The following is a 55,472-nucleotide window of genomic DNA, read 5'->3' on the forward strand; positions in this document are numbered from 1 at the left end:
GTGTCATGACCTCTCCCCGCATCGCCGTCGTCGGCGCCGGCATCGGCGGCCTCACCTGCGCCCGGACCCTCCAGCGGCACGGCCACCAGGTCACCGTGTTCGAACGCGAGACCTCAGCCGACGCCCGCCGGCAGGGCGGCATGCTGGACCTGCACGTCGACACCGGACAGGCCGCGCTGCGCGCCGCGGACCTGTTCGAGGAGTTCGCCGCCCTGGCCCGTCCCGAAGGGCAGGAGCTGCGCGGCCTGGACCCCGTCACGGGCGAGCTGACGCACCACGAACACCCCGTCGACGGGCCGGGCAACGCGCCCGAGATCGACCGCGGCCAGTTGCGCGGCCTGTTGCTCCGGTCCCTCGCCCCCGGCACGGTCCAGTGGGGACGCCCGGCCGCCGGGGTCACCCCGACCGGCGACGGGACCGCCCGCCTGCGCTTCGACGACGGCTCGACCGAGGAGTTCGACCTGGTCGTCGGCGCCGACGGCGCGTGGTCGCGGATCCGGCCCGCGCTGTCGGACGCGCGCCCCGCCTACACGGGCGACACCATCGTCGAGACCTTCCTCGACGACGAGACACCCGCCATCCCGCGCTGGCGCGCCTGGTCGGCAACGGCACCCTGGCGGCGAAGTCCGGCCGCACCATGCTGTCGGCCCAGCGCAACAGCGGCGGTCACATCCGCGTCTACGCCGGGCTCGTGGCCCCCTACGACTGGCACGTCACCGCCGGGGTGGACCTCGACGACGCCGCCGCCGTGCGCGACCACCTCCTCACGGTGTTCGACGGCTGGCACGACAGCCTGCTCGACCTCATCCGCGAGTCCGACGGCGGCTTCGTCAACCGGCCCCTGCACGTCCTGCCCGCCGGGCACACCTGGGACCACGTCCCGGGCGTCACCCTGCTCGGCGACGCCGCCCACCTCATGCCCCCGGCCGGCATCGGCGCCAACCTCGCCATGCTCGACGGCGCCGATCTGGCCGAGGCCGTCGTCGTCCACGGGGGCATCGACGAGGCCGTGCGCGCCTACGAGAACCGGATGCTGCCCCGGGCCGCGGCGGGCGCCCAGGCGTGCGCCGACCTGATCGCCGGCATGAGCGGCGACATGGTCGTCGGCGCGAACTCGGCCCGCCGGCACCTCAACGAGCGCATCAGGAGCGCCCAGCCCACCGGCTGAGCGCCCCTCACCCGCTCTCTTCCGGCCGCTACCTGTCGTCGCGCGGCGGCTCGTCCCGATCGAGAGGCCCCCGCGCGGTGTCGTGCGGCGGCTCCTCGACCGGGAAGAAGATCGCGCTGGCCAGGTGCGGGCTGCGGCCCGGGGCGGGCTCGTTGCGCCACCTGGCCGCCATGACCTCGCGCAGCTCGCCGATCATCTCGGCCAGCTCGTCGCGGCTCAGCCAGAGGACGCTCTGCCGGTAGCCCACCAGGTCGGCGAACGGATCGGCGCCCGGCCGGTCGAGGTAGGCGTTGAATGCGGCCATCAGGGCGGCCATCGCCGCGGCGAACCCGTGGCGGTGGTCGTCCAGGGACATCGACCGGGCCGCGTCCTCGTCGACGACCGTGCGCTCGCGCCGCAGCCGGTAGTGGCGTTCGACGACGCCGCGCACCCGCTGCTCCTCGGCGACCTCCAGCATCCCCGCCTCGGCCAGCAGGCCGACGTGGCGGTAGACGGTGGTCTTGGGGACGTCGGGCAGGCGCTCGCACAGCTCGGTCGTGGTGCGGGTCACGCCGCCGGACATGGCCCAGACGATGCGCAGCCGGATCGGGTGCAGGAGCAGGTCAAGCGTATCCACGTCCCAATATTTCCACATCTGGTACTGTTCCCAAAGTTGGGAACATAGGAGAGGGGCACGGAGTGACGATGAACACGTCGGCGGCGGCCGGGCTCAGCCCGGAGGCGGTGATCCCGCTGGACGCCCTCGATCCGGACGCGCCGCCGGACGACCTGGCCTGGCTCGACGAGGCGGTCGGCGACGCCCGGGTGGTGGCGATCGGCGAGAGCGCCCACTACAACCGCGAGTCCTACGAGCTGCGCCACCGCCTCCTGCGCCACCTGGCCGAGCGCCACGGCTTCGGCGCGTACGCGATGGAGAGCGGGTTCACCGAGGGGTGGCGGGCCGACGCCTGGGTCCGGGGAGCCGACGAGCCCCTCGGCGCGGTGATGGCCGGCGGCCTGACCTCCCTCATGGGGCTGTGGACCCCGATGCGCGCCCATCTGGAGTGGATGCGGCGGCACAACGCCACGGCCGCCCGCCCGCTCGCCTTCTACGGCATCGACCTGCCGGGGTCGGTGGCGTCCCCGCTGCCCGGGCTGGACGCCGTGCTCGCCTACCTGGCGGCCGCCGACCCGGACTTCCGTCCCGACCCGGGCCTCCGGGAGGGCGTCGCGGCCTTCGCCGCGCCGTCCCCGTTCTCCGCGCCCGCGGCCCTGGCCGCCTACACCGGCCTCGCCCAGGGGGCACGCGACGCGGTCACGGCCGCTCTCGCCGACCTGACCGCGCGCCTGACGAGCCGCCGTCTGGCCTGCGTCGCGAGGACCGGCGCCGCCGCGTACGAGCGCGCCCTGCACACACTGCGCCTCACGGTCACCCTCGACGCCGTCGTACGGGCGCTGGCGCGCGGCGACCACCAGGGCGCGATGAACGCGCGCGACGCCGCGATGGCCGACACGGTCGACTGGATCCTGGCCCGCGAGGAGCGGATCGTCCTGGCCGCCCACAACGGCCACCTCCAGCGCGGGCCCGGCGTCCTTCCCGGCATGCCGCCCATGATGCCGCTCGGCCTGCACCTGGCCGACCGGCTGGGCGACGGCTACCTCGTCATCGGCGCCACCTCGGGCACCGGCCAGATCCTCAACACCGGGCCCGACTTCTACACCGGCACGCTGTTCACGCCGATGGAGGCGCCCGAGCCCGGCAGCCTCGACGCGCTCATGCACGCCGCCGGCCACGACGGGCCGTTCGCCGTCGACCTGCGGCGCCTGTCGCCGGCCGACGCCGAGGCCGTCCGGGGCGCCGCGCGCCGGCGCGCCGGGGTCGGCTCCTTCTACGCCGAGCAGAACGCGCTGGAGTCGTTCGACCTCGTCGTCCATCTCTCCCGCGTCACGGCCGCCGAGCCGGACCAGGACGCGATCGCCCACGCCTCCGACGACGTGCGGCGGGCGTTCGCCGCCTGGACGGGCGGCGAGGGCTGAGCCGCCGGTCGGACAACTCTTAGGACGTGGGGTTCCGGGTGAGCAGGTGCGCCTTGAACCCCGCGCCGTACGTGCTGGTGGGGGTGCCGGCGTAGTCCTCGATGAGGACGTTGCCCTGGCTGCAGCCCCACGGGTTCCAGGTCCAGGCGGTGTAGCCGACGCCGTGCGCGTCGGCCCAGGCCATGACCTGGTCGATGTAGTCGTGGGCGCAGGAGTTCTGGCCGATCTCGCCGGCGTGCACGGGCACCTGCGCGGCCACGGCCCCGACCTGGCTGTCCCAGCAGGAGACGCTGGAGCAGGAGTTGAAGTTGTAGGTGTGCCAGGCGGCCATGAGGTTGCCGGTCGGGTCGGTGGGCTTGTAGGTCAGCCACTGGCTCAGGTCGTTGGACCAGGCCAGCCCGCCGAGCATGATCACGTTGGTGGCGCCGGTGGCGCGCACCGCGTTGACCAGGGACTGCATGCCGGCCACCTGGTAGCCGATGCCGGTGCAGGTGCCGCCGTCGCGCCAGCAGGTCCAGCCCGCGGTGGCGTTCCAGTTGGCGGCGGCGTCCGGGTACGGCTCGTTGAACAGGTCGAGGACGACCGCGTCGTCGCCCTTGAAGGCGTTGGCCACGCCGGTCCAGAAGGCGGGCGCGTACTGGGCGTCGGGCATGGGCTTCTGGCAGGTCGCGGCGGTGTCGGAGCAGCCGGCGCCCTGGCCGGTGTACTGACCGTGGCTCCAGTGCATCTCGACGATCGGGGTGATGCCGTTGGCGACGAGCAGGGCGACGTAGTCCTTGACGTTCTGCTGGTAGGCGGCGCCGCTGGGCGTGCCGGTGGTGCCGTTCCAGCATTCCTCGTTGAGCGGGATGCGTACGGCGTGGATGTTCCACGCCTTCATCGCCTCCACGGACGCCTGGTCGACGGGGCCGCTGTCCCACATGCCCTTGCCCTGCACGCAGGCGAACTCGCCACTGGCCCGGTTGACGCCGAGCAGGCGGTACGTGGAGCCCGTCGAGGTGACCAGCCGGTTGCCGGACACGCGCAGGGCGGGGGCCGCGCCGCCGGTGGGCGGGCCGTCGTTGTCGGCCTCGGTGGCGGTGACCGTGACGGAGGGCAGGCCGGAGGAGGCGACGACGATCGGCCTGCTGCCGTTGGTCCTGTCGCTGTCCTCGGCGGCGCCGAGCGTCACGCTCTGGGGGGTGTTCCAGGTGGCGGTGGTGAAGGTCAGGGAGGCGCCGCCGGTGACGGTGATGTCGCCGTCGCCGGCGCCCGCGGTGCTGGTGACGGTCACGTTGCCGGACGGCTGCGCCTGCAGGCGGACGGTGAAGGCGCCGGTGCTGCCCTCGGGCACGCTGACGCCGGTGGCGGAGACGACCAGGGCCTGCTGCGTGCCGCCGCCGTTGCCGGCACAGGAGACGGCGGGAGCGGTGTTGGCGCCGCCGGTGTAGGTGCCGTTGAAGCCGACGGTCCAGGTGGCGCCGGCGCCCTGGCGGGCGTTGTAGGACTCCGGTCCGACGGTGACGGCCGCGCCCGCAGGGGTGGGCGCGGCGGGGGCCGGCACGCCGCCCCACATCTGGGTGATCACCTGGTTGTCCGGGAAGTCGAAGCCGAGGGTCCAGGTCGTCAGCGGGTCACCGGTGTTGGTGACCGTGATGGTGGCGCCGAACGCGCTGCCGTTGTCCCAGCTCTTGGCGTACGAGGCCGAGCAGGAGACGGCGGCGCCGGCGGCGGTCGGGACGGCGGCGAGCCCGGATCCGGCGAGCAGGGCGGCGGCCGTCGCCGTCAGGGCCCGGTGCCAGGCGGTGCGAAGGATGGACATGGGGGTTCTCCGTGAGAATCGGCCCCTCCGAGATATGGGAGCGCTCCCAGACGATCTGCCGGTCGGGGTCGCCGCGCAAGGCGCACCCATGTCCCCCGTCGGGGGCACCGGCGCGGACCTCGGACGGGGTCCCGGCCGCGGGTGAAAGTTTCATCCGGCGGGCCCGCCGGCGCGACGGTCAGCTCGCGGAGTCGAGCAGGACCCTTCGCAGCAGGTCCCGCAGCACCAGGCGGTCGCCACCGAGGGGCGCGAAGAGGGAGGCCGCCTGCGTGTGGGTGCGCGAGCACAGCGCCTCCCTCCTGCGCACGCCCTCCTCCGTGAGCACCAGGCGTTTGACCCGGCGGTCCGCGGGGTCGGGTTGCCGGGTGACCAGGCCGCGCCGTTCCAGCGCGTCGATGATGCCGGTCACGTTCGAGGGCTCACAGGACAGCCCGGCGGCCAGGTCGCGCATGGTGACGGGCGCCTCCAGGCCGACCATGGCGAGGGCCTGGGCGGGAGTGAGCCCCAGCTCGGCCGCGGTCGCGTTGAACTGCGCGCCCTGCCTCCCGGCGACCTGGGAGAGCAGGTGGGCCAGTTCGGCCACGAGCGGATCGGTTTCAGGGCTCACCCCTGGATCATACCGAGTCTCTTCACTACCTTAATGGTTGACATGCTTAAGTTTCCGCTCCTAAGCTCGACCGAAAAGTTCAGTACCTTAACCATGTAGTACATGAAGGGAATGAGCCGGACATGAGCACGTACGACGGTCAAGAGGTCATCGACAGCCCGACGGGGTGGGTGGCCGACCACATCCGCACCTACGTCGAGTCCGGCGGCGAGCAGGGCCACCTGTTCCAGGGCCTGCCGACACTGCTGCTCACCACCCGCGGCCGCAAGTCCGGCGCGCTCCGCCGTACCGCCCTGATCTACGGGCAGGACGGCGACCGCCACCTGCTCGTGGCGTCGAACGGCGGCGATGCCCGGCACCCGGCGTGGTACCTCAACCTGATCGCCCACCCCGAGGTCGGGCTGCAGGTCGGCGCGGAGAAGTTCGACGCGCGGGCCCGCGTCGCGACCGCCGAGGAGAAGGCGCCCCTGTGGCGGCTGATGGCGTCGATCTTTCCCACGTACGACGACTACCAGGCCAAGGCCGATCGGGAGATTCCCCTCGTGATCCTGGAACGCCTTCCCACCCGGCTTTCCTGAGACCGGCCGGATCGCGCCGCGGCGCCGACCGTCGCGCCTGCCTCTAGGGTGGGTGCTCGTGACGACTGAGCGATGGGCGCTGGGCGGCGATCTGGGCGTCGCCAGGATCGGCTACGGCGCGATGAAGCTGACCGGCTGGCCGAAGGGCGAGCGGCCCGGGCGGGAGACGGCCCTGGCCGTCCTGCGCCGGGCCGTGGAGCTCGGGGTGAACCACATCGACACCTCGCACTACTACTCCCGTGACGGGGTGGCGGCCAACGAGCTGATCCGCGAGGCCCTGTCCCCGTACCCGGACGACCTGGTGATCGTGACCAAGGTGGGGGCGCTGGTCGAGGGCTCCGACCTGGCGCGGCCCGCGGCGGAGAAGACCGGCCTCACCCCCGACGGCCTGCGCCGCGGCGTCGAGGCGAACCTGCGCTCGCTCGGCGTGGACCGCCTCGACGTGGTCAACCTGCGGATGGGCGACCTCGACCGGAGCCAGACCCCGCTGGCCGGCCCCCTGGAGGCGCTGCTCGCGCTGCGCGAGGAGGGCCTGATCCGCCACCTCGGCGTCTCCAACGTCACCGCCGCCGAGTTCGAGCAGGCGCGGGCGATCGCGCCGATCGCCTGCGTCCAGAACCTCTACAACCTGGCGCGGCGCGACGACGACCCGCTGGTCGACGCCTGCGCGCAAGCCGGGATCGCCTACGTCCCCTTCTTCCCGGTCGGCGGGTTCCAGCCGCTCACGGCCGCGCGGCTGGACGCCGTCGCCGCCCGCCACGCCGCCACCGTGCCGCAGGTGGCACTGGCGTGGCTGCTGGCCCGCTCGCCGAACATCCTGCTCATCCCCGGCACCGGCTCCCTGGCGCACCTGGAGGAGAACGTCGCCGCAGGATCGCTGAAGCTGACGGCTGAGGACCTCGCCGACCTGGACTGAGGGAAGCAGCCGCGGAGCGCGCGGGGCAGCCCGGAGTCAGACCACCTCGAACGTGCTCATCATGGCCATGTCCTCGTGCTCCAGGTTGTGGCAGTGCATCACGTAACGGCCCCGGTAGCCGGTGAACCTGGTGACGATCTCCACGGTCTGCGCCTCCCGCAGCTCGACGGTGTCCTTCCACTCCGGTGGGCCCGCCGTCCGCTCGCCTCCCACGGAGAGCACCTGGAACGGCGACAGGTGCAGGTGGACGGGGTGCGCCACGTCGCTGGTCAGCCGCCAGATCTCCACCTGGCCGAGCTTGGGCCGGGCGTCGACGCGGCGGGCGTCGAACGGCTTGCCGTTGATCAGCCACCCGTTGTGGCCGTTCATGCTGCCGCTGCTGAACTCGAAGTCGCGGGTCACCGCCGCCCGCGCCGGGTCGAGGGCCTCCACGCGTGACAGCGCGGCGGGGATCGCCGAGTCGTCGCGGGCGTCGCGCTCGACGGTGAAGCGCATCACCCGCGCCTGCGGCCCCTCCCCGAGGAGGTTGCGCAGCTCGACGTGCTCGCCCACGCGGTGGGCGGCGAAGTCGACGATCACGTCCGCCCGCTCGCCCGGCGCGAGCCGCACCCGGTCCGCCGATCGCGGCGCCGCCAGCAGGCCCCCGTCGCCGCCGACGCGCACCAGCCGCCCGGCGGGCGCCAGGGCGAGCTCGTAGACCCGGGCGTTGGAGGCGTTGAGCAGGCGGAACCGGTACCGGGCCCGGTCGACGCCGAGCGACGGCCACGGCGCGCCGTTGACGAGGATGACGTCGCCCAGCACGCCGCCCATGAACGCCTCCCGCGCGCCGGGCCCCTCGGGGCTCGCCGGGTAGGGCATGCTCCCGTCGGCGGCGAAGGACCGGTCGCAGATCATCAGCGGCACGTCACGCTCGCCGGACGGCAGCGGAAGCGCCGCCTCCTCCTCGTCCCCCACCAGGAAGAACCCGGCCAGCCCCCGCCACACCTGCTGGCCGGTGTAGTCCATGCGGTGGTCGTGGTACCACAGCGTGGACGCGCGCTGGTCGAGCGGGAAGGCGTAGTCGCGGTGGGTGCCCGGCCCCACCAGGTCGGTGGGGTAGCCGTCGGACTCGGGCGGCGTGTGGCCGCCGTGCAGGTGGGTGACGGTCGGCGCGCCGAGGGCGTTGGTGACGCGCACGACGGTCCTGCGTCCGGCGCGGGCCCGGATGGTCGGCCCGGGGAAGCGCCCGTCGTACCCCCACACCCGCGTGCGCAGGCCGGGCAGGATCTGCGCGTCGGCCTCCCGCTGCGTCAGCTCGTAGTAGTCGGTGGTGGCGTCGCTCCTGGCCGGGCGGGCCGTGACGGGCAGGGGCAGCGGCACGCCGTACGGCTTGGGCAGCGGCGCCCGGCTGGCCAGGACCTGGGGCAGCGGGGTGCGGCTCAGCAGCGAGCAGCCCGGCGCGGCCAGCGCGGCGGCCGTGCCGAGGCCGAGCAGGCGCAGGGCCCGCCTTCTGCTCATCGTCATGCCGCGGCCGCCGGGACGCGGCGGGACGGCCACACCTGGCCGAGCCGCATCAGGCTCGCGCCGAACATCAGGACGCCGACCGGCACGTGCAGGACCTTGACGTGCGCCACGCCCAGCGCCACCTGCGCCAGCGTCATCACCAGCATGGCGACGGCGGGCAGGATGGCGGCCCTGCGCCGGGTGACGATCGCGGCGACCAGGTGCACCAGCACGGCGACCACCACGACGAGCGCCGTGGTGGCGTGCAACGTCCGGCCGCCGGGCGAGGACAGCAGCAGCCCGGCGGTGACCGCCTGGACCAGAACGGCCAGCGTCTGCACCGCTATCGCGACACGCAAAAACATCGGTGGTTCTCCTCTAGCGGGCCGTGGGCCGCGCGACGGCCTCGGGAAAGTGACTCATGGCCCGACATCGTCGCTCGGGACGGTGGCCGCGGGCGTCCGCCCACGGGAGGCTTTCGCCCCTACCTCACCGGGCCCGGTCGGGAGTCTGCGCGTACGACGGGGGCAGTAGTGCGCGCTACACCTTCGCGGCCGGAAGGCTGCGCCCACCGGCGGACCTCTCCGGGAACGGGCCGCCCAGGCCACCCCAGGGCATGCGGAGCGCGGCGAAAACGATCACATCAGGACACGACCGTCATGCGCACCAGATCACGACAAAGGAGTCGTCAGGTGTGCGCAGGCCCCGTTTCCGCACCTCGCGGGAGGAGCAGGATGTGATCACACATTGTGCTTTGTAGTCATCCAGGGTGGATGGGGGGATCAGCCATGGGTTTGAGCCGTTTCGGGATCATGGGGGTCGGCGTGGTGGCCGCGCTGGCAGGCGGGGTGACCGCGCGTCCGGCGCTGGCTGAGACCTGCCCCGCGGCCACCACCTGCGACACCACGGTGGTGTTCAGCGTCTCGACGGCGCAGGGCCTGGCGATCAGCGTCCCCGACGGGCCGGTCGGCATCGGCACCGGCGCGGCCGGCGACCAGATCAGCGGCTCCCTCGGCTCGGTCACCGTGTCCGACGAGCGCGCCGCGCTGGTCGCCACGTGGGTGGCGACCGTGTCCGGCACGAGCTTCACCACCGGCGGCGGCAGCGGCGCCGAGACGATCCCGGCCGGCGCCATCTCCTACTGGTCGGGCCCCGCGACGAGCACCACGGGGACGGGCACCTTCGTGCCCGGGCAGCCGAACGCCGCCTCCGCCAAGCATCTCCACGCGCCGTACACCGCGTTCAGCAAGATCAGTGGGTCCGGCGACAACTCCTGCACCTGGAACCCCACCATCGTGGTCGACATCCCGGACGGCGCGGTGGCCGGCACCTACACGGGCACGATCAGTCACTCCGTCGCCTGACGTCCGCGACGGCGTCGCCGCTGTGCCGACTGATGGCCGAGCCGCGGGGATGGCGTTACGCGCACCCGGGCAAGGAGGGTCCGTCACATCGGCACGCGCGACGAAGGGACGGCGATCATGTCTCACGCGCTCCACGCCAGAAGGACAGCCCGCCCCGCCATGGGGCTCGCCACCGCCGCGGTCACCCTGGCCGCGTTCGGGGGCGCCGTCGGAGCGGCGCCGCCCGCCCAGGCGACCCGGACGGAGGCCGCGACCATCACCGTGACGGCCACCGAGTTCCACCTGGCGCTCCCGAGCCACCACGTCAAGCCCGGCGCCTACACCTTCCGGCTGCGCAACGCGGGCCACGCGCCGCACGGCCTGTCCGTCAAGGGGCCGAAGGTCTCCGCGACCTCCGCCGTCATCATGCCCGGCCGCAGCACCACGCTGCCGGTGAGGCTGCGCAAGGGCACCTACCACCTGTGGTGCCCGGTGGACCGGCACCGCCAGCACGGCATGGCGACGACGATCAAGGTGGGGTAGGCCCCGCGGCCGGGGTGACCCCACGACGCCGCCGAGGTCCCGGCCGAGTTCGCCGACGCCGGGCTGCGCGGAGCGCGGCGGTGCGGGCTGGAGGGGGCCTTCTGGCTGTACGGGGACGTGGACGACTGGCTCGACGACCCGCGACGCCGCGCGCTCCCGCTCGACGCCCAGCGCTCGATGGAGTCGGCGCCCTCGCTCCTCGGCGTCAGCGGCCACCTGCTCACCCTCGCCCGGCGCGAGGACGCCCGCGCGGGGGCGTTAGGGATGCCGTAAGAAAACCTTAAACGCGTTCCGGCAGCCTGGAGGCACAACGACGTACCCGACCGAGGGAGTGGAAGATGGCCGGCAGGCTGGTGGTTTCGACGTTCGTGTCGCTGGACGGTGTCATGCAGGGCCCCGGCGGCCCCGGCGAGGACGACTCCAACGACTTCCCGCACGGCGGCTGGCTGCCCCCGCACGTGGACGAGGGGTTCGGCCGCGTCATGGGCGAGCAGCTCGACCGCGCCGCGAGCATGCTCCTCGGCCGCCGCTCCTACGACATCCTGTCCTCGTACTGGCCCGGCGTGCCCGACGAGGAGGGCGGCGCCAAGATCAACGGCATGCCCAAGTACGTCACCACGAGGACGCCCATGGACGCCACGTGGAACAACGCCCACGTCCTCGTGGGCGACGCCGCCCACACCGTCGCCGACCTCAAGCGCGACACCGACGGCGTGATCCTCGTCCAGGGCAGCAGCGACCTCATCCGCACCCTGCAGCGGGCCGAGCTGGTCGACGAGTACCACCTGCTCGTCTTCCCCGTCGTCCTCGGCGAGGGCAAGCGGCTGTTCGCCGAGGGCACCGCCCCGGCCGGGCTCCGGCTGACCGGCTCGGCCACCACCGGAGCGGGCGTCGTCTCCGTCACCTACGAATGGGCCGGCAAGCCGCGCTACGGCTCCGTCGCCTGAGCCCGGCCGCCGCCCAGCAGGTCCAGCGCCTGGGCCAGCCACCGCGGGTCCGGCAGGCGGCGCAGCGTCTCGTCGATCTCCCGCTCGGCCCAGGCCCGGTGCCGCGGCTCGGCCTCCGGGTCGAGCGCGACACCGGCCTGCACGAGCAGGAAGTTGAGCTGGGAGGCCACCAGCATCGAGAAGTCCGCCGGCCCGGTGATCCGCCCGGGCCCGCCCTCGCGCACGTACGCGTCGTACATGCGGCGCATGGCGTCGAGGTCCGGGCCCGGCCCGTCGCAGAACCAGTCGAACAACGCCTGGGCCAGCTCGCGGGCCGGCGCGGCCGGCCCCAGGTTGTCCCAGTCCACGACCACCAGACCGCCCCCGGGGCCGGCCAGGACGTTCTCGGGGTGCAGGTCACGGTGGCACATGATCAGGGCGGCCGGATCGGCCGGCGCCACCGCCGCGGCCAGCTCCGGCAGCCGGGCCAGCCGCTCCGCCAGGCGCCGCGCCCACTCCGCACCCGACGCCGCGGCCCGTTCCCACGCCCCGGGCGCGGGCACCCGGTCGTACCAGGGGTCGGGCTCCCCGCCGCCCGCCTCGACGGACATCGCCGGCGCGCACCGGTGCAGGCGCGCCAGTAACGCCCCCAGCTCGTCCGGCGTCGCCCGGCCCGCCGGATCCACCGGCCGCAGGTCCACCCATGCGTACAGGCGCAGCCATCCCCCGCCGGGCGCCGGCAGCAGATACCGTCCGGAGCGGTCGGGAAGGCTCGCCGGCATCCGCACGCCCGCCCCGGCCGCGCGCCGCGTGAAGTCCAGCTCCGCCTCGACCATCGCCTCCGACGGCGGCTCGGCGAAGATCTCCTTCAGCGCGTAGCGCGCCGCGCCGGTCTCGACCTGCCAGATCTGCCCCAGCGCGCCGCGCGGCCCCGCCGTCACCACGACGTCCGCGCCCCACCCGAACGCCTCCCGCGCCCGGGCGACCAGCTGCGGCGACGCCTCCCTTGCACCCGTTGCCTGCGGGGGTGCTTCCCTCGCGTCCTGAGTGATCAGGTGCGCTTGGTGTTGGCTGCCGTCGCGACGTCTCGACATGGAATCCAGCACACTCCGCTCGTCGGTTCAGCTTCGAGCTGCACGGGGCGTTGTCACGCACCGCCGGAAGGATCATCCATCAGGTGCCGCTTCAATGGCCAGCGGATTCATCGCTGCCCGGCCGGCGAGCATACAGAGCCGGTGGCTCCAGCATGGGCAGGAGGAACCGTCGGGCCACCGCGGCCAGTTGCTCGTCGTCATCCAGGTCGACGATGGCACTGGGGATCGTCAGGAACGAGGTGGAGATCCGCACCATCATCTCGGCCACGAGGTCGACGTCAAGGCTGTTCGACACGTGGCCCGCGCGTTGCTCGCTGCGGAGCTGGCCGGCGACGAAATGCCGCACGGTGGCGAGGGTCCGGCCCCCGTCAGCCGTCATGGAGGGGACCAGCAGGTCCGGTTCGGTGGCGATGAGTCCGCCGATCAGCGGATTGCCGCGAATGGCCCGCAACGAACTCACGAAGCCCAGCACCACCCTGTCGGCAGCGGTGCCGGCCTGTTCTATGTCGATGAGGAACTGGTCGAAATAGCGGCGGAACTCCCGGCGCACCACGTGCTCGATCAGCGTGTCCTTCGTGTCGAACCGCCGGTAGACCGTGATCCGCGACACCTTCGCCCGCCGGGCGACGTCCTCCATGGTGGAGCGTCTGATCCCCATCCGGCAGAACTGCTCGTACGCCGCGTCAAGGATGCGCGTCCGCAGCTCGTCGCCGTCGTCGACGCGCTCGACGGCATCGACGTAGGCGCGCTCCAGCAACGACTCCGAGTCCGACAGCGCCATGAATCCGGCCAGCACGGATTCCACGATCACCTCCCGTAGGGATTCCACCTCGAACGCGGTCTTGTGATGCTCGTCACACTGTGCTCTGATGATGATACACAGATTCATATTGCGTTTCTCAGTATCTCCCACTTCTCGCATGCACTGAGCGTGACCCCACCACCTCGAAGGAGTGCAGAGCATGGCAGAGTTGAGCAGGCGCAAGGTGCTGATCTCGGGCACCGCCGTAGGAGCGCTCGGCGCGTTAGGGATGATCTCCCCGGTCCAGGCGGAAGCCCTGTCCGGCGACTGGACCTGGCCGGCCGGCGGTTCGGTCGCGGGTTCCGGCAGCGGCGCCGACCCCCGCTGGGTGTGGGACGACGTGGCCGATCCGCTCCTCGCCTCGCTGTTCGACCGCGGTGTCATACCCGAGGTCAACCGGCTGCTGTACGACTGGAACCGCAACGACCAGCCCCTGCCCGCGGGACTGCCGGAAGACCTGCGGGCCTTCATCGAGCAGGCACGTCAGCTCCCGTCGTGGGTCGAGCCCGCCAAGGTGGACGCCGGGTCCCGGTTCCACGCGCTCAAGGGCAACTACATCGTCGTCCTCGCCATCGTCGGCGCCGGCATGCTGGCCACCGCCATCCCCAAGGAGGCCCGCGCGGTCTATTACTCCGCGGGCGGCGCGGATCTGAAGGACCGGGTCGCCAAGACGAACATCCTGGCGTACGCGGTCAGGCCCCAGAACGCCTGGCGGGCCGGCGGCACCGCCGTGGTCGAGGCCGTGAAGACCAGGCTGGTGCACGCGGCGGTGCGGCACCTGCTGAAGTCGTCGCCCCACTGGCCCGGCCCGATCCCGATCAGCCAGGAGGACATGCTCGTCACCTGGCACACCCTGGCGACCTACTCCATGCGCGGGATGCGCGAGTGGAAGGTGCGCATCTCCTCCGCCGAGGCCGAAGGGTACCTGCACTCGCTGCAACTGTTGGGGCACATGCTCGGCATCAGGGACGAATTCCTCCCCGCCACCTGGGACTCCTCCTACGCCCAGTCGGACCTGGTCCTGCCCAGGAACATGGGGCCGACCCCGGAGGGGGTGGAGCTGAACGCCATCCTGCGGGGCATGCTCGCGGAGCTGACCAGTCCCGGCGGCGTCGACAGGTCTCTCGTCAACGCGTTCTCCAGGTACCTCACCGGCGACCAGGTGGCCGACTGGAACGGCATCCCCCGCGAGCCGCTGTGGGACCCGGTGGTCAAGACCGCCTGGCCGCTGCTGGTGCGGTTCAGGGAGGGGCTGATCGGGCTGCCGTTGGTGCCCGCCGCCGCCTGGCTCCTCGACGAGATGGTCAAGAAGTGGACCACGTACTACCTCACCAAGGGAGCACAGACCAAGATCGTGATTCCGACGGGCAACCGGCCCGGCTGATTCCGGGGCCCGTTTCGTGGATCTCAGGTGAGTCCCAGCGGCAGGGGCGTTCACGCATGGGCGCGCCGACGCGCCGTCACCCCTCGCCCGCCGCTCCGCCCCGGCCCAGCTCGGCGAGCCGGCCCAGCGCCGGCAGCGCCTGCGCGATGGCCCGCCGCTGCTCCGGGGTGAGCTGGGCGACGAGCGGCAGCAGGTGGCGGGTACGGTCGTCGTGCCGCGCCCGGCCGATCCGCCGGCCGGCCTCGGTGATGTGCACGAGCACCGCGCGCCCGTCACGCGGATCGGGGCGGCGCTCCACCAGCCCGTCGCGCTCCAGGCGGGTGACGAGCTGCGTGACGGCCGGCTGGCTGACCTGCTCCGTCCTGGTCAGTTCGGTCAGCCGCATCGGGCCGTCGGCGAACGCGAGGGTGTCCAGCACCGACAGCGTCGTGAACGGCAGCTTCTCCAGCACCGGCAGCCGGATGTAGAAGCGGTTGAAGTTCTCGATCGCCGCGGTGAAGGCGTCCACGTCCAGGTCGTCGGTCACGGTGTCCTGCATACTCCAGTATCGTCCCCGCCTCCAGCGGTTTCGCCGGGGCGTACCAGCCCGCTCTCGTAGGCGAACACCACCGCCTGGACCCGGCTGGTCAGCCCCAGCTTCATCAGCACCCGCGACAGGTGCGTCTTGACCGTCGCCTCCCCCAGGTAGAGCCGGGCGGCGATCTGCGTGTTGGTCAGGCCCCGCGCCAGCAGCCGCAGCACGTCCGTCTCCCGGCTCGTCAGCGACGCCAGCTCCGCCGTCCGGTCCGGCGCGTCCCCCTTGCCGGGTTGTCCGGCGAACGCGGCGATGACGCGCAGCGTGACCGCCGGGTCGAGCAGCCCGCCCCCGGCCGCGACCGTCCTGACCGTCTCGACGAGCTGCTCGGGCGGCGCGACCTTCAGCAGGAACCCGCTCACCCCGGCCCGCAGGGCGGCCGCCACGTGCTCGTCCTCGTCGAACGTGGTCAGCACCACGACCTTGCTGCCCGGATGCTCCGCCACCAGCCGGCGCGCGGCGGCCAGCCCGTCCATCCGCGGCATCCGCACGTCCATCAGCACCACGTCGGGACGCGTCCGGGCGACCAGGTCCAGCGCCTCCAGCCCGTCGGACGCCTCGCCGACGACCTCGATGCCCGGCTCCCCGCTCAGCACCATGCGCAGCCCGGCGCGGATCATCGCCTCGTCGTCGACCAGCACCACCGAGACCGTCATGCCGTCGTCCTCTCCCACGTCCTGGGCAGCGGGAAGCGGGCCCGCACGGCGAAGCCGCCGTCCGGCTCGGGGCCCGTGCGCAGCGTGCCCTGCACCATCGCCAGCCGCTCGCGCATGCCGACCAGGCCGTGGCCGCCGCCCGCCGCCACGCCCGCGGGCCGGCCGACCGCCGGGGCGGTCGCGGGCGCGGGGTCGTTGCGCACCTCCAGCAGCAGCGCCTGCCCCTCGCGGCCGAGCACGACCGTCGTGGGCGCGGCCCCGGCGTGCCGCAGCACGTTCGTCAGCGCCTCCTGCAGCACCCGGTACGCGGTCAGGTCGAGCACCGGGGGCAGCCGGGGCAGGTCGGCCGCGACGTCCAGCCGCACCGGCAGACCGGCGGCGCGCACGTCCCCGACCAGTTCCTCCACCCGCTCCAGCGACGGCACCGGCGCCGTCTCGCCGCCGTCCACCCGCTCGCGCAGGATGCCGACCAGGCCGCGCATCTCCTCCACCGTCTGCCGGCCCAGCCGTTCCAGCCCGGCCACGACCTCCTGCTCGGCCGGGCGGTCCGCCAGCAGCCGCCGCAGCCCGCCGAGCTGCAGCGTCATCACGCTGACCGAGTGGGCCACCGCGTCGTGCACCTCGCGCGCGATACGCGTGCGCTCCTGGGCGACGGCCGCCTGCGCGTTCGCCTCCCGCTCGGCGTCCAGCGCCGCGGCCAGCTCGGCCAGGCGTACCGCCCGCTCACCGCTGCGCCGCGCCAGCAGCCCCATCGACCAGCCCGGCAGCAGCACGGCCGGCACGAAGAACAGCTCCCACGCCGATCCTCCGGCCGCGATCGACACGACGGTGAACGACACGGCCGCCACGCCCAGCGCCACGGCCGAGCGGCGCGGCGGCTCCCGCCACCCCACCCACGCCACCACGCCGATCAGCCCGATCATGCCCGCGCCGCCCATGCCGGGGCCGTCGAAGACGACCACGCTCAGCGGCAGGCACACCGCCGCCGCCACCGCGCCCGCCAGCGGCGCCCAGGCCGCCAGCACCACACCGGCGGCCAGCAGCACCCCCGTCACCCAGGTGGCCGTGGCCGCCGCGCCGAACCCGTCGTCCAGCCGGGTCTCCAGCACCGCCAGCACCCCGATGACCGGCCCGAACACCAGCGGGATCAGGCGGGGGTCGCGCAGCCGTCTCGTCGTCATGGCCACCGATGGTAACCAGGGCCGCCGCCCGGCGGCTCCGCCGGACGGCGGACCCGGCCCGCCCCGCGGGTCCGCCATGAGGGGGACCCCGCCCCGCCGCCGTCCACCGGGACGCCGAGGGACGACGGTGCGCAACGGCGGACGCGCCGCGCACCGCCCCGACGCGACAGTTGTCCACGTCAACGAGACGCCACCCCTCACCGGAGGTACGACATGACCGCCTTCTCCCCCGCCGCGGACGCCGACGGCCCCGCGAGCGTTGCCGTGAACGGCGCCGCCGTCACTATGGGCGATAAGGACGTCACTCAGGCCGACACCGGCCGACCGGCCCGCGTCCTGCGGCGCGCGGCTGCCGGCGCCCTCGTCGCCGGGCCCGCGCTCATGCTGGCCGGGATGATGACCTGCCCGCCGCAGGCGTCGGACTCGGCGGCCGACTACATCACCTCGCTGGCCCGCAACACCTCCCTGACCGAGCTGTCGGCCATGCTGCTGCACTACGGCCTCATCGCCGGGGCCCTCGGCGCCCTGGCCGTGCCCGGCCTGGTGCGCGGCCGCAAGGGCGCCTGGCTCACCCTGTTCGGCGCCCTGGCCGCCGCGATCGGCCTGCTGAACGTCTCCGGCGCCGTGCGCGACGACTGGTGGCGGATGGTCACCGGGCGGCAGCTTCCGCTCGACGTGGCCGTCCGCATCTCCGACACGGTGGACGGCTCGGCCTTCATGCCGTTGTGGAGCGGCACCGAGATGCTCGCCTTCCTCGGGCTGCTGGCGCTGTCGGCCGGGCTGGCCCGGGCGGGGGTCGTCGGCTGGTGGCTGACCGCCGTCTACCTCGCCGCGTTCGCCGGGATGACGGTCATCCCCGTCCAGCTCACGTACGTGGTGGGGGCCGCGTTCACGCTGCTGTTCCTGCCGCTGGCGGTCGCCGGGGTCCGGCTGTTCCAGCGGGACCGCGCCGCCGCGTGAGGCCCGCGTGATCCCGCCGTGTCCCGATCCGGGGTACTCTGCCGGGCGTGCGGCGAATGATCATCTCCAGGAGGGTGTGGCTCGCCCTCGCGGCGTCCGCGATCGCGGTGGCGGTCGTCCTGATCGTCCGCTCCCGCCGCCGTCCGGCGCTTCCCGCTCCCGTACGGCGCGAAGACGCTCCCGTACGGCGCGAGGACGCGCCCGCCGAGCCCGCGGCTTCCGCCGGCCCGCCCGTGGACCGATGGCCCCCGGCCCCGGTCCTCGGCACACCCACCGACGAGGACCTCGCCCGCTACGCCGCCGCCGGGCCGCCCCGGATCCCGGCGTTCCTCCAGGGCGGCCACGACCGTCCGGTCAGGGAGCCGCTGGACGAGGCCACCCGCCGCCGCCTGACCCGCTGGGGCGCCGCCGCCCTGGCGCTCTGCCTGGTCGCCGGCGGCGGCCGGCTCGTGGAGTCGGCGGTCTTCTCCAAGGAGCCGGAGCTCTCCTGGGGCCCGTCCCAGGAGGAGGTCTGCCCCACGGACCCCTCCCGCTCCCAGGCCACCTGCCTGTTCGCCGAGCTGCATCCGGGATCCACGATGTCCGGCCCGGAGGAGCCGGTCCCGGGGCCCTGGGCGGTTCCCGACCCGGACTGCCATCCCCCGAGCCGGGTCTTCCCCGTGCTCGCGCCGGATCCGAAGGTGACCCGGGCGGTCGACCGGCAATGGCGGCGCATCGAGCGCTGGCTCAGAACCCATGCCCCCAGGAGCCACCGGACGCTCGCCGGTCCCGCCGATCCCGCCGCCGTCGCGGCGGTCGAGGCCCGGATGGGCCGGCGCCTCCCCGGCGACCTGCGCGCCTCGCTCCTGCGGCACGACGGCGCCGTGACCACGAAGGACACCTGGGGTTTCGGCTTCCTCGGCAACACCAGCCTCAGCGTCCAGGAGACGCTCGAGACCTGGCGCGGCCTCTGCGACGTCGACGACGAGGACTACGGCGGCGAGGAGTCGGATCCGCGCTCGCAGTGGTGGGACGGGCGCATGCTTCCCGTCGGCGCCGACGGCTCCGGCGACCACCTCGTCGTCGACTCCGTGCGGCGCGACGTCGGCGACACCGACCACGAGGGCAGCCTGGACTTCACCCCCGGCGGTGTCCGCATCCGCTCCTACCACGCCTTGCTGAAGGCCGTGGCGGACGCCCTGGAGAAGGGCCGCGCCATCGGCTACTGGAAGCCCGAGGTGGTCGGCGGGGAACTCGAATGGACGGTACTGCCCAGCCGAAAGGGCGATTCGTGAGCGCTCCAGGAGGGCCCACTGTCCCCTTCATGAAAGACCACTTCATGCGCTCCGGATCTCGCCGCCTCGCCGCTGTCTGCGCTGCTGTTCTTCTCATGGGAGGATGCGCGGACCCTGCGCGCGAGACAGCCTCGGGCACCTTCGACGGGCCATGGACCATCGGCGTCCAGCCGGGCGACATCCATGAAGCCTACGTCGCCAAGGCGGACCTGCGTCCCGTCCCTCTGCCTGACTGCGCGGTCGACTCCGATCGTGAGGACCCGGTCCTGAGCCGAGACGGACGAGCGATCGCCCTGACTGGCTGCTGGCGCGCCTCCGACAGCACGTACGAGACGGTCGTCATCCGAGAGCGCACCCTCCAGGAGATACCATCCATCACCGGCGCCGCAGAATGGGTGGGTACGACCGGCCGGCTCTTGGGCGAGGCCGACGACGGCGTGCTTCGTCTTGTGGACACCGCCAGGAGCGCCGATCCTGGGCGGGTCCTGACCACACTTGACGGAAAGATCCACGCCATCGACGTCAATCCCGCCGGAACAGTGGCCCTGGTCCTGTACGGCGGGCGTGAAGCCGGCCAGGACGGCAAAGTGACCTTGGCGGACACCCGGATCACAGCAGTCTCGCTCACCAGCGGACATCGCGACACGATCCACACGCCCGCGGGCACGGTCGATGCTCAATGGACGCCAGACGGCCGCCACATCGTCGCCGAAACAGCCAACCAGTGGATCACCTTCGACAGCCGATCCGCCACGACGACAGACGCGCGCCCACGGCCGAGCACAACGATGACATCCGAGGCGAAAAGCAAGGCGACCATGCCGTGCCGCCTTGTCGCGGTCACCAACCGCTCGACGATCGGATGGTGCCCCGCGACAGGCGAGATCATGAGGTTCGACCGACACTCGGACTCGCCGGCGGCAACTCGCTTGGCTCACGTGGACCAGCAGCGACCACTGGACGGATCCGTCAGCGTAGCGGTCGATCTACTGCTGGACTGAAGGGCGATGGTCCCGTTGCTCTGCCAGATCCAGGAAAAGGCCGCCGCCTTTACATTGTAGATTCGCTCCTTGGCGCTCCGCGATAACGATTGGCTGTGAACCGGGGCCGCGATACGACGGCCTTACGCCTGGCATGGAACGCTACATCCCTGCATCGACCGAGGATCGGATGGGGATCAGGTGGCATCGGACTTCCCCGCGCCGGCGGGACGCCGGCCTTCCGGGTGGAGAGCGCTCATGGCGGTGGTCGTGACAGCGGTGCTCGCCGTGGCGAGCTGCTCCCCCGGGGGCACCACGGGTGACAGGCGACCGCCCGGGCAGGCGACCGCCCCCGCCCCGCAGGCCACCGCCGGCGCGATCGCCGAGCCGCCGCCCGTGGACGCCGGCTGGCCGCGCTGGGGCTTCACCCACACCGGCGTCAGCGCCAACAACGTCAGCCCGGACTTCGAGCGGACGGTGGCCGGGACGCTGGCCCGCACCCCGATGCTGCAGAACCAGCACATCATGGGCTTCGGCGCGCTCAACCCCGAGCCGCGCCGCGGCGAGTTCTTCTGGGAGGACCTCGACAGCCGGCTCGACCTGATGCGGGAGTCGGGCGCGATCCCGGTCATCACGCTGTGCTGCGCCCCCGACTGGATGAAGGGCGGCCCCGAGGGCCCCACCGAGGAGTCGGCGTGGAAGCAGCACCTGGAGGACGCCCCGTACCCGGAGCACTACGACGACTTCGCCCGGCTCGCCGCCGCCGTCGCCACCCGCTACACCGACGTGAAGTACTTCATGGTCTGGAACGAGCTCAAGGGCTTCTGGAAGGACCACTCCAAGCCGGCCGACTTCAAGGGCTACACCGAGCTCTACAACAAGGTGTACGCGGCGGTGAAGGCGGCCCGGCCGGACGCCCAGGTCGGCGGGCCGTACATCGGGTTCGACAGCGACGCCGAGGGCTCGTCGGAGCTGCGCGGCCCCTGGGGCGTGGTCAACCAGAACGCCCTGGACGCCTTCGCGTACTGGTTCGAGCACAAGAAGGGCGCCGACTTCGTCGTCGTGGACGGCGCCTCCCCCACCGAGGCCCACGAGCTGCGGCCGGACGAGTTCGGCGCCCTGGGCAAGTTCGGCGCGGTCACCGCGTGGCTGCGGAAGCGGACCGGCGACCTGCCCGTCTGGTGGTCGGAGTGGTACTTCGTGCCGGAGGACGGCACCACCTGGGACGAGCCCAAGCGGCTGGCGGTGCAGGCCGTCTCGATGATGGAGCTCGCGCGCGGCGGCGCCGCCACCGCCCTGTACTGGAACCCGCAGGCCAAGGAGGGCCCCTGCGTGGGCTGCATGTGGGCTCCCGGCACGGGCGAGCCGCGGCCCAGCGGGACGCTGGTCACCGAGTTCGCCCGCTGGTTCCCGGCGGGGGCCGAGCTGGAGGCCGTCGCCTCCTCCGATCCCCGGATCCGCGTGCTGGCGCAGCCGCGCGAACTGCTCATGGTCAACACGGCCGACGCGCCGGTCTCCGCGACCGTGGACGGCCGCCAGGTCACGCTCCAGCCGTACGAGATCAAGTGGAGCGGCCGCTGACGCCCACCCGAGGAGAAGTGGAGCGGTGGTGGAGCGAGGCGCTGGTCCGGGAATTGCTGAGCTGAATGTACGAGTACGAGGCGGTTTCCGGGGTCCGCCCTGGGGAAGCACCAAGGTGTCGGGGTGCGTTCAGGACCCCGGCGAGACCCGCAGCTGACTGACTGGAGCGTGCAGCGTGGCGGTCACCGGCATCATCTCCGCCCTCATCATCGGGCTTGTCATCGGAATTCTCGGGCGGCTCGTCGTACCGGGACGCCAGAGCATCCCCATCTGGCTCACCATCGTGATCGGCATCGTCGCGGCGCTCATCGGCACCGCCATCGCCGGCGCGCTGGGCGTCGCCTCGACCAAGGGGATCGACTGGATCGAACTGATCATCCAGGTCGTGCTCGCCGCCCTCGGCGTGGCCCTGGCCGCGGGGGTGTACGCCAAGCGCCACGCGTAGCCGCGCCCGACGCCTGGTTCACGCGCCGGTGACGTCCCGGACGGGCAGGATCACCGCCGACGGGCGCTCGGGATCGTGGTGGACGGCCTGGTCGGCGGCCCGGAGGGTGGTGGCCGTGGCGTGCGGCTCGCCCGTGCCGGGGTTGCGGGCGTAGCGGGGGAAGGCGCCGCTGGAGACCTGGACCCGGATGCGGTGGCCGCGCCGGAAGCGGTGCGCGGCCGGCCAGAGGCGCACGTCGGCGAAGGGCAGGCTGGAGCGGAACCAGATCTCGGCGCCGACGTCGCCGACCACCTCGACGTCCGCGTCGAGCACCTCGGTGGTGTAGGTGAGCACGTCCGCGCGGGCCTCCAGGGCGGTGTTGTCGACGCGGCCGCCGCCGGACATGCGCACGCCGCCGGCCGCGGGCGTCGGGTCCGCCGGGTCGTAGCGGTACCGGTCAGGCTCCGACTCCGGCGGCGGCCCGGCGGACAGGCCGCCGTCCGGCTGGAGGTGGAGGCGCCGCCCGGGACAGCCGTCCGGCGGCCAGGAGGAGAAGTCCCGCCACGTCTCCTCGCCCGTCACGTACAGCCGGACGGGCGCGCGTTCGGCTGGCTGCTCGCCGCGCGCGTGGGCGAGCCCGAACTCGACCGCCTCGATCACGGCCGCGTTCGTGAACGTCGCGTGCGTCCACGGCCCGACGGTCAGCCGGGCCGGCCTGCCCGCCTCCTGGAGGGCGCGGAAGTCGCGGAGCTGGCCGGGCAGGAAGATGTCGTACCAGCCGGCGATCGAGCTGACCGGCACGCTCGTCGCGGCCACCCGGTGCCGGTGGTCGAGGCCGGTCCAGCGCGGGTCGCCGGCGGGGCGGGCGAGGATGTCCTGGATGTAGGCCGAGCGCCGGCCGACGGCGATTGCGTCGGCCCGGTTCAGCGGGAGCGTGGACAGCGCGCGCCGCACCCTTCGCGCCTGGAACGGCTGGCGCAGCAGCGCGCCGCGGCGTTCCTGGACGGCGACCAGCGCGCCCCAGGCGAACGGCGTCTCCAGCGACAGCCCGTCCTCGCGCAGGAACTCCAGCGTCAGGGCCGACTCGGTCACCTGCGGGATCATCGCCTTGACCTGCGGCGGCAGCCGGTCGGCCACCGCCCACTGAACGTAGCCCATGTAGCTCATGCCGACCAGCACGACGGCGCTGCCGAACCACGGCTGCGCGATCAGCCAGTCCAGCGTCGCCAGGCCGTCCTCGCGCTCCTGCCGCAGCGGGTCGAACGCGCCGCCGGAGCCGAAGCCGCCGCGGGTGCTCTGGACCAGCACCTGGTATCCGCGTTCGGCCAGCGGCCTGGCCATGGCCTGGGCGAGCGGCCCGCGCCTGCCGTACGGGCTGCGGATGAGCGCGGTCGGCAGCGCCTCTGCCCCGGCGCGCGGCGCCCACCGGTCGGCCAGCAGCTCGACGCCGTCGCGCATCGGCACACGCAGGTCCCGCCGGACGACGAGGTCGCGGGTCAGCGGCGGGGGGAGCCGCAGTTTGCGCTCGATGAGGCGGCTGATCAGGTTCACCGCTGCCGCTCCTTGTCGTGGTCTCTCGTGACCGGCTCGGCGGGACGTGTACGTCATGCCGATAGTGGACATCTGTCACTGAGAGATCAAGGCTCACGGAGACGTCGCGCGCGGGAGCGGCGCGCGGGTTAGCATGCGAATGCCTCGTGAGGGCGCGGCTACCTGGTGAAGGGCGGCGCATGGGCGGACCAGGGCTCGATCGTGTGCTCGGATCGCTGCGGTCGCGGCTGGCCGCCTACGAGGACACCGGCGATCCCTCCGGCATCCTCTCCGACGCCGCCACCGAGGAGGCCGCCCTCCTGGTCGACGCGGTACGCGAACACACCGCGTCCGGCGCGGACGGCGCGTGGGACGACGACGCGCTCGCCACGGCCGGACGGCTGCACTGGAAGCGGCATCTCACGACCCCGCCCAGCGACACGGTCCACCACGGGGCGGCGATCCTGCTGTTCGCCCGGCCGTACCGTGCCCGCAGGTCCCTGGTGCCCGAGGTGCTGTGGTCCCAGCTCGCCGAGCACCCGGACGACACGCCCGCGCTCGACCTGGTGAGCACGCCGGCCGAGGAGATCGCCGAGCTGGCCGAGGCGCTGCTCGCCGACGATCCCACGTCGGCGGAGGCACTCATCCCCTACTTACGGGTGGCCGCCGGCATGCTGCCCGCGCGCCATCCCGGCAGGCCGCCCCTGCTCTCGGCCCTCGGGCTGGCCGGCAGTCTGCTCGCCAGGAGCGTCCCGAGCCGCGGCGACGCCCTCGACGTGGCGGTCGAGGCGGCCCGCGAGGCCGCCGCCACCATGGCGGACACCTGGCCGGGCCGCGCCGTCCTGCTGTCCCGGCTCGGCCTGTTCCTGTGGGAACGCCACCAGCGTGACGGCCGCGAGGAGGACCTGACCGATTCCGAGCGCCACAACCGGGCCGCGGTGCTGGCCTGCGGCGACGACGACCCCGCCCGGCCCGGGTGCCTGCACAATCTCGTCCTGGCCCTGATCAGCCGTTACCAGCTCACCGGCGACCCCGCCGTTCTCGACGAGGCCGTCGAGAACGGGCGGGAGGCGGTCCGTTCCTCCCGCCCCGGCCTCCCGGCCGCTCCGCTCCACGCCACCTCGCTGGCCGCCGCGCTCAGGCTGCGCTTCGAGCGCACCGGCGGCGCGGAGGACCTGGCCGAGGCGGAGAAGGTGCTCACGGCCGCACTCGACCTGGCCGGCGAGGACGGCCCGTACCGGTCGCTGGTCCTGACCCGTCTCGGCGAGCCGGCCGAGGTGGACGCCGCCCCTCCGGCGCCGGACGAGCCCCCGCCGGACGAGCCCCCGGCAGTCGAGTCCCCGGCAGTCGAGTCCGCGCCGGTCGAGTCCCCGCCCGGCAGGTCCCGCGTGCCGCCGAGGCGGAGATGGAGGTGGTGGCGTGGCCGCTGAACGCAGGATCGCCCGCCTGCTGTCCCGGGTCGTCAGGAAGAGCGACCCCCATGCGCTGGACGCCGCGATCCGCCTGCTGCGGGACGGCGCCGCCCCCGACTCCCCGGCCGGTCCAGGCTCCGGCGCGCCGGAGGACGCGGCGGAGGACGCCGCGGAAGACGCGGCGGCGGCCGCTGCGGAGAGCGCCGCGGAGGACGCGGCGGAGGTCGCGGCGGAGCGGTTGCGGGGCGCGGCCCGTGAGGCCGACGGGCTCTGCCACGTGGGCGTCGCCTGGCGGGAGCGCGCCTCGCTGCTCACGCACGACCCCGCCGACCTCGACCGGGCGGTGGCGGCGCTCGACGGCGTCCCGGCCGGTCACCCCCGCGCCCGGCGGGAGCTGGCCGCGACCCTCTACCTCCGCCATCAGGCGCGCGGCCACCAAGCCGACCTGGAACGCGCGAGGCGAACCGCGGAGGCCGCCGCCGGTGACAGTGCCGAGGCCCGCGCCGTCCTGGCCACGATCCTGATGGACCTGCCACGGGGACAGGAGGATCTCGACCGGGCCGAGTCGCTGCTGGCCGAGGCGGCGGAGCTGTTACCGCGCTCCCACGCGTGGCGTCCGGGCGTCCTGCGCGACCTGGCGCGACTGCGTGAGCGCCGGTTCGGCCGCACGTGGGACCCGCGGGTGCTCGACGACGCGATCGACGCCTGGCAGGAAGCGGCCGACACCGCGGGCCGCGGCCACGCCGGTCTGGCGCACTACCTCACCGGTGTCGGGCTCGCCCTGCGCAGACGGTACGAGCGGACCGAGAACGTCGCCGACGTCGACCGCGCCGTGAGGGCCCTGCGGAAGGCGCGGAAGGCGGCCGGCCCCCACGACCCCCACCGGGCGCTCCACGCCGGCAATCTCGGCACCGCCCACCAGGACCGGTACCGCTTCACGCGGGAGCGCGCGGACCTCGACCGGGCGATCGAGCTGCACGAGGAGGCGCTGGCCGAGCGCGACGACGACCCCCTCCACCTGGCCAACCTCGGCAACGCCCTGCGACTGCGCAGCGACGCCGAGGCCGGCGCCGCCGACCTGGCCAGGTCGTTGGAGCTGCAGGAACGGGCGGTCGCCCTCGATCCCGGCGGCGGGAGTCCTCGCGTGCTCAACGCGCTGGCCCACACGCTGCGGCTGCGCCACCGGCTGGAGGACGACCGCCGGGACCTCGTCAGGGCGGCCGGCCTCCACGAGCGGGCCCTGGCCGCGACCCCCGAGGGGCACCCCGACCACGCGGTGTTCCTCTTCGACCTCGCGTCCGCTCTGCGCCTCCTCCTGGCGTCCCCGGAGGACGGCGAGTCCGACGCGCGGGAGTCCGACGCACAGGGGGCCTTCGGGCAGGAGTCCGACGCGCGAGACGCCGGGCAGCTGGATCGCGCGGTCGGCGTCCACGAACGGCTGGCCGCCGCCGTGCCGGAGGGCACACCCGAGCACGTCGGCGCCCTGGGCTGGCTGGCGCAGATCCTCCTCATCCGCTACGAGACGTCCGGCGAGGACCGCGACCTGGCCCGCGCCGCCGAGGCCGTGCGCACGGCCGGGACCTCCTCCCCCGGCCCCGGCCACCAGCGCGAGCTGGCCGCGCTGGACCGGCGGATCCGGCTGCACGAGGCGAAGGTGCGCATGCACGAGGTCGCGCCGGTCCCGGGCGACGACCGGCGGGCCGTCGTGTTCACCGGCACGCACGGCGGCCGGACCCGGTACCTCGTGGCCGTCTCGCCCGCCGACCGGCCGCTGACGCTGGTGGCGATCGGCGAGCGGCCCGACGCCGCGTTCTTCGTCGACATCTGGGACCAGATCAGGACCGGCGCCGACTTCGTCATCCTGACCGAGCCCAGGAAGGACGCCGGAGCCGGCCACCTGGCGATCAGCTACCCGCTGCCGGACCGTGACGATCCCCCCACCGTCGAGGAACTGGCCGCCGAGGCGCTCGCGGCCACGCGACGGCCGCCCGAGATGCGCGGGCCGTACCAGGTGGGGTGGACCGCTCTGGCGGCGTTCGTCATCTCGGGGCATTTCGCGTGGGGACTGCGCAGGCTCGGCGTGGTGACATCGCACCCGGACCAGTGGATGCGAGAGGCCGAGGAGGACGACGGCGACCTGCTCCAACTGTTCCACACCTGGCTCTACGACACCGACGACCGCGTGACGCGATGGGTCAACGACAGCCCGCTGCCCGTGCACGACCGGATCACGGTGCCGGAACCGCTGGCGTCGGCCGGCCCGGCCGCGCTGGCCCCGTCGGAGTTCGGCCGCGCCGTGCTCACCATGGCCACCACGTACCGGCAGGGGGACCTCGTCTACCGCTGGGTCAGGCCGGGCAGGTTGCTGGCGCACGCCGTCCATTCCCGCATGGACGAGCACGAGCCGTGGAGCGCCGGCGAGACGAGCGACTGGCCGCCCGCCGAGGAAGTCGTCGCCACCCGGGACGAGGCGTGGGAGTGGAAGCAGCAGTGGTACGCGGGCAACTACCTGAACGACACCCGCGCGGCCGTCGACGAGGGCCGGCTCGTCGACGCCTTCCACGCCTTCAGCCTGCACGTCCGGCTCGTCAGGCCCGCCTCCGCCGAGGACGCCCTGCCAAGCCTGTACGGCGGGAACACGCTGGCGGAGGCCCTTCGCGAGCACGGTCACCACGACCTGTGCGCGTGGGTGGCGGACGAGTGCGCCGCGCTGGCCGGACGCTGCGGCATGGCCGGCCTGCGGCGGGAGTTCCTGCGCAGCGCCGCGATCGCCGTGGAGGGACAGGGGCTGCTGGACGAGGCCCTGCACCGCTACGACCTGGCCCTGGCCACCGATCCCGGCAACGCGCCGGCGCTCTCCCCGGACGCGCACTACGGCATCGACGACACGCGGCTCGCCGTCACCGACCGCAACCTGCACCTCGACTACGTCACCACCAGCATCAGCCTGCTGGCCGACCACGAGCCGGAGGGACTCTTCCGCCCCTTCCACCTCCCCGGCGAACCACCCGAGCCGGGACCGCGCCGCCCGCCGGACGGGCTCGACCGGCGGGCCGCCGCCCTCGTGGCCACCGCGCGCGCCCACCTGGACGAGGCGGAACGGCTCCTGCTGGCCGAGCCGGAGGAGAGCGACGCGTGGGCGAGACTGGCGTGCCGGGTGTACCGGCTGCGGATCCGCGACCTCCTGGGCGAGCACGCCGAGGCGGCGGAGGGCTTCGACCTGCTGGTCGAGGATCCCGGGCTGCGCGCTCACGAGAGGCTGCTGGCCAGCGTGCGGGTGTACCGGGCCGCCGCGCTGCGCAAGCTCGCCGACGGCGACGAGAGCTGGGCCGCGCGCTACGACGCCTGCCTGGAGGAGGCGGAGACCGGGGAGGGGGTGTGGCCGGAGGACCGCGCCTGCGTCCTGAAGGTGCTCAAGGCCGACCGGCTCACCGACCAGGGGGAGCTCGCCGAGGCGTTCGACTGGGCGGTCGACGCGCTGCACCTGCAGCTCTCGGCGGAGCGGCGCCGGGTCGCCGTGCCCGCCCCGGGCGTGGCGCACGCGGGCTGGATGGCGATCGACGTGCCGGCCCGGCTGAACGAGCTGTGGCGCCGCATGGGGCACGCCTGGGGCGAGACCCCTGACACGCGGCTGTACTTCCGGGCCTGCTTCTCGGCGGTGGAGAGCGCCAAGAGCCGGTGGTTCCGCCGGGAGCTGCGCGGCGGGTTGCGGCCGCTGCCCGACGGGGGCGTGGAGTACGAGCCGACGACGTACCCGGAGGAGAGGGTGGACGAGCTGCTCCTGCGGACCTCGCGCCTGGTCCGTGACCGTCCACGACGGGACGACGGCGACGACCGGGGGGACCGGGGCGACCGGGGGGACCAGGGGGACCGGGAGGCTCGGGGGGACCGGGAGCCTCGGGAGGACCGGTACGGTGAGCCGCAGGCCGTGGGCGACGCCTTCCCCGAGGGCCACACCGCCGACCTGCGCCGCCACCTGCCGGACGGCACCGCGCTCCTGTCGTTCTACGTGACCGCCGACCACACGTACCTGACCTGCCTCACCCCCGAGCACACAGCCGCCCTGCGGCTGCCCCTCCCGGCCCGCACGCTCAACCGCGCCGTGCTGGCCCTGCAGGCGGGCTTCTCGGGGACGGGCCTGTACGGCAGGATCGACCCCGAACGCCCCTACGACCTGGACGAACGGCTGATCGAGCCGGTCCGGGCGCTGGCCTGGCACCTGCATCCGCTGACGCCGCTGCTGCGCGACGCCCCGCTCGTGCTCGTCGCGCCGCACCGCGCGTGGCACAACATCCCCGTCCACGCGCTGCTGCTGCCCCAGGTGTGGGAGACGGGGCGCTGCCCGGCCTGGTCGTACGTGCCGAGCCTCGGGGTGGCCGAGGACCTGTTCCGGCGGGCGGCGCGGCGGCCGGGACGGGTGGAGAGGGCGGCCGTGCTGAGCGTGCCCGGCGGCGAGGAGGAGCAGGAGACGTTCCGGACGTGCCACGACCGGATCGCGGGACTGTTGCGGGGGGCGGCGGGGCGGGCCGAGGAGGTGTTCGGCGGCGACGCCACGCCGGAGGAGGCGATCTCCACGGCGACGCGCACCGACCTGCTGCACGTCCTGGCCCACGGCTCGCACCGGGAGGGCGCCGAGGTGATGGACTCGGGGCTGGCGCTGGCGGGCGGGGCGCTGTCCGGCTCGGCGCTGATGTCCGGCTCCTTGGGGGCGGCGCATCTGACGTTCCAGGCGTGCTCGGTCGGCCGCGTCGTCACCTCCGTCAGCGACGACGTCTGGGGGCCGACCAGGGCGGCGCTGCTGAACGGGGCCGACAGCGTCCTCGCGCCCATGTGGGACGTGGACCTGGAGTCGTCCACCCGGCTGCTGGAGAACTTCTACACGCGGTGGCTCACCGGCGGTCAGAGCAAGGCGCAGGCCTTCGCCGAGGCGCAGCGCGACGTCTGGCGGGCGGCCGACGGCCGGGAGGCGTGGAGGCACATGTACCACTGGGCGGCGTTCAAGCTGACGGGAGTATGAGGGATGACGACGGACAACGGGACGGCCCTGGAGGACCTCAGCGAGGCTCAGCTCGCGCAGGTGCTCCAGCATCTGGTCAGCCGGTTCGACACCGAGGAGCCGGCCATCACCGCCGAGGAGGTCGCGGAGCGGCTGGCCCGCGACCGGGCGTTCCTGCTGGAGGCCGCCGGGTCCCTGGCGGAGGGCGCGGGGTCCTCGCCGGAGGGCGGCGACGGCGCCCTGCCGGGGGCCGCCGCGTCGGGCGGCGCGTCGGGCGGGACGTCCGGCGGGACGTCGGGCGGGACGTCCGGCGGGACGTCGGGCGGGACGTCGGGTGGGGCGTCGGGCGGCGCGTCGGGTGGGGCGTCGGGCGGCGCGTCGGGTGGCGCGTCGGGTGGCGCGTCGGGTGGGGCGTCGGGCGGCGCGGAGTCGCGGCGCGGCGACCTGGTCGAGCTGGCCGGGCTGCTCGCCGAGACCTCCACGGAGGCCCGGGAGGCGGTCGAGGAGGCCGCGGACCGGGTGCGCCGATCGCGGACGCTGCCGGTGTCGGACGTGGCCATGGACATCCTGGTGATCGCCGCCTCGGCGGCGGTGCTGCGGCCCCAGATCACGCTGCGCAAGGTCAAGAAGGGCGAGAACACCGAGTTCGACCTCAAGGTGAGCGCGGGCGGCGGCGGCAAGGGCGTGAGCGGGGTGCTGGACTGGGTGACGCGCTTCCTCGGACCCGGCCAGGGCGGCGCCCCCTGACCGGGAGAGACCGATCACCTGGATCCCCGGGCGACTCGCCGTGCCCCCGCTTGACGCCGACGAGCCGCTCTGACGGGTGGGGTCAGGCGCGGCGTACGGCGTCCACCGCCTCAGGTTCGACGCCCTCCACCGGCTGGTCGGCCGGCCTGCGGCCCTGCGCGCGACGCCACGTCTCGAAGGCGGCCGTGCTCGCGGCGATCACCGCCATCCCCAGCACCACCCCGGCGACGACATCGCTGACCCAGTGGACGCCCAGCGCGACCCGCGTGTACGCCACCGACACCACCAGGAACAGCGCCACTCCCCACGCGGTCCACCGTCCCCGCCCGGACAGCCGCGGCAGCAGGGCCAGGACGAACACGCCCGCGCCGAGCGTGACGTTGAGCGCGTGCCCCGAGGGGAACGCCTCGCCGGAGGCCAGGGCGACCGGCTCGGGCAGGATCGGTCGGGCCCGGTCCACGAGGATCTTGAGCCCGGCGCCGAGCAGCCCGCCCACGGCCATGGTCGTGACCGCCCAGAGGGCGAGCCTGGGCGCGCCCCGGCGCAGCAGCCATCCGGCGAGGACGGCGACCGCGATCCGCCACGACCACGGGCCGAACACGTTCGTCCAGACGATGAGCGCGTCGGTCACCACCGGGTCGGTCAGCGCGTACCGGTGCAGAGTGGCGGTCGCTCCCGCGTCCAGGTCGTTGAGCGGCATCCTGGCCACGACGAGCAGCGGGAGGAACGCGATCACCAGGAGCGCGCCCGCCATGCAGGTGACGGTCAGCCGCAGTCCCCGACCGCGGTCACGGTCGAGGCGGGCTTCCATCCACCGCCGGGCGAGCCTCCGGCGCCGCTCCTCCTCCATCGGCATCCGTACTGGCTACCCGCCTGTCGGCCGATCATCCACGACGCCGATCATCCACGACGTCGATCGCCTTCGACGTCCGCCACCAGGCCGCCCGTGTGTCAGAGCGCTGTCATCCGTTGTCACCTGTCATCTGTCATCTGGTGGCTGTCATCGGGACGGCGACACCAGGCCGGCGTCATAGGCGGCGATGACGAGCTGGACCCGGTCGCGGGCGCCCAGCTTGGCCAGCAGGCTCGCCACGTGCGCCTTGGCGGTGCCGGGGCTGATGTGCAGACTCGCCGCGATCTCGGCGTTGGACAGGCCGCGTCCGACGAGGGTCAGCACCTCGTGCTCGCGCTCCGTGACGCCGGCCAGCTCGCGCGGGCGCCGGACGGCGGCGGGCCGGGCCGCGAACTCCTCGATGAGGCGGCGGGTGACGCCGGGCGCGATGAGCGCGTCCCCGGCGGCGACCACGCGGACGGCGGTCAGGATGTCGTCCAGCGCCATGTCCTTGACGAGGAACCCGCTGGCCCCGGCCCGCAGCGCGGCGTAGACGTTGTCGTCGTCGTCGAAGGTGGTGAGGATGACGACCCGCGTCGCGGGCGGCCCCGAGGTGATCATCTGGGTGGCCTCGATGCCGTCCATGCCGGGCATGCGGATGTCCATCAGCACCACGTCGGGACGCAACTCCCTGGCCAGCCGTACGGCCTGGGCGCCGGTACCGGCCTCCCCCACCACGTGCGCGTCGGCCGTGCCTTCGAGGACCGTGCGCAGGCCGGCGCGCACGAGCGGCTGGTCGTCCGCGAGCACGACCCGGATCGCCGTCTCCGTGCCCACCGCTACCTCCCGGACCGTTTCTTTCTGACCCGCCGGTTCCTCCTGGCCGGTCATGGGGTCCGCTCCGGGATCGGCGGCGGTACGGTCTCCCGCCCGGGTAAGGGGCGGCGCCACGGCGGAGGCGTGGACCGTACGTTCGCGCGGTGCGGCAGAGGGAGGCGGGGCGGGTCCTGGAGCACGCGGTCGATCGTAGCCACCGCCCACCGGCCGGGCATCGGCCCCGGGGCGTACGCCTGCGGGCAGACTTCCCACGCCTTGAGCTGCCCGGACGCCAGGACCTCCGCGCGAGGCGACGACCGGACGCTTCCAAGGTCGAGGGGCACAGCGGTCGAGAGGCCGGCGGCTGACATCTCTCCAGCACGATCTACGACCATCCGGAGCCAAGCGCCGTGCGCACTGCCACTCGAGGCACGCGGCGTGCGCGCAATGTGCAGACCTACCAGGGCAGCGTGCGCTCCTCGACCGGCCGCCAGGGACCACGCAGACGCAGTGATCATGGCGACTTCCAGGCCGGGACCACGACACAGGGCCACGGCACGGGGCTATGGCAGCCCCAAGCCGGCGGTCATGTCACGGGGCTACGGTGGCCCACAGGCCGGAGACCATGACGCGGAGCTATGGCCGCCCGCAGCCAGGAGACCACGACACGGAGCTATGGCGTCCGCAAGCAGGAGGCCACGACACGGCGGTCCACAAACCGGGACCACAACGCGGCGCCAGGGCGGCCCACAGGCCGGTACCACGACACGGCGCCACGGCCGCCCACAAGCCGGAAACCACGACACGGCGCCACGGCCGCCCACAAACCGGGACCACGACACGAGGGATCCCGGCATCTCACCCCCAGGGCGCTCGGTCGGCCGTCAGCCCGTGTGGTCGGCCGCCCAGGCGTCGAGGCCCTCCTCCGTGAGGACGCGATCGAGCGCGATGGCCGCCGCCCCGTGCAAGGCGCCGTCGTCGCCGAGCGTGGCGGCCACCACGGGCGGCGGGTCCGCGCGGCGGAACCGCATCAACCCGTCGGTCAGCGCCGTGGCGAACTCCTCGGCGGCCGCGGCGCGCAGCGGCTCGGCGAAGCCGCCCAGCGTGACGATGCCGGGATCGAGCGCGTTGATCAGCCCCGCGATCCCCCGCCCGAACCCGCTCGCCGCGCGCCCGACGGCCGACCGCACCGCCGCGTCCTCCTCCGCCCTGACCAGCGCCGCCTGCGCGTAACTGCGCGGGTCCCGGGGTGGCGGCTCGCCCAGGTGACGGGCGATGGCGCGGCCGTCCACGGCCAGGTCCCAGCAGCCCCGGGCACCGCAGGGACAGCGCAGCGCGGGGTCGCCGAGCGGGAGGTGCCCGAACTCGCCCCCGGCTCCGGTCGCCCCCTCGATCGGCAGTCCGTCCACGACCAGAGTCCCGCCCACGCCGACCTCGATCGTGACGTGCAGCGCCGTACCGGCCCCGGCTGCGGCGCCGTAGCGGGCCTCGGCCGCACCCGCGAGCGTGGCGTCGTTGCCCACGAGCAGCGGCAGGTTCGGGGCCGGAGCCAGTCCTGTGAGGTCCACCGCGTCCCAACCCAGGGTGGCCGACTGCACGACCGCGCCGTGCCGTACGGCTGCGGCGGCCGCCACCGCCACGGCCCGCACGCGCCCGCCGAGCCGGTCGTGGACGCGGCGCACCGCCTCGCCGACCGCGGCGACCACCTTGGCCGGGTGCCGGCTCCCGTGCCGGCCCTCCTCGCTGACGCGGGGCCTGCCGTCGATCTCCGCGACGGCGCACCGCCAGTCCTCCTGGCGGAGGTCGACGGCGATGACGACCGGGCCGTCGGGGTGCGAGTGGAGCACGGTCGTGGGGCGTCCCCGTCCGGTGGCGGCGGCCGGGGTCTCGGAGAGCAGCGCCAGCTCGCGCAGCCGGGCGGTGATCTCGGTGGCCGACCCGGTGGACAGCGCCAGCCGCCGGGCCACGTCCGCCCTGGTGACGCCGGGCCGGTGGCGCATCTCCTCCAGGACGGCGAGGGCGCCGCGCCAGCGGGCATCGCGGGCGCGTACGGACCTGGCCCGGCCTGCGGGGCTTGCCATGGGTGTGGTCGCCTCCTTTATGCTCGTCGCACGAGTTTAACGGGAGGAGCCCCCTGTGCGGCGACAACGGCTGGATCTCGAAACGCTCCCCACGATTTTTCCGGATGTGTCGGCCTCAGGCCGCCTCCCCACCCACAGCGGCGCGCCGCGACGCGGCCTCCCTCTGTGGGCCCGATGATCCCCCGCCGCGCCCGCGACCAGCCGGGCGCAGGTCAGGACGACACGACCAGGCCGGACAGGCGGCTCCCGTCCGAGGATTCCCACGCGGAGGCGACACATCCCGCCGTACCGACCTCCGAGATGTTCCAGGAGGCGTTCGAGGAGTTTCGGGCGGTACTCCCTGACGGCGCGGCCCCACTTGGCACGGCCGAGACACCGGAGCGCGAGGCAGAGGACGCGGACTCGACCCGGGTCGGGAGGGAAGAGGCGGGCGCGGCCCAGGTCGGAACCGAAGGCGCAGACGCAGCCCGGGTCGGGGCGGAAGACGCAGACACAGCCCAAGCCGGAACCGAAGACGCAGACGCGGCCCAAGTCGAGGCCGAAGACACAGATGCAGCCCGAGCCAGGACCAAAGACGCAGACGCAGACGCAGCCCGGGTCGGGGCGGAAGACGCGGACGCGGTCCAGGTCGGGGCGGCCGCGAGGCAAGAGCCGGGGACTGGGGAAGGCGAGGCGACCCGAGAACGGCAGGGCGCGGGAGCGCGGCTGGTGGCCAGGCAGGTCGCGTTCGCGCAGGTGGCGCTCGGGTTCATGGTGAACAGCCTCGGTGCGTGCCTGGTGCTGCTGGCCCGTGACCTGGAGACGCCGGCGGGCGAGCTGGCGTGGCTGGCGTCGTCGTTCGGTGCCGGTCTGCTGGTCGTGGGCGCCGTGGGACGCTGGGCGCTCGGGTACGGGCCTCGACGGGCGATGCTGGGCTCCGCCCTGGTCGCCGCCGCCGGGGCCACGCTGCTCGCCACCGCGCCCGTCGCCCCGCCCGCGGCTGCCGGGGCGCTGCTGCTCGGCCTGGGCGCAGCCGGGCTCGTCCTCGTGATCCCCGCCTTGCTCCGCGGGCCGGACGCGGCGGCGCGACTGACCCGGGCCAACGCCGCCGGGAGCGTCAGCGCCCTGCTCGGGCCGCTCGCCATCGGCGCCCTCGACACGCCCGCCGTGAACGGGCGGCTCGCGCTCCTGCTGGCCGTTCCGCCTCTGCTGCTCCTCGCGGCCGACACTCTCAGGGGCACCCCGGCGATCGAGGACGCGGCCACCACAGGCACCGCACGCCTGGCTTCCCGGCGCCGGGCTTCACGACGCCAAGCTCGTGAACGCCGGCCGCGTGGGGAGAACCGGACCGGTGAAGGGCACCAGGCCGGTGGAGGGCACCAGGCCGGTGGAGGGCACCAGACTGGCGAGGACAACCGGACCGGTGAAGGGCATCAGACCGGCGAGGACAACCGGACCGGTGGACGGCACCAGGCCGGCGAGGACAACCGGACCGGTCGGGGACGCCAGGCCGATGGGGGGCACCGCACCGGTGCGGAGAACCCGACCGGCGCGCAGAATCGAGCCGGTGCGCAGAATCGAGGCGGCGCGGACAACCGAATCAGCGGGCAGAACCGAACCGGTGTGGAGCCGGCTGGGGGCGGCCGGAGTGCGGGTTCGTTGCGGTGGCGGGTCGCCGGGAGGTGGGGGGCCATCGTGGTGGGCGTGTCCATGGAGTTCTGCTTCTCGATCTGGGCCACCGCCCGCCTTCAGGCCGCGGGGTTGCCGGCGGGCGCCGCCGCGGCTACCGCCACCGCGTTCCTGGTCGGCATGGCGGCCGGCCGGCTGGTGGCGCCGCGGCTGATCGCCCGCCACCTGCCGGTCGTCCCCCTGGGGTGCGGCCTCGCGGCGGCCGGGACGCTGGCGGTGGCCCTCGCCGACGCGCCGCTGCCGGTCGCCGCGGGGCTCGCGGTGGCCGGGGTGGGCATCGCGCCGTTCTACCCGGTGACGCTCGCCCGGCTGGTGCAGGTGCCGGGGCTCGCGGCGGCGCGTTCGGCGGCGTACGGAGCGCTCGCCTCCGGCACCGCGATCCTGGCCGCCCCGGCGGTGCTCGCCGAGTTGGGCGGCGCGCTCGACCTGCGGACGGCGTACCTGGTCACGGTGCTGCCCCTGGCGGCCGTGCTGGCCGCCGCGACCCTGCCCGCCTGGATCCGCCGCAGGTCGGACGCCGGGTGAGCCTCGTCCGCGCGTGAACCCCCGCCCGGCCGGATCCGTGTAAGGGACAGGACCGCCTGCGGGGGAAGGGGGTCTTCATGGACGCGAACAGGCGCCGGACGCTCGCGGCCGCCGCCGCCGCGACGGTGCTGCTGGGCCTGCCGGGATGCGGCCACGCCGTCACCCCGTCCGGGGCCACCGCGAGCCAGGCGCAGCCCCGAACCCCGGCCCCGGCTCCGGCTCCGGCTCAAGCCACGACGCCCCAGGCCGGACCGCGGGCCCAGACCCGGGCCCAGGCTCGGGCTCAGGCCCAGGAACAGGCCCGGACTCGGGTTCGGGCTCAGGTCACCGCGGCGCCCGAGGTCAGGCCCACCAGGGTCGGTGTGACCATGGACGAGTACTCCTTCTCACTCCCCTGGCACGACCTCACCGCCGGCACCTACACCTTCCTGCTGAGCAACGCCGGCACCGCGCCCCACGCCATGGCCGTGGACGGCCCCGGCATCCCCGGCGTCAGGCAGTCCGAGACGATCATGCCGGGGCAGCGGACCAGCCTCACCGTCACCCTCCGGCCGGGGCGTTACGAGGTGTGGTGCCCGGTGGACGACCACCGCGACCTCGGCATGGACACCGCGGTCATCGTCCGCTGACACCGGACCCGGCACCGGTCACCCAGGCGGTCGTGTCGGGCGGCAGCGCACCGCCCTCCACCGGCCCGCTGGACAGCAGCAGCTCCCCCGGCGGGAGCGGCACCGCGACGGGACCGAGGTTGGTCACGCACACCAGGCCCGACTCGCGGCGGAAGGCCAGCACGCCGGCCTCCGACGGCAGCCAGGTCAGCGTGCCGTCGCCGAGCAGCTCCCGCCGCAGACGCAGCGCCGAGCGGTAGAGGGTCAGCATCGAGTCGAGGTCGGCGAGCTGCGCCTGCGCCGTGAGCTTGCGCCAGCCCTCCGGCTGCGGCAACCACGGCGGAGCGGGCCGCGGCGCGGACGAACCAGGACCGCCAGAGCCGGAGCCGGAGCCGGAGGCGAAGCCGAACGGCGGCTCCTCCCCCGCCCAGGGCAGCGGCACGCGGCAGCCGTCGCGCCCCCGGTTGGCGCCGCCCGACCGGGCGAACATCGGATCCTGGCGGACCTCGTCCGGCAGGTCCTCCACCTCCGGCAGGCCGAGCTCCTCTCCCTGGTAGACGTACACGCCGCCGGGCAGCGCCATCGCCAGCAGCGCCGCCGCCCGGGCCCGGCGCCGCCCCAGCTCCAGGTCCGAGGGGCTGCCGTGCAGCCGGCCGCCGTGCTGGAAACCGGTGTCGGCCCGGCCGTAGCGGGTCACGGGGCGGGTGACGTCGTGGTTGGACAGCACCCACGTCGGCGGCGCGCCGATCGGCAGGTGCGTGGCCAGGGTCAGATCGATGACCCGGCGCAGCTCGGCCGGGTCCCAGGGGCAGGACAGGAAGTCGAAGTTGAAGGCCGTGTGCAGCTCGTCGGGGCGCAGGTAGCGGGCGAAGCGCTCCTGGTCGGGCAGCCACACCTCGCCGATCAGCACCCGGTCGCCGCGCTCGTCGCCGTACTCGTCGGCGATCTCGCGCCAGCGCCGGTAGACGTCGTGCACGCCGTCCAGGTCCTCGTACGCGTCGTCCGACTTGAACAGCAGCGCGGCCGAGTCGACGCGGAACCCGTCGACGCCCCGGTCGAACCAGAAGCGCAGCACGTCCTCGAACTCGCGGTGCACCTCCGGGTTGTCCCAGTTGAGGTCGGGCTGCTCCGGGGCGAACAGGTGCAGGTACCACTGCCCGTCGGGCACCTGGGTCCACGCCGGCCCGCCGAAGATCGACGACCAGCCGTTCGGCTCGTCACGGAACCAGAACCGGTCCCTGACCCGCGGGTCGGCCAGCGCCTCCTGGAACCAGGCGCTGGCGGTGGAGCTGTGGTTCGGCACGACGTCGATGATGACCTTGATGCCGTGCTCGTGCGCCTCGGCGATGAACGCCTCCGCCTCGGCCAGGGTGCCGAAGACGGGCTCGATGTCCCGGTAGTCGGCCACGTCGTAGCCGCCGTCCGCCATCGGCGACGGGTACCACGGGTTGAGCCAGACGGCGTCGATCCCGAGGTCCTTGAGGTATCCGAGACGGGAGCGCAGCCCGGCCAGGTCCCCGCAGCCGTCGCCGTTGCCGTCGGCGAAACTGCGCAGGTACACCTGGTAGATCGCGGCCCCCCGCCACCACGTACGCGACATGCTCATCCTTTGATGCTTCCGGCGGTCAGGCCCGCCATGATGTGCCGTTGGAAGAAGAAGAACACGACGACCGTCGGGATCCCGGCGATCACCAGCCCGGCCATGATCGCGTTCTGCGAGACCGCTCCGGCGGTCTGCGACAGGCCGACGCTGATCGTCATCCTGTCGCTGTCCGTCATGACCAGCAGCGGCCAGACGAAATCCTTGAACGAGGTGACGATCGTGAAGATGGAGACCACGCCGAGGATGGGACGCGAAACCGGCAGGATCACCGACCACAGCACCCGCAGCGGCCCGGCGCCGTCGATGAGCGCCGCCTCGACGAGCTCCTTCGGTATGGAGTCGAAGAAGCGCTTGAGCAGGAAGATGTTGAACCCGTTGGCCGCCGCCGGCAGCCACAGGCCCCACGGGTCGTTGAGCAGCCCGAGGTCGGAGACCGTGACGTACAGCGGGATCAGCACCACCATCGGCGGCACCATCAGCGTCGCCAGCATCGCGCCGAGGACGACGTTGCCGAGCGCGGGCCGCAGCTTCGACAGGGCGTACGCGGCGCTCACGTCCACCGCCATCGTGACCAGCCAGCCGCCCAGCGCGTAGAAGGCGGTGTTGCGCAGCAGCAGCCCGATGTCGAACAGCTCCCACGCCTCGGCGAAGGCGTCCAGCGTGGGAGCCTGCGGCACGAGGGTGGGCGGCATCCGGGCGAGCTCCTCGCCGGACTTCATCGCGCCGGTGACCATCCAGTACAGCGGGAAGACGAACGCGAGCGTGGAGAAGGTCAGCACCGTGAGCAGGACGGCCCAGTAGATCCGCCGCCCCCACCGGCTGTTGAGCTGGTGCGGCGAGACGATGGTGCGGAAGCGCACCTCGATCGGCCTGGGCCGGCCCCGCTCGCGGGCGCGGCGGGCGGACGCGCGGGCGCCGACGGAGATCATGCCGTCACCTCGCGGTCGTCCCGGGTGAGCCGGAGCTGGAACGCGGCGAAGACCAGCAGCGCGAGCATGAGCATCATGCCCAGCGCCCCGGCCTGGCCGTAGCCGTCGCCGTAGGTGAAGGCGAACTGGTACATCAGGTACGCGACCGTGACGGTGGCGTTCTCCGGTCCGCCGCCGGTCAGCATGTACGGCTCGATGAACACCTGCATGGTGGCCACGATCTGCAGCATCAGCATGAGCAGCAGGATGAGCCGGGTCTGCGGGATCGTGACGTGCCGGATCCGGGCGAGGATGCCCGCCCCGTCGAGCTCGGCCGCCTCGTACAGCTCGGACGGGATGTTCTGCAGCGCCGCCAGATAGATGAGCGTGGCGCTGCCCATGTTCATCCACGTCGAGACGATGACCAGCGAGATCAGCGCCGTGGAGGAGGAGTCGAGCCAGGCCAGGCCGGGCAGGTGGAACAGGCCGAGGATCTGGTTGAACAGCCCGGGGCCCGGGTCGAAGAACCACCGGAACAGCAGCACGGCGACGATGGGCGGCAGCATGACCGGCAGGTAGACGACGAAGCGCAGGTAGCCCTGGGCGTGCCGCAGCTCGTTGAGCACCAGCGCGGTGGCGAACGGCACGACGTAGCCGCAGATCAGCGCGAGCACCGTGAACGCCACGGTGTTCAGCCACGCCGTGCCGAACGCCGGGTCCCGGACGACGGCCGCGAAGTTGTCCAGGCCCGCCCACTCGGGCGGGTCCACCAGGTTGGTCCGCTGGAAGCTCAGCACGAACTCCCTGACCATGGGGTACCAGGCGAACACCGCGAAGCAGGCCAGCGCCGCGCACAGGAACCCGTAGGCCGTGAGGTTGCGTTTCAGGACGCGCACGCGGTCAGCCCTTGGCGGCCAGCAGCGCGTTGGCCTTGGCCTCCGCGTCGGCGAGCAGCTTGCCCGGGTCGGCGTCCTGGCGGCTGAGCGTCCCGGACATCACCACGTCGAGGATCGCGTACAGCTCCTGGGCGTGCGCGGGCTCGGCCTTGGGCGGCACGGTGGCGGCGGCCCGCACGTACGGCGCGTAGTTCCGCACGGGGAGGGTGGCGTTCTTCTCCCGCTCGGCCTGGATGGCCTTGCCGGTGGCCGAGTCGCCGTAGACGTCGTTGTCGGGGACGCCGACGGGGTTGCCGAGGGTCTTGCCGCGGGCGAAGTCGAAGCGGCCCTTGCCGACGGTGTTGTAGCGGAAGTCGAGCCACTGGAGGGCGGCCTTGGCCTGTTCGGGGGTCGCCTTCGGGTTGATCATGAACGCCTCGCCGCCGCTCAGCGACGCCTTGGCCTCGGGGAAGCCGGTGATGCCGTAGTCGGCGACGTTGCCCTTGAACTTGTTGACCACGTCGGTGACCACGTCGGGGGCGCCGAGCATCATGCCGACCTTGCCGCTGCCCATCGCCATCATCAGCGATTCCCAGCCGACCAGCAGCCGGCTGCCCATGCTGTTGTCGCTCCAGCGCATGTCGTGCAGGGTCTGGAGCACGGCCTTGCCCTCGGGCGAGTTGAAGGCGGCCTTCTTGCCGTCGTCGGTGAGGACGGCGCCGCCGCGGCCGTACAGGGCCTGGGTGAAGTGCCAGCCGCCGGTGTTGCCGCCGGAGTACTCGCCGTAGCCGACGTAGCCGGGGCCGAGCGCGGCGATCTTCCTGGCGGCCTCGCGGATCTCCGCCCACGTCGCGGGCGGGGTCTCGGGGTCGAGGCCGGCCTGGGTGAACAGCTTGCGGTTGTAGACGAGGCCGACGCCGTAGTGGACGTTCGGGACGCCGTACACCTTGCCGTCCCTGGTGACCAGCTCGCGGACGTCGGCGCGCAGGTCGTTCCAGTTCTTGATCTCGCGGGTGTACGCGGAGACGTCCATGGCCTGGCCCTTGCCGATCACGTCGGCGTAGGTGGTCACCGGCACCACGAACGCGGTCTCCATCTGGCCGCCCGCCAGCTTCGGCCCGAACGTCTTGGGGTCGAAGCACGGCTGCTGGTCGGTGCTCTTCACCGTCACACCGGGATGCGCCTTCATGAACGCGGCGACGTCGTCGTCCCAGGCCGCGCGCTCCTTGGGCGCGGACCTCGCGGGCTGGCACGCCACCGTGATCGTCACCGCGGCCCCTCCCGGCGCGGGCGTGCCGGACTCGCTCGCCCCGCAGGCGGTGGCGGAGAGGCCGAGGACGGTGACGAGTAAGAGCCCTGTGGTTCTCTGCATGGGTTCGACCCTTCTGGTGCGAGGTGCCCACACCATAGGATCGCGAGCCGTGATCTGCAATATCTCGATGAACTATTGCAAGATAACGACTGGATTACGCACGAACGCGGGCGGTCGAGGCTCGCACCACCAGTTCGGGTTCGTACAGCAGCTCGTCGGCGGGGACCACGGCCTTGTCGATCTGCGCGACCAGCAGGTCCACGGCCGCCCGGCCCATGGCGTCGATCGGCTGGCGCACGGTGGTGAGCGGGGGGTCGGTGCAGTTCATCAGCGCGGAGTCGTCGAAGCCGATGACCGAGACGTCGCCGGGGACGGACATCCCGGCGCGCCGCACGGCCCGGACCGTGCCCAGCGCCAGCAGGTCGCTGGCGCAGATCACGCCGGTGACGCCGCGCGCCACCAGCCGGGCGGCCGCCGCGTGGCCGCCCTCCAGCGCGAACATCGTGTGCTCGACCAGCTCCGGGTCGCCGCCGTTCGCCCGGAACGTCTCCAGCTTGCGCCGCGACGGGACGTGGTCCTTCGGGCCGAGCACCATGCCGACGCGCTCGTGGCCGAGCGCCCGCAGGTGGGCCAGGGCGATCTCGGCGGCCACGACGTCGTCGCAGGAGACCTGCGGGAAGTCGAGGCGCTCCACCGCCGCGTTCACGAGGACCGTGGGCAGGCCGCGCTCGTGCAGCAGCTCGTAGTGCCCGTGGGCCGCGTCGGCCTGGGCGTACAGGCCGCCGGCGAAGACCACGCCGCTGACCTGCTGCTGGAGCAGCAGGTGGACGTAGTCGGCCTCGGAGACGCCGCCGACCGTGCGCGTGCACAGCACGGCGGTGAACCCCTGCTGGGCCAGCGCCCCGCCCACGACCTCGGCGAACGCCGGGAAGATCGGGTTCTGCAGCTCGGGCAGCACCAGGCCCACCAGCCGGGCCCGGTCGCCGCGCAACTGCGTGGGCCGCTCGTAGCCGAGGACGTCGAGCGCGGTCAGCACGGCCTCGCGGGTGGCGTCGGACACGCCCGGCTTGCCGTTGAGCACGCGGCTCACGGTCGCCTCGCTCACCCCGACCTTCTTGGCCACCTCGGCCAGTCGTCGCGTCATGCGCAAACTATACGCCGGATCACGCAAATATTTGCAACCGCTTACGTGAACCCGGCAGCCGCGTGCTCCATAGCATGTGTGGATGTTCGACATCCGCCAGTTCGAGGTCCTGCGCGCCATCGCGGTCACCGGGTCGCTGGCCGGGGCGGCCCGCCGGCTGCACTACGGGCAGCCCACGATCAGCTACCACCTCGGCGCGCTGGAGGCGCACCTCGGCGCGCGGCTGGTGGAGCGGCGCCCCAGCGGCGCCGTGCTGACGGACGTGGGCATGCTGGTGCTGGAGCACGCGGGCTTCGTCCTGGACCGCCTGGAGGCCGTGGAGGCCGACGTCGAGGCGCGCCTGAGCCACGGCGTGTCCACGCTGCGCGTCGGCGCGTTCGGCACGGCGGCGTCGCGGCTGCTGCCGGGCGCGCTGCGGCGGGCCACCGCGGGCACGGACGTGCGGATCGAGCTGACCGAGGCCGAGCCGCTGGAGCTGGTCGCGCGGACGCGCGCCAGGTCGCTGCACTGCGCGGTGATCTACGACATCGGCGGCGAGGCCCGCTACGGCGCCGACCTGCACGTGGAGGCGCTGTTCGACGATCCCTACCGGCTGCTCCTGCCCGCCCGCCATCCACTGGCCGCGACGGCCGGGCCCGTGGACCTGGCCACGCTGGCGGCCGAGGGCTGGATCATCTCGCGCGGCTCGTACGACCCGAGCGACCAGACGCTCTTCGCCACCTGCCAGGCCCTCGGGTTCCGGCCGCGCGTCGTGCTGAGGAGCGACGACTACGGCGTCATCCATGGCTTCGTGGGGGCGGGCGGCGCCGTCGCCCTGGTGCCCGAGCTGGCCCTGCAGCCCGGCTACGACACCGTGACGCGCGTGCCGGTGCAGGACGTCGGCGCGCGCAGCGTCCGCTTCGTCCGGCCGGCCGGTCCGCCGCCTCCGGTCGTGGAGCGCCTGGGCGCGGAGCTGCTCGCCGTGGGCCGCGACCTCCATAGGGCGTATGGAGGCGCTGTCGAGAGTACGGGGATTCCGGGGCCGGGCCGGCGTCGGTGAGGATGGAAGGGCCGCGGCGCCCGACCACCTCCTCTGCGAAGGATCTGCAGCCGATGACCCGATATGGCGCGATGTACGGCCCCGACATCACCTTCCTCGGCGTGCCCGCCTGCGACCTGGACGAGCCCGGCACCTGGAGCGACGCCCAGGTCGTCGTGCTGGGCGCCCCGTTCGACGGCGGGACCACCTACCGGGCGGGCGCCCGGTTCGGCCCCTCGGCCATGCGCCAGGCGTGCTATCTCGGCCACGACGGGGAGCGCCCGTCCCTGGCCCTCGACGTGGACGGCCTGCTCGACCTGCGCGTCAGGGACGCCGGCGACGTCATGATGTTCAGCGGTGACGCCGAGCGCTCCCACGCGGCCCTGGAGCGGGCGGTGCACACCGTCGCGGCGGCGGGCCGGATCCCCGTGGTGCTGGGCGGTGACCACTCGATCGCCCTGCCCGACGTCACCGGCGTCGCCCGCGCCGTCGGCTGGGGGCGGGTCTCCGTGCTCCACTTCGACGCGCACGCCGACACCGGGGACAGCTCCTACGGCTCGCTCATCGCGCACGGCCAGCCCATGCGCCGGCTCATCGAGTCGGGCGCGGCGCGCGGCGACCGGTTCCTCCAGATCGGGCTGCGCGGCTACTGGCCGGGCCCGGAGACCCTCGACTGGATGGCCGACCAGGGCATGCGCTCGTACGAGATGACCGAGATCGTGGAGCGCGGCCTGGACGAGTGCCTGACCGAGGCGTCGCGGACCGCCCTGGACGACTGCGACGGCGTCTACCTGTCGGTGGACATCGACGTCGTCGACCCGGGGATGGCCCCGGGGACGGGCACCCCGGAGCCGGGCGGGCTGACCTCCCGGGAGCTGCTGGACGCCGTGCGGCGGCTGTCGTACGAGCTGCCGGTCGTCGGCGTCGAGGTGGTCGAGGTGGCGCCGGACCACGACCACGCCGACGTGACCGCGATGCTCGGGGGCCGCGTGGTCCTGGAGGCGCTGTCGGGCATCGCCCGGCAGCGCGCCGAGCGGGACGGACGGCTGGAGCGGTGGGACCGGAGCCGGCCGCTGCTCAGCCGTCATGGCAAGGGCCGGGGGGCCGAGCGCCGCCGCACCTGAGGATCGGGCCGCCGGGGTGTCAGAGGCGGTCGGCGACCGGCCGCCCGGGGCCGCCGGTGACGAGGCGGTGGCCGGACGGGCTCATCGAGCGCAGGAACAGCCGGTCCGCCCCGGGCAGACCGGCCAGCCGGATCAGCCAGTCGCGCGCGGTGATGCGCAGGCCGCTGGAGGGCGCCATCCACTCGACGAAGCGGCGGCCGAACGCCTGGACGTCCTCGATCACCGGCCGCATCCGCGCCTCGTAGCGAGCCAGGGCCGCGGGCACGCCGTCGCCTGTCGCTCCCGTCGCGCCGGCCGGCCGCGTGGTGCCGGCCGGTGCCGTCGTACGGGACAGCTCGTCGGCGAGTACCCACGCCGCGGCCATCGCCATGGAGGCCCCGTGCCCCGCGAACAGCGACACGGCCTGGCAGGCGTCGCCCAGCAGCACCACCCGGCCGGCGCTCCACCGGTCGACGACGACCTGGGTGACCTGGTCGTAGTACAGGTCGTCCGGGATGGCGCGCAGCGCGCCGGGCAGGATCCAGCCGAGCCGGCCGTAGTGCTCGCGCAGCGCGGCGGCCGGGTCGGCGGGCAGGGCGGGGTCGGGTTCGCGGCGCAGGAACAGCAGGGCGAGCCGGTCGTCGCCCAGCGCGTACGCCCCGGCCATGAGGCCCGGCACGGTGAGCATCCGGTACCGCCTGCCCACCTCCCGGCTGAGGCCCGCGTCTCCGATCAGGTAGGCGGCGACATGGTGCCCCAGGTACCGGAGAGAAGCCGCCCCGTCGCCGAAGGCGAGGTCGCGGACGCGGGAGTGCGCCCCGTCTGCGCCGACCAGCAGATCCACCTCCGTGGTGGTGCCGTCGGTGAGGGTGACCGTGACGCTCCCGCCGTCCTGCTCGACCCCGGCCACGCTGGTGCCGTAGCGGATCGGCGCGGCGGTGTCGTCGTGGATGATCCGCGCCAGGTCGCCGCGGAGCAGGCTGACGACGCTCCGGAACGCGGGCGGCGTGGTCAGGCGGCTGGTCACCCGGCCGTGGCGGTCGAGGTAGCTCAGCTCGTCGATCGGGTGGCGGGCCTCCTCCAGGCGGCCGGCCAGCCCCATGCGGGCGGCCACCTCCTGGCCGGGACCGTAGAAGTCGATCATGTAGCCGCCGTCGCGGAAGGCGGGCGCGCGTTCGACCACCTCCACCCGCCAGCCAGCGCGTTCCAGGTGCCAGGCCAGGGTGAGACCGGCGATGCCGGCGCCGCAGATGAGGGCTCGCACCGCTTCACTCCTTTCGCAGCATGCTCCGCAAGGGCCGGGCCAGGGCGGCGAGGTCGAGGCGGGGATCGAGGCCGCGGTGCAGGATGAGGCCGTCGACCGCCGCGCCGAGGACGGTGGCGGCCGCCTCGGGGTCGGCGGCGCCGTTCTCCGCCAGCCAGCCGGCCAGGCCGCGCCGGAAGTCGGCGACCAGCTCCGCGAGCTCGTCGCGCAGCCGGGGGATCCGGCTCGCCGCGAGGTAGGTCTCCGCGACGAGCAGGGAGGCGGGGTCGGCGCCGTCGTGTCGCGACACCTCGGCCAGCAGCCGGCCCAGCCCGGCGTCGAGGCCGGGCCGCTCCGCCAGCTCGCGGGCGAACCGGTCGAGCATCCCGCGCGTGAAGCCGACCGACGCCGCGATCAGCAGGTCGGTCACCGAGGCGAAGTGGTAGTGCACCACGCCCGGCGCGACCCCGGCCCGCTGGGCGACCATCCGGGTCGTCACGGCGTGCCAGCCGGCCTCCCCGATCAGGGGCACGGCCGCCTCCAGCAGCCGCCGGCGCGTCGCCTCCCCGCGGATCGCCGCCGCCTCTCCCATGCCGGCTCCCTTCTGGACGTACGCCTTGGGTGAGCGTCTTGGACAGTTGCCCAAGACGTTAGCGCGCCGGACGATCTTCCAGAAGGGGCGCGTTCAGAGGAGGTTGACGAGGAGGACGTACACGGTGGTGCCGATGCCGACGCTGAGGATCGTCCGGCGCCCGGAGAGCAGGTGGACGCCCGCGGTGACGGCGACCGCGAGCAGCGCGTACAGCGTCGTGTGCGGCTCGGCGACGACGGCGCCGCGCAGGGAGGTCACGGCGAGGATCCCGAGGATGCCCACCGGCATCCACAGCGCCAGCCGCTGCACGATCGCCGACGTACGGAGCGTGCGCAGCACGGCGAAGGGGACGGCGCGCAGGGCGAAGGTGACGCCGAAGGCGATCGCGAGGACGGCGGCGAGGTAGGCGGCGCTAGGCATCGACGGTCTCCGCGTTGGCCCGGGAGGCGGCCCGCGGGGCGGCATGGGTGGCCGACTGCTGCGCGGCGTGGGAGGCCGACTGCTGCGCGGCGTGGGAGGCCGACTGCTGCGCGGCGTGGGAGGCCGACTGCTGCGCGGCGTGGGAGGCCGACTGCTGCGCGGCGTGGGAGGCCGACTGCTGCGCGGCGTGACTGGCCGACTGCGGGGCGGCGTGGCGGCCGGTGGAGCCGTGGCGGGCGGCGGCGCGGCGGGCCATGAGGGCGTGGCGGGCCACCAGCAGGGCGACGAACAGCAGCAGCGCGGTGAACAGGGCGATCTTCGGGGTGAGGACGAGCGCGAGCGTCACGCTCACCCCCGCGAGCACCGCCGACGGGATGTCGTCACGGGAGCGGAACGCGTCCAGGGTGAGCACCGTGAACAGGGCGCACAGGGCGAACTCCAGGCCCTTGACCGGCGCGGGCAGGGCCGAGCCGACGGCGATGCCGACCAGGCCGCCGCCGACCCAGTAGGACTGGCTGGCGATCTGCATCGCCAGCAGGCGCGGGGCCGAGCGCTGCGACTCGGGCAGCGAGGCGCTGACGGCGTACGCCTCGTCGATCATCGCGTACACGGAGTACGTCTTCGCCAGCCGGCCGCGGACCAGGTGCAGCGGGAAGGAGAACGCGTAGAAGACGTGCCGGAAGTTGACCACCAGGACGGTCAGCGCGACCGCGGCGAGCGGCGTCGTGGCGGCGACCATGCCCACCAGGAGCAGTTCCATGCTGCCGGCGAACGCGGCCATGGAGAGGGCGGGGGCGAACCACGCGGGCAGGCCGGCCTGGAGGACCAGCAGGCCGAGGGCGATGCCCAGCGGGAAGATGCCCAGCCCCGCCGAGAAGGAGTCGCGCACCCCCGCGGCGATCTGCTGCCGCCGGGTGACCGGCGCCGGGCTGGGAGCCGGCGCGGCGATCTGGGGTGAAATGTCGGTTTGCACACCTCTATGGTCGCGCAGAATGCCCGCCATATGGTTGCGGAAATTGCTCACCTACCCGTCCGTACGGCAATGTTTGTCGCGTGGACGCGATAGACAGAGCAATCATCGCCGAGCTGGAGCGTGACGGGCGGCTGACCAACGTCGAACTCGCCCACCGGGTGGGGCTCACGCCCGGGCCGTGCCTGCGGCGGGTGCAGCGGCTGGAGGCCGAGGGCGTCATCCGCGGCTACCGGGCCGTCGTGGACCCGGGCGCCGTGGGCCGCTCGTTCGAGGTGCTGGTCGACCTCACCCTCGACTCCCAGGACGCCGAGACGGTCGCCTACTTCGAGCAGACGCTGGCGCGCGCCGAGGAGGTGCTGGAGCTGCGGCGGCTGTTCGGCAGCCCCGACTACTTCGCGCGCGTGGCCGTCGCCGATCTGGCCGCCTACGAGGCCTTCCTCAGCCGGTACGTCATGACCATCCCGCGCGTGCGGAACATCAACTCGCACTTCACGATGAAGAACATCAAACCCGGCCGAGAGGCCCGATGAACAAGCCCCGCCAAGCGCCTCAACACCCCTCGAACCGCCTGCTACGTTGCCCCGCATGATCCTTCGTATCGCGCTGTCGGCGCTCGCGGCGGCCTGCGTGCTCGCCGCCCCCCTGCCCGCCCACGCCGACGACCCCGCCCCCGCGCCCGAATCCGCCCTCGACGCCGACGGGATCTCGCTCGGCTGGGAGCTCCGGCAGACGGGGGTGACCGCGCGGCTGCGCGGCCTGTCGCCCGTCAGCCGGGACGTCGCCTGGGCCTCCGGCAGCGAGGGCACCGTGCTGCGCACCGCCGACGGCGGGCGCACGTGGGAGCGGGTGCCGCCGCCCGGCACGGAGACGCTGCAGTTCCGGGACGTGCAGGCGTTCGACGCGCGCCGCGCCGTGGTGCTGTCGATCGGCGAGGGCGGCGACTCGCGGGTCTACCGCACCGACGACGCCGGACGCACCTGGACCGAGACGTTCAGGAACGACGAGCCGAAGGCGTTCTACGACTGCATGGCCTTCTTCGACGACCGGCACGGGCTGGCCATGAGCGACCCCGTCGACGGCCGGTTCCGGATCCTCGCCACCGAGGACGGCGGCCGGAGCTGGCGGGTGCTGCCGTCCGCCGGCATGCCCGAGGCGCTGCCCGGCGAGGCCGGTTTCGCCGCGAGCGGCCAGTGCCTGGTCACGGCGGGCGGCAGGGACGCCTGGCTGGCCTCCGGCGGCGCCGAGCGCTCCCGCGTCTTCCACTCCTCCGACCGCGGCCGCACCTGGACCGTGGCCGACACGCCGATCCCGGCGGGCGACCCGGCGCGCGGGGTGTTCGCGCTGGCCTTCCGCGACCGGCGCCAGGGCCTGGCCGTGGGCGGCGACTACCGGCCCGGCCAGCCGTCGCCGGCGGCGGGCGCGCTCAGCGGCGACGGCGGCGCCACCTGGCGGCCCGCCGCCACCCCGCCTCCCGCCTACCGCTCGGGCGTCACCTGGGTGCCGCACCTGCCCTTCGCGGCCATCGCGGTCGGCCCCTCCGGCAGCGACGTGACGCTCACGGGCGGGAGGACGTGGCGGACGTTCGACACGGGCTCCTTCGACACCGTCTCCTGCACGCCCGACCTGTCCTGCTGGGCGGCCGGTGAGAACGGCCGCGTCGCCCGCCTCACCCTCAGGCGCCGCTGACCCTCGCCTTCCCGCGGTTCTCCCGGACGGTCCAGGCGCCGTCCGGGGTCCGCGATCGCAGCCGCGGCCGATCCGCCCTTCCTCCACGCGCCTTGAGCAGCGCTCGGGCGGCGGCGGCGTAGCCCGTGGCGGCCCTCGGCCAGGCGCCGCGCGCCGCGCGGATCCCCTGGCGATCGCGCGGGTGGCCGGACTGGCCGCCCACGCCGCGGTCAGCCCCGCGACCCTGCACCGCCGCTTCCAGGCCCAGCTCGGCACCACGCCGCCGGCCTGGCTCACCGGGGAACGGCTGGCGCCGGCCTGCCGGCTGATCGAGTTGGGCGAGGCGCGCTTCGAGACGGTCGCGCGGCGCAGCGGCCTCGGCACCGCCGCCAACCTGCGCGCGCTGATGCGCCGCGAGACCGGGGCTCACGCCGCTGGCGTACCGGCGCCGCTTCGGCCCGGAGAGCGCCCAGCGCGCCGCCGCTGCGGCGCGGTGGGTCCGGCGGCCCGCCGCGCCGCGGACACGCGCCGTCCGTAGGACCACGCCCCCACGAGGAGGGCGCTGCCGAGCCCCTCGAAGGCCAGCCCGCCGAAAAAGATCATCCAGTTCAGGCCCCCGCTGCTGGTGAAGGGCTCCATCGGCGCGACCGGCGCGATCACCCCGGCCAGGCCGAGCGGCACCATGACCAGCAACACGACTCCGTACACCGCCAGGCACAGCCCCACCCCCCAGGCCGGGACCAGGGGCAGCAAGGCGGGCACCCGCCGCCCGGCCAGGAACAGGGTCCACCGCGGGAAGACCATCCCCCACCGGTGCACCAGCCCGAGAGCGAGAAACACCCCGAGCAGCGCCATCAGCACCGTCACATCGACGCCGACGGCGGCCAACGCCTGGTAGAAGGCGTCGCCACTCTCCTCGACCCCGCGCAACCAGGCCTCCCCGGCCACTCCGAGGGCGTCGCCGCCGAGAGTCCACACCGTCTTCACCCCCGCCCACGGCACCAGCCCGCACAGCAGCAGGCAAACCGCCACCCGAACCCGCAGTGAAGCAGCCACACGCCCTCCGAACGTCGAACACCCGTGGAACACCACAAGGCTTTCGTGGAGGGCGACGGCGCGCCTCCCTCATACGAGGGAACCCTGGTCACACCACGGGGTGAGGCCGTTCGCCTCGGCGTGTGGACCGCGTCAGCGGCCGGCGGGGTGGAAGTCGTAGGGCAGCGCGTCGTGGACGTAGTACACGCAGTCGGCCCCGGGGGCGCACTTGCCCCAGTGGACGGCCTTCGACGGGTAGGACAGGTAGTCGCCGGCGCCGACCCGGTAGGTCTTGTGGCCCTTCACGTGCCACAGCATGACCCCGGAGACGCCGACGACGCGTTCGGGGCTGGTGTGCCAGTGCGGGGAGAACGGCGTGCCGGCCTTGAGGGTGAACATCGCCTCCGAGGCGCCGGTCTTCGGGTCACCCTGGAGCTGGACGAACGTGCATCCCGCCAGGCCCTCGCAGGGCGAGCCGCCCTTGCCGTGGCGGTGGTGGACGACCTCGCCGGACGCCCGCGCGGGCCGTGACTGGGCGGACGAGCCGGGCGCCGCCACCGCCACGAGGGCCAGCGAGGCGGCCACGGTGACCGGCACGAGCTTCCTGAACATGACCATTCCTTCCCGTCGATAATCGGACCGCAGTCCGTTTACGGCAGGAAGTTACCGGACCACAGTCCGGATAGTCAACCCGCTCACGTGGGCAGGCAGCGGCCCGTGGTCACCGAGAACAGCCGCTCCTTCCCCGGCAGGATCCGCAGGTTGACCCGGTCGCCCTTGCCGGGCGGGGCGTTCGGGTCGACGCGGGCGATGACCGTCTGCGCGGCCATCGCCGGGTCGGCGGCGTGGGCGTACTGGCCGTACAGGAAGGCGTCCGAGCCGAGCTCCTCGACGACCGTGACCGTGATCGGGAACGTGGACGGGTCGGCCTCGCCGTCGCCGACCACCTCGACCGACTCCGGCCGGAAGCCCAGGATGACGCGGTCGCCGCCCTCCTTGCGCAGCGCCTGGAGCGTCTCGCGGCCGAGCCGGATCCGCTGGTCGCCGAGCACGGCCTCCTCGCCCTCCACGCGGTACTCGGCCAGGTTCATCGCCGGCGAGCCGATGAAGCCGGCGACGAAGACGTTGGCCGGGTGCTGGTAGAGCCGCAGCGGCGTGTCCACCTGCTGCAGGATGCCGTCCTTGAGCACGGCCACCCGGTCGCCCATCGTCATGGCCTCGACCTGGTCGTGGGTCACGTACACCGTCGTCACCCCGAGCCGGCGCTGCAGGGCGGCGATCTGCGTGCGGGTCTGCACCCGCAGCTTGGCGTCCAGGTTCGACAGCGGCTCGTCCATGAGGAACACCTTGGGCTCGCGCACGATGGCGCGGCCCATCGCCACGCGCTGCCGCTGGCCGCCGGACAGCGCCTTGGGCTTGCGGTCCAGGAACTCCTCCAGGTCCAGCAGGCGGGCGGCCTCGCGCACCCGCCGGTCGCGCTCCTCCTTCGGCGCCTTCATCACCCGCAGGGCGAAGCCCATGTTGTCGGCCACCGTCATGTGCGGGTAGAGCGCGTAGTTCTGGAACACCATCGCGATGTCCCGGTCGCGCGGCGCGAGGTGCGTGACGTCCCGCTCGCCGATGCTGATGCTGCCGCCGTCGACGCGTTCGAGGCCGGCGAGCATGCGCAGGGAGGTGGACTTCCCGCAACCGGACGGGCCGACGAGGACCAGGAACTCGCCGTCGCTGATGTCGAGGTCGAGGGCGTCCACCGCGGCCCGCTCGGACCCCGGGTAGACGCGGGTCGCCTCGTCGTAGAGAACTTTGGCCATCGGTCTTCTCCTCATCCAAATCAGTACGGACCCCGGTAGGAGGCCCGGTGGGAGCCCGTCGTGCTCAGGGACGGCGTCCGGCCGTGCCCCACCTCGACCAGCAGCAGGCGCGCGGCCAGCTTGCGCAGCGTCCGCTCCTCGTCACGCGGCACGCCGCTGTCGGTGATCACCACGTCGTACGCGCTCACGTCGCGGTGACTGAAGGGCGCGTGCCGCCCGAACTTGGAGGAGTCGACGAGCAGCAGGTGTCCCTGGGCGGCGTCGAGCATCGCCTCCTTGACCGCGGCGTAGCCCTGGATCGGGTGGTAGAGGCGGCCGGCGGTGACCGCGACCGCCGACATGAGGGCGAGGTCGGCGCGGATGCGCTGCAGGGCGCGGGTCACCTCGGGCCCGGTCGTCGAGTCGAAGACGCCGTGGTAGTCGCCGCCGAGCAGGATCGCCTGGCTGTGCTCGGTGGCGGCGACGAGCCGGGCGATCCCCACGGAGTTGGTCACCACGGTGAAGCCGCCGCGCTCGTCGAGCCGCCGGGCCAGCGGGAACAGGGTGGTCGAGTCGTCCATGAGGATCACGCCCCGGCGCGGCAGCTCCCGCAGGGCGGCCTCGGCGATCGCCTCCTTCTCCGCCAGCCGCGTGCGCCTGCGCAGCTCGGGGGCGACCTCCATGGTCACGGCGGCGACGGCCGCCGCGCGGCCGCGGGACTTGCGCAGCAGCGCGCCGCTCGCCAGGGCGTCCAGGTCGCGGTGCATGGTCATGACGCTGACCCCGAACTCCTCCGCCAGCTCGGCGATGCCCATCTCCCCCTTCTCCGCCACGCGGGCGAGCACCGCCCGCCTGCGCTCCTCCAGACCGGCGGTCGTGGTCCTGGCCCTGGCCATGCGCTCACTCCTGCGGCCGGACCACAGCCTTGACCAGCTCGGGGTCGCGCGTGCCGGCCGTGAGCGCGTCCTCGACCCGGGCCAGCCCGAAGTGGCCGGTGACCAGGGCGTCCAGCTCGACGCGCCCGGCGGCGGCCAGCGCGATGGCGGCCGGCCAGGTGTTGGCGTAGCGGAAGGTGCCCGTCACCTCCAGCTCGCGCGTCTGCAGGGCCGTGAGGGGCAGCGGGATCTCGTCGCCGCCCATGCCGACGAGGACGACGCGCCCGGCCCGCGCCACCGCGCGGACGGCGTCGGCGGTCGCGGCCGGGTGGCCCGAGCATTCGAGCAGCGCGTCGGGCTCGAACGCGGCGTCGGCCAGGCTCTCCGCGCGCGCGTCCAGGATCGCGGTGGCGCCCAGCTCGCGGGCCCGGGCGAGCCGGGCCGGGTTGACGTCGGTGACCATGACCTCCGTGGCGCCGAAGGCGCGCGCCGCCTGCAGGCACAGCAGCCCGATCGGGCCGGCGCCGGTGACCAGGACGCGGGTGCCCGGGCCGACCCGCGCCTTGCGGCAGGCCCACACGCCCACCGACAGCGGCTCCATCAGCGCGGCGGCGTCGTCGGAGACGGTGTCCGGAACGGGGTGGGCGAACTCCTCGTGGACGGCGACGTACTCGGTGAACGCGCCGTCGATCGGCGGGGTGCCGAAGAAGCGCATGCCCGGGCACAGGTTGTAGCGGCCGGCCCGGCACTGCGCGCAGGTGAAGTCGGGCACGCCCGGCTCCAGCGAGACGCGCTGCCCGGTGCGGTGGCGGTCCGCGCCCGGCCCCGCCTCGACGACGATCCCGGCCGGCTCGTGGCCGAGCACCAGCGGCGCGCGCACGACGAAGTCGCCGATCCGCCCGTGCTCGTAGTAGTGCACGTCGGAGCCGCACGTGCCGACCGACGTGACCTGGACGAGCACCTCGCGGGGCCCCGGTTCGGGGCGGGGCCGGTCCTCCAGGAGGACCTTGCCCACTCCGTGCAGCACGGCCGCGCGCATGGCCCGCTCCTACTCCCCGGTGACCGCGCCGAGCGTCAGGCCGGTGACCAGCCAGCGGCGCACGGCGAGCCCGGCGAGCATCATCGGCACGACCACGATCGTGCCGATCGCGGTGAGCTGGCCCCAGTCGACGCCCGTCTGGGTGACGAGCTGCGAGGCGGCGATGGGCAGCGTCTGGGAGTTCGGCCCGGAGAAGACGACGGCGAAGGCGTAGTCGTTCCAGGCGAAGACGAGGCACAGGATGAACGTGGTGACCAGGCCGGCCTTGGTGAGCGGCAGGATGACCGTCCAGAACGCCTGCCAGCGGGTGCAGCCGGCGACCAGCGCCGACTCCTCCAGCGACGGCGGCACCTCGGCGAAGAACGCGCTCAT

Annotated in this window: 53 protein-coding genes and 1 pseudogene (1 of these 54 only partly in view); 25 read left to right on the forward strand and 29 right to left on the reverse strand. The window is 73.7% G+C overall.

All coding sequences use genetic code 11. The features are described from left to right. Positions 1-5: 5 nt before the first annotated feature. Both HTZ77_RS45955 and HTZ77_RS45960 read left to right on the forward strand, forming a co-directional pair. Positions 6-458: pseudogene (locus HTZ77_RS45955) on the forward strand (FAD-dependent oxidoreductase); the annotation flags it as partial. A gap of 179 nt (positions 459-637) precedes the next feature. Continuing rightward, positions 638-1,168, forward strand: a complete 531-nt coding sequence (locus HTZ77_RS45960; RefSeq protein WP_235994532.1) for an FAD-dependent oxidoreductase — start codon at positions 638-640, stop codon at positions 1,166-1,168. Between the two features lie 28 nt (positions 1,169-1,196). Here the strand turns inward: HTZ77_RS45960 and HTZ77_RS10030 are convergent, their stop codons facing one another. Next, positions 1,197-1,784, reverse strand: coding sequence for a helix-turn-helix domain-containing protein (locus HTZ77_RS10030; protein WP_175589239.1), 588 nt, complete (start codon positions 1,782-1,784; stop codon positions 1,197-1,199). Positions 1,785-1,852: 68 nt separating this feature from the next. On the opposite strand from HTZ77_RS10030, the gene HTZ77_RS10035 reads away from it, so the two are divergent. Further along, entirely contained in the window at positions 1,853-3,184 is a 1,332-nt protein-coding gene (locus HTZ77_RS10035; RefSeq protein WP_205302472.1) for an erythromycin esterase family protein, read from the forward strand. A 19-nt stretch (positions 3,185-3,203) separates the two neighbouring features. Here the strand turns inward: HTZ77_RS10035 and HTZ77_RS47375 are convergent, their stop codons facing one another. Together HTZ77_RS47375 and HTZ77_RS45975 are read right to left on the reverse strand one after the other, a co-directional pair. Continuing rightward, positions 3,204-4,985 (reverse strand): cellulase family glycosylhydrolase, encoded by a 1,782-nt coding sequence (locus HTZ77_RS47375; RefSeq protein ID WP_205302473.1) that lies wholly within the window; start codon positions 4,983-4,985, stop codon positions 3,204-3,206. 178 nt (positions 4,986-5,163) lie between these two features. After that, positions 5,164-5,592, reverse strand: a complete 429-nt coding sequence (locus tag HTZ77_RS45975) for a MarR family winged helix-turn-helix transcriptional regulator (RefSeq protein ID WP_205302474.1) — start codon at positions 5,590-5,592, stop codon at positions 5,164-5,166. Between the two features lie 122 nt (positions 5,593-5,714). Here HTZ77_RS45975 and HTZ77_RS10050 point away from each other — a divergent pair, with 122 nt between their 5' ends. Both HTZ77_RS10050 and HTZ77_RS10055 read left to right on the forward strand, forming a co-directional pair. Beyond that, positions 5,715-6,170, forward strand: a complete 456-nt coding sequence (locus tag HTZ77_RS10050; RefSeq protein WP_175589241.1) for a nitroreductase family deazaflavin-dependent oxidoreductase — start codon at positions 5,715-5,717, stop codon at positions 6,168-6,170. 58 nt (positions 6,171-6,228) lie between these two features. Next, complete coding sequence (locus tag HTZ77_RS10055; protein WP_328808509.1) at positions 6,229-7,086, forward strand: oxidoreductase; 858 nt, start codon at positions 6,229-6,231, stop codon at positions 7,084-7,086. 36 nt (positions 7,087-7,122) lie between these two features. Here the strand turns inward: HTZ77_RS10055 and HTZ77_RS10060 are convergent, their stop codons facing one another. Both HTZ77_RS10060 and HTZ77_RS10065 read right to left on the reverse strand, forming a co-directional pair. Beyond that, complete coding sequence (locus HTZ77_RS10060; protein WP_235994533.1) at positions 7,123-8,583, reverse strand: multicopper oxidase family protein; 1,461 nt, start codon at positions 8,581-8,583, stop codon at positions 7,123-7,125. A gap of 2 nt (positions 8,584-8,585) precedes the next feature. Continuing rightward, the gene (locus HTZ77_RS10065; protein WP_175589243.1) at positions 8,586-8,933 is read right to left on the reverse strand and encodes a hypothetical protein; all 348 of its coding nucleotides are present in this window, start codon (positions 8,931-8,933) and stop codon (positions 8,586-8,588) included. A gap of 423 nt (positions 8,934-9,356) precedes the next feature. Between HTZ77_RS10065 and HTZ77_RS10070 the strand changes: the two genes are divergently transcribed. The 4 genes from HTZ77_RS10070 (at position 9,357) to HTZ77_RS10085 (ending at position 11,401) form a co-directional block, all read left to right on the forward strand. Next, positions 9,357-9,932, forward strand: a complete 576-nt coding sequence (locus HTZ77_RS10070) for a hypothetical protein (protein ID WP_175589244.1) — start codon at positions 9,357-9,359, stop codon at positions 9,930-9,932. A 117-nt stretch (positions 9,933-10,049) separates the two neighbouring features. Continuing rightward, positions 10,050-10,454, forward strand: coding sequence for a cupredoxin domain-containing protein (locus HTZ77_RS10075; protein ID WP_175589245.1), 405 nt, complete (start codon positions 10,050-10,052; stop codon positions 10,452-10,454). A 117-nt stretch (positions 10,455-10,571) separates the two neighbouring features. Next, positions 10,572-10,727, forward strand: coding sequence for a hypothetical protein (locus HTZ77_RS10080; RefSeq protein ID WP_175589246.1), 156 nt, complete (start codon positions 10,572-10,574; stop codon positions 10,725-10,727). A gap of 65 nt (positions 10,728-10,792) precedes the next feature. Next, positions 10,793-11,401, forward strand: a complete 609-nt coding sequence (locus tag HTZ77_RS10085) for a dihydrofolate reductase family protein (protein WP_175589247.1) — start codon at positions 10,793-10,795, stop codon at positions 11,399-11,401. Here HTZ77_RS10085 and HTZ77_RS10090 read toward each other — a convergent pair. Together HTZ77_RS10090 and HTZ77_RS10095 are read right to left on the reverse strand one after the other, a co-directional pair. Then, positions 11,383-12,474: a phosphotransferase enzyme family protein gene (locus HTZ77_RS10090; protein WP_175589248.1), complete on the reverse strand. Its 1,092-nt coding sequence runs from the start codon at positions 12,472-12,474 to the stop codon at positions 11,383-11,385. The genes HTZ77_RS10085 and HTZ77_RS10090 overlap by 19 nt on opposite strands. A 91-nt stretch (positions 12,475-12,565) precedes the next feature. After that, positions 12,566-13,255 carry a TetR/AcrR family transcriptional regulator gene (locus HTZ77_RS10095; RefSeq protein WP_175589673.1) on the reverse strand — a complete coding sequence of 230 codons (690 nt, stop codon included), beginning with the start codon at positions 13,253-13,255 and terminating at the stop codon, positions 12,566-12,568. Between the two features lie 181 nt (positions 13,256-13,436). Here HTZ77_RS10095 and HTZ77_RS10100 point away from each other — a divergent pair, with 181 nt between their 5' ends. After that, positions 13,437-14,660: an oxygenase MpaB family protein gene (locus HTZ77_RS10100; RefSeq protein ID WP_175589249.1), complete on the forward strand. Its 1,224-nt coding sequence runs from the start codon at positions 13,437-13,439 to the stop codon at positions 14,658-14,660. A gap of 76 nt (positions 14,661-14,736) precedes the next feature. Here HTZ77_RS10100 and HTZ77_RS10105 read toward each other — a convergent pair whose 3' ends face one another. Genes HTZ77_RS10105 through HTZ77_RS10115 form a run of 3 tightly spaced genes read right to left on the reverse strand, consistent with a single transcriptional unit; the run spans position 14,737 to position 17,071 of the window. Continuing rightward, entirely contained in the window at positions 14,737-15,198 is a 462-nt protein-coding gene (locus HTZ77_RS10105) for a MarR family winged helix-turn-helix transcriptional regulator (RefSeq protein WP_175589250.1), read from the reverse strand. Beyond that, the gene (locus HTZ77_RS10110) at positions 15,183-15,890 is read right to left on the reverse strand and encodes a response regulator (protein WP_175589251.1); all 708 of its coding nucleotides are present in this window, start codon (positions 15,888-15,890) and stop codon (positions 15,183-15,185) included. Before HTZ77_RS10110 ends, HTZ77_RS10105 begins: the two co-directional genes overlap by 16 nt. Next, a complete protein-coding gene (locus HTZ77_RS10115; protein WP_175589252.1) occupies positions 15,887-17,071 on the reverse strand; it encodes a sensor histidine kinase in 1,185 nt (394 codons plus the stop codon). The genes HTZ77_RS10110 and HTZ77_RS10115 overlap by 4 nt, the downstream gene beginning before the upstream one ends. Positions 17,072-17,284: 213 nt before the next feature. On the opposite strand from HTZ77_RS10115, the gene HTZ77_RS10120 reads away from it, so the two are divergent. The 5 genes from HTZ77_RS10120 to HTZ77_RS10140 all read left to right on the forward strand — a co-directional run bounded on the left by HTZ77_RS10120 (position 17,285) and on the right by HTZ77_RS10140 (position 22,311). Continuing rightward, positions 17,285-18,031: a hypothetical protein gene (locus HTZ77_RS10120; protein WP_175589253.1), complete on the forward strand. Its 747-nt coding sequence runs from the start codon at positions 17,285-17,287 to the stop codon at positions 18,029-18,031. Between the two features lie 56 nt (positions 18,032-18,087). Continuing rightward, complete coding sequence (locus HTZ77_RS10125; protein WP_235994568.1) at positions 18,088-19,305, forward strand: SMI1/KNR4 family protein; 1,218 nt, start codon at positions 18,088-18,090, stop codon at positions 19,303-19,305. A gap of 29 nt (positions 19,306-19,334) precedes the next feature. Further along, positions 19,335-20,306 (forward strand): hypothetical protein, encoded by a 972-nt coding sequence (locus HTZ77_RS10130; protein WP_175589255.1) that lies wholly within the window; start codon positions 19,335-19,337, stop codon positions 20,304-20,306. Between the two features lie 237 nt (positions 20,307-20,543). Continuing rightward, positions 20,544-21,866, forward strand: a complete 1,323-nt coding sequence (locus HTZ77_RS10135) for a GH39 family glycosyl hydrolase (protein ID WP_175589256.1) — start codon at positions 20,544-20,546, stop codon at positions 21,864-21,866. Positions 21,867-22,041: 175 nt separating this feature from the next. Further along, the gene (locus HTZ77_RS10140) at positions 22,042-22,311 is read left to right on the forward strand and encodes a GlsB/YeaQ/YmgE family stress response membrane protein (RefSeq protein WP_175589257.1); all 270 of its coding nucleotides are present in this window, start codon (positions 22,042-22,044) and stop codon (positions 22,309-22,311) included. A gap of 18 nt (positions 22,312-22,329) precedes the next feature. Here the strand turns inward: HTZ77_RS10140 and HTZ77_RS10145 are convergent, their stop codons facing one another. After that, complete coding sequence (locus tag HTZ77_RS10145; protein ID WP_175589258.1) at positions 22,330-23,841, reverse strand: CocE/NonD family hydrolase; 1,512 nt, start codon at positions 23,839-23,841, stop codon at positions 22,330-22,332. Positions 23,842-24,020: 179 nt separating this feature from the next. Here HTZ77_RS10145 and HTZ77_RS10150 point away from each other — a divergent pair, with 179 nt between their 5' ends. The 3 genes from HTZ77_RS10150 to HTZ77_RS10160 are packed head-to-tail and all read left to right on the forward strand — an operon-like array spanning position 24,021 to position 30,975. Next, complete coding sequence (locus tag HTZ77_RS10150) at positions 24,021-25,250, forward strand: hypothetical protein (protein ID WP_205302476.1); 1,230 nt, start codon at positions 24,021-24,023, stop codon at positions 25,248-25,250. Continuing rightward, the gene (locus HTZ77_RS48135) at positions 25,240-30,249 is read left to right on the forward strand and encodes a CHAT domain-containing protein (protein ID WP_175589260.1); all 5,010 of its coding nucleotides are present in this window, start codon (positions 25,240-25,242) and stop codon (positions 30,247-30,249) included. The genes HTZ77_RS10150 and HTZ77_RS48135 overlap by 11 nt, the downstream gene beginning before the upstream one ends. A 3-nt stretch (positions 30,250-30,252) precedes the next feature. Continuing rightward, positions 30,253-30,975, forward strand: coding sequence for a hypothetical protein (locus HTZ77_RS10160; protein WP_175589261.1), 723 nt, complete (start codon positions 30,253-30,255; stop codon positions 30,973-30,975). Between the two features lie 82 nt (positions 30,976-31,057). On the opposite strand, the gene HTZ77_RS10165 is transcribed toward HTZ77_RS10160, so the two are convergent. From HTZ77_RS10165 to HTZ77_RS10175, 3 genes are all read right to left on the reverse strand, one after another. Next, positions 31,058-31,831: a phosphatase PAP2 family protein gene (locus tag HTZ77_RS10165; RefSeq protein WP_235994534.1), complete on the reverse strand. Its 774-nt coding sequence runs from the start codon at positions 31,829-31,831 to the stop codon at positions 31,058-31,060. Between the two features lie 144 nt (positions 31,832-31,975). Then, positions 31,976-32,644: a response regulator transcription factor gene (locus tag HTZ77_RS10170; RefSeq protein ID WP_328808510.1), complete on the reverse strand. Its 669-nt coding sequence runs from the start codon at positions 32,642-32,644 to the stop codon at positions 31,976-31,978. An 863-nt stretch (positions 32,645-33,507) separates the two neighbouring features. Then, positions 33,508-34,704 (reverse strand): ROK family transcriptional regulator, encoded by a 1,197-nt coding sequence (locus tag HTZ77_RS10175; RefSeq protein WP_175589263.1) that lies wholly within the window; start codon positions 34,702-34,704, stop codon positions 33,508-33,510. A 708-nt stretch (positions 34,705-35,412) separates the two neighbouring features. Between HTZ77_RS10175 and HTZ77_RS10180 the strand changes: the two genes are divergently transcribed. Next, positions 35,413-36,897: an MFS transporter gene (locus HTZ77_RS10180; RefSeq protein ID WP_175589264.1), complete on the forward strand. Its 1,485-nt coding sequence runs from the start codon at positions 35,413-35,415 to the stop codon at positions 36,895-36,897. Between the two features lie 77 nt (positions 36,898-36,974). Then, on the forward strand, positions 36,975-37,526 hold the full coding sequence (locus tag HTZ77_RS10185; protein ID WP_175589265.1) for a cupredoxin domain-containing protein: 552 nt from the start codon (positions 36,975-36,977) through the stop codon (positions 37,524-37,526). Here HTZ77_RS10185 and HTZ77_RS10190 read toward each other — a convergent pair. The 5 genes from HTZ77_RS10190 to HTZ77_RS10210 all read right to left on the reverse strand — a co-directional run bounded on the left by HTZ77_RS10190 (position 37,513) and on the right by HTZ77_RS10210 (position 43,347). Next, on the reverse strand, positions 37,513-39,105 hold the full coding sequence (locus tag HTZ77_RS10190; protein ID WP_175589266.1) for a glycoside hydrolase family 13 protein: 1,593 nt from the start codon (positions 39,103-39,105) through the stop codon (positions 37,513-37,515). The two genes, HTZ77_RS10185 and HTZ77_RS10190, sit on opposite strands and share 14 nt — an antisense overlap. Before the next feature lie 2 nt (positions 39,106-39,107). Beyond that, complete coding sequence (locus HTZ77_RS10195; RefSeq protein WP_175589267.1) at positions 39,108-40,037, reverse strand: carbohydrate ABC transporter permease; 930 nt, start codon at positions 40,035-40,037, stop codon at positions 39,108-39,110. After that, a complete protein-coding gene (locus HTZ77_RS10200) occupies positions 40,034-40,912 on the reverse strand; it encodes a carbohydrate ABC transporter permease (protein WP_175589268.1) in 879 nt (292 codons plus the stop codon). The genes HTZ77_RS10195 and HTZ77_RS10200 overlap by 4 nt, the downstream gene beginning before the upstream one ends. 4 nt (positions 40,913-40,916) lie before the next feature. Further along, positions 40,917-42,263: an ABC transporter substrate-binding protein gene (locus tag HTZ77_RS10205; RefSeq protein ID WP_175589269.1), complete on the reverse strand. Its 1,347-nt coding sequence runs from the start codon at positions 42,261-42,263 to the stop codon at positions 40,917-40,919. Positions 42,264-42,357: 94 nt separating this feature from the next. Continuing rightward, on the reverse strand, positions 42,358-43,347 hold the full coding sequence (locus HTZ77_RS10210; protein ID WP_175589270.1) for a LacI family DNA-binding transcriptional regulator: 990 nt from the start codon (positions 43,345-43,347) through the stop codon (positions 42,358-42,360). 82 nt (positions 43,348-43,429) lie between these two features. Here HTZ77_RS10210 and HTZ77_RS10215 point away from each other — a divergent pair, with 82 nt between their 5' ends. After that, positions 43,430-44,386 carry a LysR family transcriptional regulator gene (locus tag HTZ77_RS10215; RefSeq protein ID WP_175589271.1) on the forward strand — a complete coding sequence of 319 codons (957 nt, stop codon included), beginning with the start codon at positions 43,430-43,432 and terminating at the stop codon, positions 44,384-44,386. 53 nt (positions 44,387-44,439) lie between these two features. After that, positions 44,440-45,489 carry an agmatinase gene (speB, locus tag HTZ77_RS10220; RefSeq protein ID WP_175589272.1) on the forward strand — a complete coding sequence of 350 codons (1,050 nt, stop codon included), beginning with the start codon at positions 44,440-44,442 and terminating at the stop codon, positions 45,487-45,489. A gap of 19 nt (positions 45,490-45,508) precedes the next feature. Here speB and HTZ77_RS10225 read toward each other — a convergent pair whose 3' ends face one another. The 4 genes from HTZ77_RS10225 to HTZ77_RS10240 all read right to left on the reverse strand — a co-directional run bounded on the left by HTZ77_RS10225 (position 45,509) and on the right by HTZ77_RS10240 (position 48,696). Further along, positions 45,509-46,732 carry an FAD-dependent oxidoreductase gene (locus tag HTZ77_RS10225; RefSeq protein WP_175589273.1) on the reverse strand — a complete coding sequence of 408 codons (1,224 nt, stop codon included), beginning with the start codon at positions 46,730-46,732 and terminating at the stop codon, positions 45,509-45,511. Positions 46,733-46,736: 4 nt separating this feature from the next. Then, a complete protein-coding gene (locus HTZ77_RS10230) occupies positions 46,737-47,303 on the reverse strand; it encodes a TetR/AcrR family transcriptional regulator (RefSeq protein ID WP_175589274.1) in 567 nt (188 codons plus the stop codon). 93 nt (positions 47,304-47,396) lie between these two features. Further along, positions 47,397-47,723 (reverse strand): branched-chain amino acid transporter permease, encoded by a 327-nt coding sequence (locus HTZ77_RS10235; protein ID WP_175589275.1) that lies wholly within the window; start codon positions 47,721-47,723, stop codon positions 47,397-47,399. After that, complete coding sequence (locus tag HTZ77_RS10240; RefSeq protein ID WP_205302477.1) at positions 47,716-48,696, reverse strand: AzlC family ABC transporter permease; 981 nt, start codon at positions 48,694-48,696, stop codon at positions 47,716-47,718. The genes HTZ77_RS10235 and HTZ77_RS10240 overlap by 8 nt, the downstream gene beginning before the upstream one ends. An 80-nt stretch (positions 48,697-48,776) precedes the next feature. Here HTZ77_RS10240 and HTZ77_RS48140 point away from each other — a divergent pair, with 80 nt between their 5' ends. The 3 genes from HTZ77_RS48140 (at position 48,777) to HTZ77_RS45985 (ending at position 50,899) form a co-directional block, all read left to right on the forward strand. Continuing rightward, a complete protein-coding gene (locus tag HTZ77_RS48140) occupies positions 48,777-49,226 on the forward strand; it encodes an Lrp/AsnC family transcriptional regulator (protein ID WP_175589276.1) in 450 nt (149 codons plus the stop codon). Between the two features lie 55 nt (positions 49,227-49,281). Further along, positions 49,282-50,382: a WD40/YVTN/BNR-like repeat-containing protein gene (locus HTZ77_RS10250; protein ID WP_175589277.1), complete on the forward strand. Its 1,101-nt coding sequence runs from the start codon at positions 49,282-49,284 to the stop codon at positions 50,380-50,382. Positions 50,383-50,563: 181 nt separating this feature from the next. Next, positions 50,564-50,899, forward strand: a complete 336-nt coding sequence (locus HTZ77_RS45985; protein ID WP_328808511.1) for an AraC family transcriptional regulator — start codon at positions 50,564-50,566, stop codon at positions 50,897-50,899. On the opposite strand, the gene HTZ77_RS45990 is transcribed toward HTZ77_RS45985, so the two are convergent. The 6 genes from HTZ77_RS45990 to HTZ77_RS10280 all read right to left on the reverse strand — a co-directional run. After that, complete coding sequence (locus HTZ77_RS45990) at positions 50,788-51,417, reverse strand: hypothetical protein (protein ID WP_235994648.1); 630 nt, start codon at positions 51,415-51,417, stop codon at positions 50,788-50,790. The genes HTZ77_RS45985 and HTZ77_RS45990 overlap by 112 nt on opposite strands. A 132-nt stretch (positions 51,418-51,549) precedes the next feature. Continuing rightward, positions 51,550-52,008 carry a cupin domain-containing protein gene (locus tag HTZ77_RS10260; RefSeq protein WP_175589278.1) on the reverse strand — a complete coding sequence of 153 codons (459 nt, stop codon included), beginning with the start codon at positions 52,006-52,008 and terminating at the stop codon, positions 51,550-51,552. A gap of 83 nt (positions 52,009-52,091) precedes the next feature. Next, complete coding sequence (locus HTZ77_RS10265) at positions 52,092-53,207, reverse strand: ABC transporter ATP-binding protein (RefSeq protein WP_175589279.1); 1,116 nt, start codon at positions 53,205-53,207, stop codon at positions 52,092-52,094. 20 nt (positions 53,208-53,227) lie between these two features. After that, positions 53,228-54,082 (reverse strand): DeoR/GlpR family DNA-binding transcription regulator, encoded by an 855-nt coding sequence (locus HTZ77_RS10270; protein WP_175589280.1) that lies wholly within the window; start codon positions 54,080-54,082, stop codon positions 53,228-53,230. A gap of 4 nt (positions 54,083-54,086) precedes the next feature. Then, on the reverse strand, positions 54,087-55,100 hold the full coding sequence (locus tag HTZ77_RS10275; RefSeq protein ID WP_175589281.1) for an NAD(P)-dependent alcohol dehydrogenase: 1,014 nt from the start codon (positions 55,098-55,100) through the stop codon (positions 54,087-54,089). 9 nt (positions 55,101-55,109) lie between these two features. Further along, positions 55,110-55,472 carry the 3' portion of a carbohydrate ABC transporter permease gene (locus tag HTZ77_RS10280; RefSeq protein WP_175589282.1) on the reverse strand. It continues 543 nt past the right edge of the window, so only the last 363 of its 906 coding nucleotides appear in the window; its start codon lies beyond the right edge, outside the window — the gene reads right to left on this strand; the stop codon is at positions 55,110-55,112.

Origin of the sequence: Nonomuraea montanisoli (assembly GCF_013363975.1) — a bacterium.
Lineage (GTDB): Bacteria > Actinomycetota > Actinomycetes > Streptosporangiales > Streptosporangiaceae > Nonomuraea > Nonomuraea montanisoli.

Bases quoted from the DNA above. Each gene is read 5' to 3' on its own strand.
- HTZ77_RS45960 (WP_235994532.1), top strand. From the start codon at position 638: ATGCTGTCGGCCCAGCGCAACAGCGGCGGTCACATCCGCGTCTACGCC.
- HTZ77_RS10035 (WP_205302472.1), top strand. From the start codon at position 1,853: ATGAACACGTCGGCGGCGGCCGGGCTCAGCCCGGAGGCGGTGATCCCG.
- HTZ77_RS47375 (WP_205302473.1), bottom strand. From the start codon at position 4,985: ATGTCCATCCTTCGCACCGCCTGGCACCGGGCCCTGACGGCGACGGCC.
- HTZ77_RS10050 (WP_175589241.1), top strand. From the start codon at position 5,715: ATGAGCACGTACGACGGTCAAGAGGTCATCGACAGCCCGACGGGGTGG.
- HTZ77_RS10060 (WP_235994533.1), bottom strand. From the start codon at position 8,583: ATGAGCAGAAGGCGGGCCCTGCGCCTGCTCGGCCTCGGCACGGCCGCC.
- HTZ77_RS10065 (WP_175589243.1), bottom strand. From the start codon at position 8,933: ATGTTTTTGCGTGTCGCGATAGCGGTGCAGACGCTGGCCGTTCTGGTC.
- HTZ77_RS10070 (WP_175589244.1), top strand. From the start codon at position 9,357: ATGGGTTTGAGCCGTTTCGGGATCATGGGGGTCGGCGTGGTGGCCGCG.
- HTZ77_RS10075 (WP_175589245.1), top strand. From the start codon at position 10,050: ATGTCTCACGCGCTCCACGCCAGAAGGACAGCCCGCCCCGCCATGGGG.
- HTZ77_RS10085 (WP_175589247.1), top strand. From the start codon at position 10,793: ATGGCCGGCAGGCTGGTGGTTTCGACGTTCGTGTCGCTGGACGGTGTC.
- HTZ77_RS10090 (WP_175589248.1), bottom strand. From the start codon at position 12,474: ATGTCGAGACGTCGCGACGGCAGCCAACACCAAGCGCACCTGATCACT.
- HTZ77_RS10095 (WP_175589673.1), bottom strand. From the start codon at position 13,255: ATGGCGCTGTCGGACTCGGAGTCGTTGCTGGAGCGCGCCTACGTCGAT.
- HTZ77_RS10100 (WP_175589249.1), top strand. From the start codon at position 13,437: ATGGCAGAGTTGAGCAGGCGCAAGGTGCTGATCTCGGGCACCGCCGTA.
- HTZ77_RS10105 (WP_175589250.1), bottom strand. From the start codon at position 15,198: ATGCAGGACACCGTGACCGACGACCTGGACGTGGACGCCTTCACCGCG.
- HTZ77_RS10110 (WP_175589251.1), bottom strand. From the start codon at position 15,890: ATGACGGTCTCGGTGGTGCTGGTCGACGACGAGGCGATGATCCGCGCC.
- HTZ77_RS10115 (WP_175589252.1), bottom strand. From the start codon at position 17,071: ATGACGACGAGACGGCTGCGCGACCCCCGCCTGATCCCGCTGGTGTTC.
- HTZ77_RS10120 (WP_175589253.1), top strand. From the start codon at position 17,285: ATGACCGCCTTCTCCCCCGCCGCGGACGCCGACGGCCCCGCGAGCGTT.
- HTZ77_RS10125 (WP_235994568.1), top strand. From the start codon at position 18,088: ATGATCATCTCCAGGAGGGTGTGGCTCGCCCTCGCGGCGTCCGCGATC.
- HTZ77_RS10130 (WP_175589255.1), top strand. From the start codon at position 19,335: ATGAAAGACCACTTCATGCGCTCCGGATCTCGCCGCCTCGCCGCTGTC.
- HTZ77_RS10135 (WP_175589256.1), top strand. From the start codon at position 20,544: ATGGCGGTGGTCGTGACAGCGGTGCTCGCCGTGGCGAGCTGCTCCCCC.
- HTZ77_RS10150 (WP_205302476.1), top strand. From the start codon at position 24,021: ATGGGCGGACCAGGGCTCGATCGTGTGCTCGGATCGCTGCGGTCGCGG.
- HTZ77_RS10160 (WP_175589261.1), top strand. From the start codon at position 30,253: ATGACGACGGACAACGGGACGGCCCTGGAGGACCTCAGCGAGGCTCAG.
- HTZ77_RS10165 (WP_235994534.1), bottom strand. From the start codon at position 31,831: ATGCCGATGGAGGAGGAGCGGCGCCGGAGGCTCGCCCGGCGGTGGATG.
- HTZ77_RS10175 (WP_175589263.1), bottom strand. From the start codon at position 34,704: ATGGCAAGCCCCGCAGGCCGGGCCAGGTCCGTACGCGCCCGCGATGCC.
- HTZ77_RS10185 (WP_175589265.1), top strand. From the start codon at position 36,975: ATGGACGCGAACAGGCGCCGGACGCTCGCGGCCGCCGCCGCCGCGACG.
- HTZ77_RS10190 (WP_175589266.1), bottom strand. From the start codon at position 39,105: ATGTCGCGTACGTGGTGGCGGGGGGCCGCGATCTACCAGGTGTACCTG.
- HTZ77_RS10195 (WP_175589267.1), bottom strand. From the start codon at position 40,037: ATGATCTCCGTCGGCGCCCGCGCGTCCGCCCGCCGCGCCCGCGAGCGG.
- HTZ77_RS10205 (WP_175589269.1), bottom strand. From the start codon at position 42,263: ATGCAGAGAACCACAGGGCTCTTACTCGTCACCGTCCTCGGCCTCTCC.
- HTZ77_RS10210 (WP_175589270.1), bottom strand. From the start codon at position 43,347: ATGACGCGACGACTGGCCGAGGTGGCCAAGAAGGTCGGGGTGAGCGAG.
- HTZ77_RS10215 (WP_175589271.1), top strand. From the start codon at position 43,430: ATGTTCGACATCCGCCAGTTCGAGGTCCTGCGCGCCATCGCGGTCACC.
- speB (WP_175589272.1), top strand. From the start codon at position 44,440: ATGACCCGATATGGCGCGATGTACGGCCCCGACATCACCTTCCTCGGC.
- HTZ77_RS10230 (WP_175589274.1), bottom strand. From the start codon at position 47,303: ATGGGAGAGGCGGCGGCGATCCGCGGGGAGGCGACGCGCCGGCGGCTG.
- HTZ77_RS10235 (WP_175589275.1), bottom strand. From the start codon at position 47,723: ATGCCTAGCGCCGCCTACCTCGCCGCCGTCCTCGCGATCGCCTTCGGC.
- HTZ77_RS10250 (WP_175589277.1), top strand. From the start codon at position 49,282: ATGATCCTTCGTATCGCGCTGTCGGCGCTCGCGGCGGCCTGCGTGCTC.
- HTZ77_RS10260 (WP_175589278.1), bottom strand. From the start codon at position 52,008: ATGTTCAGGAAGCTCGTGCCGGTCACCGTGGCCGCCTCGCTGGCCCTC.
- HTZ77_RS10265 (WP_175589279.1), bottom strand. From the start codon at position 53,207: ATGGCCAAAGTTCTCTACGACGAGGCGACCCGCGTCTACCCGGGGTCC.
- HTZ77_RS10270 (WP_175589280.1), bottom strand. From the start codon at position 54,082: ATGGCCAGGGCCAGGACCACGACCGCCGGTCTGGAGGAGCGCAGGCGG.
- HTZ77_RS10275 (WP_175589281.1), bottom strand. From the start codon at position 55,100: ATGCGCGCGGCCGTGCTGCACGGAGTGGGCAAGGTCCTCCTGGAGGAC.